The organism is Paenibacillus sp. NPDC057967 (assembly GCF_042887015.1).
Classification (GTDB): domain Bacteria; phylum Bacillota; class Bacilli; order Paenibacillales; family Paenibacillaceae; genus Pristimantibacillus.
In genome coordinates, this window is the sequence record NZ_JBHVQB010000001.1 from 229,970 (window position 1) to 287,640 (window position 57,671).

The following is a 57,671-nucleotide window of genomic DNA, read 5'->3' on the forward strand; positions in this document are numbered from 1 at the left end:
CTGTAAACAATTGCATCATGCTAGATGAAATCAGCTGCTGCAGCACGCTGACATCATTCGTTACTCTCGACATGAGATCGCCGGTCCGATTGCGGTCATAGTAGGCCACATCCAGCTTCTGCAAATGCCGATACAGATCGTTGCGCAGACGGTACAGCACTTTTTGACCAATTGCAGCCATAACCGATGTGCTCAAGTAACGCAGAATGCCGAGCGAGATCGCCGCTACGATAATACCGGCACCGATATAAAACAATTGGCTGAACAGCTTCTGATCAATGACTGTATCAATCGTATATTTGGTCAGCTGCGGCACGACGAACTCAAGCAGCGATATGAGTATGATGCATGTCAGTGCGGTAACTAGCGCCTTCCATTCCGTGCGGGCATGCTCGAAAACCCGCATAAACATCGCAAAAATGCTCGCCGGTTTTACCTTTTCCCCAGTGCCGAACTTACGAGCCACCATGCCTCCTCTGGCAGGACTTTGGTAACCTTTTTCTCCCATCATGCTCACTTGCCCTCCGTCAGTCCGCGTAAAGCGTCCCTTAATTCGCTCAATATCTCGCGAAGCCGTTCCGCTTTAGCCTGATCGCCCATCGCCGCCCGCTCTGCCGCCTTCAGCTGATGAAACAGCTCTTTCCCGGCGGGAGTCAGCCTGCGATTGCGGCCTTTGCCTTGCTCCACATCATGCTCACCCCGCGAAAATTCCGAAGCCACGTAACCGCGATCTCCCCGCTCGAATCCGCGCCTGTCGTGCCTGCCGTGTCCGGCATAATCATGGTGCCTTCCCCGCGGATAATGCACGTCTCCGCCACGGTTATAGCGACCACCCCCTCGGCCACGCCTGGACCATTCATCTTCTGTGGATGCAGGGCTGGTTGTTGTTTCTGAACATTGCTCATCATCCGATGAGGGATGAGGGAACGTTCTTAGACGATGATCATTGTCCGCAGATGCGTCCATACGCTCTTCACGTTCCTGTTGCAGGAACGATCTTCCGTCTTCCGTTATTTCAAATATCTTTTTCCCCGCCTCCTTCTTGGAGGAGACAAGTCCTTGATCGCTTAACTGCTGGAGCGTTGGATATATGGTGCCTGCTGACGGTTTATACGTGCCCGCTGATTGCTCCTCCAAATGTTTGATCATTTGATAACCATGCATAGGCTCAATCATCAACAGTTCCAGCAGCGCGTATTTCACACCGCCTCTCGAAAAAAACCTTCTGCCGGATGAGCTCCACTCTCTGCCGTCTTCACGGTGTAAAAACAGTTGCTCGTTTTCATTCCATCTCTTTTCCGTCACGTACATCATCCTTTTACGATATATCGTATTGTCTTATCGATATTCTATACGATATATCGTTAACTTGCAATATTACAGTTGAACGACACATTTGATGGTACGACTGTCCTTACAAGAAGGCGAAAAAAACAGCACCTATCCGGTAAGATACGTACTGTTTGGATGTGTCTATGAGAGAAGCTCTTAAGCCGAGTTTCTCGGCTTAGAGCTTCGTTTCGGACGCCGCAGGCTCTTCCAAGCCGATTTTCTCGGCTTAGCAGCTATCCCTCAATCCGCAGGAAGAAGATGACCGCTGTAACCGTGAAGATGCTGATGAGGGTGGACACAAATACCGTTTGGGATGCAAATTCCTTCTCATTGTCGAACTCCACCGCGAGCAGTACGCTGCTAAGTGAGGTCGGCACTGCAGAGGAGACGATTAGAGCGGCAGCCGTCAGCTTGTCCAATCCCATGAGCCATACGATCAGCCACGCAAGAGCCGGTCCCGCGAAAAGCCTGAGAAAACCGGACAAGCCGACATCGATCATATGCGGGCGGCTAATCCGCCACTTCATGCTGCCAAGCTGAACGCCAAGCGTAATGAGCGCCGTTCCGATAAAGGCATCGGCCAAGTAACCGATTGGCGTCGCAATCGGCTGAGGAATAGGTACGTCAAAGCCTCGCAGCAGAAAGGCGAGCGGTATGACATAAATGACTGGCATCGACAGAATGGTCTTCCATACCTGCCGCATATCCGTCTTATGAGCATTGACGCTGTAGACCCCATATGTATTAGGCACCAGCGATTGCGTCATCATGATCAGCACCTGGATCGCCAGCGTCTCCTTGCTGCCCGCGAAAGCCAATTGGTTCAGCGGCACACCATAGTTGGCGCTATTATAGAACAATACGCTGTTGCGCATTGCACTTTTCATACTGGGCTCATATGCCCTTGCCCGAACAACGGTCTCTACCAATAGGTACTGCCCAGCCATAAAGATGACGAAAAACAGCATCACCTGGCCAATTACACTAACCGAAATAGCCGTCCGATAGATAAGATCGAACATAATAGCAGGTGAAAACAAATAGAAATTAAGCTTCGAAAGCGTCTTGATATCCAATGAAAAAGCCCGCTGCAACACCATACCAAGCGCGACCATGATCCCCATTGGCAACACGTTTGTCACTAAGATGTGTAAAAAAATGCTCATGGCTGAATCCTGCTACTTTCCGATTGAAGTTACGCAAATAATATGCTGGTTCTTATTCTAAACCCGACCAGCTCTCTCGTAAAGGAGCAGTTGTCACACATGCAGACAAGATCCTGCCTAATAAACCTTGATTCGCCTATGTCCCCAGCACGATTAACCTATATTCCTTAACACTCGTTCCCCTCCTGTCTACCTCTTCCTCTGAGCGCCCTCTTTCAATTTCAGAACATCGAATCGACTCCGCTCTGTCCGGTCAATTTGTACGATCTGTCCGTCATGAACCGTAATCTGCATCGTGCCATAAGCCAGCCCTTGCACCTGTCCGATAATTCGTTTCAACCATACGTCATTCACTTCCACCGTACGTCCCATCCCCATCATCCTCTCACAATATGTATGTATACTGAAACTAAATGACTGTACCGTGAGCCCAAACTCCTGCTAGCTCGATAAATGCAACATCCGATGGCGCTCTTACTCTGCATGAACCAGTCGCTGCGACAACAAAAAAGATGCATATCCTCCTTGCCAGATGGTGCGCGCTGCACATTCATCTAAGCAAAAATAACATACATCTCCATTGGAATGGTCCATGCTTTTATATAACCCATAAAACCGATTGTTTTAGTTTAATTTATAGGCTTTATCTTGCATCGCCACTATTCATTATCAACAAATTGGTCAGGAACTGGTCCTTCGTTTAACGCGATGGATTACCTTCAGACAGATGCTTCAGGCCGGACACCAGCTCGTCCAACCGGATATATTCCTGCACCATCTTGGCAATCTTGATATGCTGTGTCTCCATACTCGCCATCACTTCCTCGACCGAAGCCATGTTCTGCTGCGTCGTCGCCGCGATGCTGTTGATTTCCTGCGCCATCGTTCCGTACCGCTCGTTCAGCTTTTCGGCAAATTCACCGACATGCATCGCCTGCTCACCCGTACGTTTTGCATTATCGTTCATACCTTCGAACAGCTCGCGCGCCTGGCGCGTCACTTCACTGCTCTTGATAACCGTCGTCTGTTCCTGCTCCACATGCATATACACATCATTGATCTGCTTGCGGATGGAGGAGAGAATGCCGCTGATCTCATTGGTCGATCTTCGAGAGTGATCCGCCAGCTTGCGCACCTCACCGGAAACAACCGCAAAACCTCTGCCGTGCTCTCCCGCTCTGGCCGCCTCAATTGCAGCATTCAGCGCCAGCAAATTCGTCTGCTCCGCAATATCGCTGATCGTGTCTACGATGCTTGTGACCTGCTCGTTCTGGTGCTGGAGCGATTGCATCATGGCGACGGTTCCCGCAATCATGCTGCGAAGCTCTTCCATCTCTGTTGCCAGAACATCCATCTGCTCCTTGTTTTCTTCGGCAAGATGAACATTTTCCTTCGAATAAGTGCGAAGTAGCGTCGCGCCTTCCAGCATACGCCGGATGCCCTGTTCGATCTGCTGCGCGGAGTCATTAATAGTAAGCACGCTTCCCGTCTGCTTTTCGATAGCCGTTGTCATTTCACCGAAGGTGCCTGTTACTTCGCGGGAAATCACACCGGTAGAATGCGCATGCTCCTGCTGCTCGCGGCTGAATTCCGTAAGCACACCGATAGAATTGCGCAGCTGTACAAGAAGTTCCTCGGCAAGCTCCTTCGACGTCAGCGCTTCACGCTGGCGCTCCGTCACTTCCCGTTGCAGACGCTGGCTGAAGTGTGCAGAGAAAGCAAGACCGATCGTTGCGAAAGCCAAATACAAATAGAGATAAGCCAGCGACTCTCCCGGGAATAGACGCTCCTGATATTCAGGAACGATGAACAAATATGTACTTAACCCCGCCCCTAGAATTCCGGTGAAAATAATCGGTTTATAATCCGAATAAAGTGTCATAATCGCCAAGTTGACGTATACAAGAAAATACGTGCTCACGATCGGTGCAGGATCGGATACGATAAGCAGCGTTACGATGATTGTCAAATTACAAGGCACTAAATATTTTACATACTGGCTGCCAATCCTCTTATAAGTCATAAGCGTAGCCGCGCCGCACAGCACTGCGCCTACACCTGCAAGCAACAAAATTAGCTCCAAGCTCAAACCTATGACGATGTCGGTCAATATGCCAAGTCCGAGCAATCCCCATACGACTTTGACCAGGAGCCTGTTCCTCTTGTCCAACTCCGTTAACCCCTCAATCATCTAACATTCACCCGTTCCTCAAAAGTTAATAGCGTAGGATAACTTAGCCAATCATAATTTTCCTTATGGCGGTATATTTCCTCCATATGAAACAATACAGGAATGACATGGTCGCCTTTATAAAATACTTTCTCTCCTACTTTCTCTAGCGGCACCTTAAATGTAATTCTAAGCGCACGAAGAAAAACCGGCTCCAGCAAGGAGACGAAATATTTCATCCCTCTCTTCTCTGCACAGTATACGGCTGCCGACAGGATGTCCGACAGCATCGTTCCTTTGCTTCTGCACATCTTCAGCAATGCGATCTTGTCAATCTCCGCCACTGCTCCAGCTGCTGATTGCACCTTTGGATGGTCATGGAAAGGCGCGACTTCATTAATGGGACTTAGAGCGATGTCGTACGGTTTAATTTCAGCCGTACCTCCTCCGTATCCTTCTGTTGTCAGAATCAGATACCTGTCCAGAACGTGATCCGCAAATTCCAAATCATAGCCTTTTTCTCTCCATACGGTTGTCCATATGCCGTTAAACATAGCCAGTTCCAGCTCATTCTCCACTTCCTTAAACATGAATCCCTTAACATGCTCCTTTCCTTATTAATTCATAAATTATTAATTTAAAACAGGAATGATCTGTATATTTATCGGATTTATAGCTCCTGTTTTGAATAATTTAAAAATTAATGTTAGTAAATTCTCCAATTTCGACTTATTTACTCCCCATTGTTTTTACTGGTTCTTAATATCAGATATGACCATCCATATTGTGCGTTCGCCAGATTACGAATAACAGGAGGCTCGGGTTGTACATAACGATAACAATCTCGTGATTTTGTGGTCAATTGTTATTTTCCGAAAGTCCGCTTGCGGGCCGCAAATATAAACGAACCAACCGAATCAGCTTCTCCTTTTAAAACCGACCTGCTAATTAGAAGTATGGGTGATGCAAGGGCATTATCGCCGCTCTGGAACAATTAGTGTAACGTCAATCATGACGGATGGAGTACGACTCATCATGTGCAATATCTGCTCTGGCTTACAGTGCAATAGCAAAAGCTGCGCCGCTACGACTAGACGCAAAGAGGCCATCTTAAGCAAGCGGCATCATGCCGCCAGCCAAGATGGCCTCCCGTTTCTATTCGATTAACCTGCGGTTAACTTGATTGTCGCTGTGAACTGACTGTTGTACAGGTCGGCATAAAAGCCGCCTTGCGACAGCAGCGATTCATGCGTGCCCTGTTCGATGACAGAACCTTTGTTCATCACCAGAATGAGATCGGCGTCGCGAATCGTCGACAGCCTGTGGGCGATGACGAAGCTGGTCCGTCCCGCCATTAGATGCTGCATCGCTTGCTGGATTTGCAGCTCTGTACGCGTATCAACGCTGCTGGTCGCCTCATCCAGAATGAGAATCGGAGGATCTGCCAGGATCGCCCGCGCAATCGTCAGAAGCTGCTTCTGTCCTTGTGATATATTGGAGGCTTCCTCATTCAGCACGGTATCGTAACCGTCCGGCAGCGTGCGGATGAAGTGGTCGGCATGGGCGGCCATTGCCGCATCGACAACCTCGGATTCTGTAGCCGAAGCGCGTCCGTACGCAATGTTGTCCCTGATCGTGCCGTTGAACAACCACGTATCCTGAAGCACCATCCCGAACAAGCTGCGGAGACTGCCCCGCTCCATCTCGCGTATATTCCGCCCATCAATCGTGATTTCGCCGCCATTCAATTCATAGAAGCGCATCAGCAGGTTGACAAGCGTCGTCTTGCCGGCGCCAGTCGGACCCACAATAGCGACCGTCTGGCCGCTCCTAACGGCAATATCCATGTTCTCGATTAGCAAAGCGTCTTCCTTGTAGCCGAACTGAACGCCTCGGAATGCTACATCGCCTTTTGGAGAAGACAATACGACAGGTTTGGCCGGCTCCGGCAACTCCTCCTCTTCGTCGAGGAGCTCGAAGACGCGCTCGGCGGAAGCGATCGTCGATTGAATGATGTTCGCGATATTCGCCGTCTGCGTAATCGGCATCGTGAACTGGCGGGCATACTGGATGAACGCCTGAATATCGCCGACCGTAATCGTCTGGCGCGTCACCAGAATACCGCCGACTACACAGATGAACACATAACCGATATTGCCGATCAGATTCATAAGCGGCATAATGATGCCGGATATGAACTGCGCGCGCCAGCTTGATTGATAGAGACGATCATTAATGCTTTCAAATTGCTCGATCGATTGGCGCTCGCGGCCGAACGCTTTCACGATCGTATGGCCCGTATACATTTCTTCTACGTGACCGTTGAGCTCGCCGAGCTCAGCCTGCTGGCTCTTGAAATAGACCTGCGAGCGCTTGGCTACCATCGCAATCACGATAAAGCTGAGCGGCAGGGTCAGCACCAGAATAAGCGTCAGCAGGGGACTGATCGTCAGCATCATAATGATAACGCCGACCAGCGTCACGACAGAAGTAATAATTTGCGTCAAGCTCTGCTGAAGAGTGTTGCTAATGTTGTCTACGTCATTGACGACGCGGCTTAATATATCTCCGTTCGACCGGGCATCAAAAAACTTGAGCGGAAGCCTTCCCAGCTTCCCGTTCACTTCATTCCGCAGCCGGTATACCACCTTTTGAGCCACGCCAGCCATCAGATATTGCTGGAAAAAAGCAAAGATCGCGCTGACGACGTAAAGTCCCGCCAATAGAGCCAGGATGAAGGCGATGGTCTCAAAATTAATCTCCGCTCCCGGAACCCCTTTCATCTTGTCCATTAGCCCGTTGAACAGCTCATCGGTCGCTTGACCCAATATTTTCGGACTGAATATCGAGAAGACCGTACTGAGGATAGCGGCGGACAAAACGAGAATCAGCTGCAGCCGGAAAGGCTTCAGATATCCCGCCAGCCGCTTGAATGACGTCTTGAACTGCTTGGGCTTCTGGCCGGGCATCATACCGGGGCCGCCGGGACCGAATCCCATCGGCTTCGGTCCGCCACCGGAGCCGCCTTTATTCTGCTTATGCTCGCTCATGCGCTCTCCTCCTCTGACAGCTGCGATGCCACGATCTCGCGGTATACCTCGCTGCTCTCCATCAGCTCCCGGTGAGTGCCGCTGCCTGTAATCCGGCCTTCGTCAAGGACGATAATCCGGTCGGCATCCATGACCGTGCTGACCCGCTGGGCGACGATCAGGACAGCCGCATCTGTCGTGACTTCCTTAAGCGCCGCCCGCAGCTTGGCATCGGTCTTGTAATCGAGCGCAGAGAAGCTGTCATCGAACAGATAGATGCTTGGCTTGCGCACCAGAGCACGAGCGATGGACAAGCGCTGCTTTTGCCCGCCGGACAGATTCGTCCCGCCCTGCGCGAGGATGGAGTCGAAGCCCTCCGGCATCGACTCCACAAATTCAAGCGCCTGCGCCGTCTCCGCAGCTTGGCGGATTTCCTCATCCGTTGCATCCTCTTTGCCGTAGCGAATATTGTCCTGCACTGAACCGGAGAACAAGACTGCCTTCTGCGGTACGAGAGCGATATGCTTCCTTAACTGGTCCTGAGACAAGCTCTTAACGTCCGTCCCCCCAATTCGAACCGAACCCGCTGCCGCATCAAAAAATCTCGGAATGAGATGAATCAGCGTACTCTTGCCCGAGCCCGTCCCGCCAATAATGGCCGTTACTTCGCCTGGCAATGCGCGAAAGCTGATATCCGACAGCGCCGAACGCTCCGCTCCCGGGTAGCTGAACGAGACGTTGTCGAATTCCACTACGCCCGAGGAATGACGAGGGGCTGTTACAGCTCTGCTTGCGTCAGTCACGGACGGCTGTAAGTCTAGCACTTCACCGATCCGGACAGCGGATGCGGATGCTCTCGGCACCATAACGAACATCATGGAGAACATCAGAAGGGAGAACATGATTTGCATCGCATATTGAATGAATGCCATAAGATCGCCCACACCCATGGCGCCGCTATCGATACGCCAGCCGCCGAACCAGACGATCGCAATCGTCGACAGATTCATAATAAGCATCATGACCGGCATCATGACCGCCATAATCTGATTCACCTTTACTGCGGTATTCATCAGATCGCGGTTCGCGTCCTCGAATCGGCCCCTCTCATGCTCCGTACGGTTGAAGGAACGGATAACGCGAATGCCCGTCAAGCCTTCGCGCAGCACCAGATTAAGCCGATCGAGCTTCTTCTGGATCGCCTTGAAATACGGCAGGCCCTTAGCCACAATGAGCCAGATTGCGCCTGCCAGCACCGGCAGGGCGACGAGCAGCACCAGCGTCAGCTGTGCATCCTTGTACAGTGCCATAATAATGCCGCCAATACACATCATTGGAGCCGTGACCATCAAGCGGAGCATCATCATCAACACTTGCTGCACCTGATTAATGTCATTGGTCGTGCGCGTAATAAGCGACGCCGTCCCGATCTTGTCGAACTCATGCATAGAGAACTTCTCGACATGGGAGAACACTTTCCCCCTGACAATACGGCCAAATCCCGATGAAATGCGCGATGCATAAAGGCTCGCCAACACCGAGACGACCGTACCGATGATCGTCACTCCCATCATATAGCCGCCCATACGCCAGATGTAGGCGGTATCCCCTTCTACCACGCCGAGATTGACGATATCCGCCATCAAAGTCGGCAGGTACAGCTCCGCAAGCGACTGCAGCAGGATGAGCGCCATGACCAGTACAATGACCATGCGATAGGGCTTTAGAAAACGAAACAGCTTCAACATGCTTCCGGCTCATCTCCCTACAAAACTTTAGTTGTAAACTATTCAATAGTTTAATTATACAGATTAAGAGGCCGGTTTCAATTTTTCAGCTTTGGCTTAAATCAAGCGCCGAATAATCGCATCAGAAGAATGCCGAGGAATGACAACACAATGCCAGCAACTTCGGTGCGTGTAAACTTATCTTTGACGATAAATCGGGTATATAAAAGCACAATGAGCACATTTAGAGCCACAACAGCCGATACCAGGCCCGCCTTGCCTAATCCGAATGCCGTAATAATGAGCATCATGCCAAGCGTATTCGTCGTGCCAACCGCCATGCCGATCAGGAACGTCCGTCTATCGCTCCAACGATTGACTTTGGTCGGAGCAGCCATGCCTGCATTCGCATGAACAACGGGCATGGCGGACGCTGCAGCAATCTGTGCTTTCGCCGCCGTCGCTTCCGTCCGGCGGTCCTTCAGCCACCACAGGCCGAAGCAGATCGCTCCCGTGGTGAACAGCATGAACATGCTGGGATATAGCTCCGCTCCCATCATCGTCGACCATTTGCCGGACAGGTCGTTGCATGCGAATAGAAGCGTCGCCAATATGCCCCACTGCGCCCCCTTCAAATCTTTAAACGACAAATCATTGGAATACCGGACAAGCAGCACGCCGCCTACAATAATGAGAAAGGCGATCAGTTGCATGAGGTGAAGCCTTTCATTCCATAGGAAAAAAGCCACAATGACGACAACAACTGAAGGAAGCGAAGTGAGCACCGCCACCAATGAGGCTTTCCCTACTGCAAAACCTTTGAACATACTGGCATTGCCGCCAAAAGAGAACAGTCCCATTTGGATACCGATCAGACAGGCCAGCGACCATGTTGATGAGATAGCAAGCGAGATAACGAGATTAACCAGCGCCCCCATTGCGAACGTACCGCATAGCAGGGCATTGCGATTAAGCGGCTTCTGGCTGGTCCAGTGATAGAGAATGCCTCGAAGACCAAAGCTGATTGCCGCGAAGACGGAAAAGGTGATCCACATAGATGATTGCTGCTCCTTCCACTAAGAAGACCATGAAATTGTTATATGTATGACAGAACACTCCTAATCATAGCATTGATACGAGCAGGATTCCTACTGTCTCGCATGCCGTATCCGTCTAGAGACCGAGAGAAAAGCAGGCTCTGGACGCTAGGCGCAAGCTTTATGACAGCCCTACAATAAAGAGAAGTACACAATATGCTGAACAAAGGAGCGATTGAAGACATGCCCGTATTGGAAGTCCAGAACCTGCGCAAGTCATTTGGTGACGTCAGGGCCGTGGAGAGCATCAGCTTCTCCGTCCAGCCCGGAGAGATTTTCACCATTATCGGACCGAACGGCGCTGGCAAAACGACCACTTTGGAAATGATTGAAGGCTTGCTGCCTCCAGATGCCGGCGTAATCAAATTCGGAGACAAGAGTTGGGATAGAGATGCCGAGCAAATTAAATACAACATCGGTGTTCAGCCTCAATCCAGCGCCATATTCGACTTGCTTACCGTTGAGGAAAACCTGGAGCTGTTCGCGACCTTCTACCCGAAATCCCGTTCTGCCGCTGAAGTGATGGAAATGATTAACCTGACCGACCAACGGAACCGGCACGTCAAGAAGCTGTCCGGCGGCCAACAGCAGCGGCTGGCAATCGGGCTCGCTATGGTGAACGACCCGCAGATTATATTTCTTGATGAACCGACAACCGGGCTTGATCCTCAGGCGCGCCGCAACATTTGGGATATTATCCTCAAGCTGAAGAAGCTCGGCAAAACGACGATTCTTACCACCCATTATATGGAGGAAGCCGAAAAGCTAAGCGATCGAGTCTGTATCGTCGATCAGGGCAAAATTGTGGCGCTCGACACGCCTTCCGCCTTAATCGACAGTCTGACCAAGGAACGCGAAGTGCGGCTGTCCTTTCTGGACGGCGCTGCAGCGGCTGCCGCTGCAGATGAAGTAGCGCGCGCGCATGATGCAGTCGTTCGCACTCAGTTGGAGGGCGACTCCCTGCAAATATGGACTACCAAGCCGGAAGAAACACTATATGAATTGTTCGGGTTTACAAAAGACCGCGGTTACCGCGTCGAGCAAATCTCAATCCGGGAAATGAGCCTGGAGGATGTATTCATCGCCTTCACCGGCAAGGAATGGAGGGATTAAGGCCATGGCCGCCAAGCAATTCGCCAGTATGTTCACCGCACAGCTGAAAATGATGTTCAGGGAGAAGCAGGTATGGTTTTGGAATATCTTTTTCCCCATTATCCTAATGGTCTTATTCATGATTATATTCGGAGGCAGCGGCTCCAGCAGCAGCTTCAAGGCTTCGATTGCCGTCGCCGATCCCGTACCTAATGCCTCTTCGGGCATGCTGCTCTCTCAATTGCAGCAAATCCCGGTATTTGAGATGAAAGAAGAAACTCCCATTAGCCGAGAATGGGTCGAAAACAAAGATATTGACGCCTTAATCGTTCTCCCGGAGACAGAGGGAGTATCCGAGGTCGGACTCATCGTCAACCGCGAGCGTGAAGGCAGCGCGACAACACAAGCGATATCCGGTATTCTGGATCGGTTCATCCAGCAGGCGAATCTTGCCGCTGTCGGCGCTACAGCTACATACACGATCAGCATGGACTCCATCACCTCGGCATCCGACGATACGAATTATCAGGACTTTCTAATGACGGGCATGATCGGCTTGTCCCTTGCTCAAGGCGGCCTATTCGGCATGGTCGAGTTGGTCGATATGCGCAAGCGCGGTCTGCTGAAGCGTCTGCGGATGACGCCTGCCAAGATGGGACTGTTCGGGCTTGCGGGAATGATTGTCCGATTAATGCTGGGCATTATACAGGTAGTCATTCTAGGTCTGATCGGCGTGTTCGCCTTTGGCGCGAATCTGCATATTAATTTCGCCAGCCTGGCAATCGCCTTTTTCGTCGGTGCGCTCGTCTTCAATGCGATGGGCTATCTGTTCTCCTCCTTCAGCAAAACGATGGAGGCTTACATGGGCGTCGCCAATATTTCCAGTATGCTGATGATGTTCTTAAGCGGCGTCTTTTTCCCTCTGGAGTCGTTGCCGGAATGGCTGCAGCCCGTTCCAAAGATGCTCCCGCTCACCTACTTTGTAGACGGTCTGCGCGACGGACTCATCTATGCGAACGGTGTATTATCCAGCAGCTTCTGGCTGGGCATGGGCATCATGGCCATCTGGGGAGTCGTCTGCTTCCTCCTCGGCTCGCAAATCTACCGCTCCAAATCGATTGCGGCTACAAGGTAGCCGCATAATGACTGATGATTGTCTGACGAGTGCAGCCGGTTGGCTGGTGAAATGAACAAAGGGCAGTTCCAAGTCGCTATCGACCTGGACTGCCCCTTTCTCTTTGTCCATTACTCCGCATGTGCTCTCTGATGCGCGCCCCTGTTGTTGCGTTTAGTGGTGTGTGGCAACACTCGTTCTCCTTTTCGTGTACTTTCGTACTTTTAACGTTTCTCGGCAACACTATTTCCGGGCTTCCATCCGCTTGGCGCGATTAGTGGTGTATGGCAACGCTATACCGGGTCATCAGAAATGCCATACCATCAGGTTGCTTTTATGCAATTTTCTTTTCTATTTTCTGTCCCCTCGATCAGTTCACTAGCAGCTATACTTTTAACTCGGCATGCTGGAGATGTGATTTTTCTACCTGGATGGTTGTGTGTTGAATTTGGAATTCCTGCTCGATACGCCGGACAGCTTCTTGCAATACCAATTGGCTGCTTGCGCTATCCTCAATCAGCACATGGCAGGAGAGTGAATCCAGTCCGGATGTAATGGTCCAGATATGGAGATCATGAACATCCTTAACCCCGCTGATGCCAAGGAGCACTTCCTTCACTCTCTCCGCATCAATCGTAATCGGCGTTCCCTCCATAAGAATATGGACGGTGGATTTGATGATACCCCAAGCACTCTTCAGAATGAGCAAAGCGACAATGACGCTGATGATTGGATCAGCGATATACCAATTGAACAGCATCATCAGCAACCCTGCTATAATCGCGCCTACCGAACCAAGCGCGTCACCCAATACATGCAAATATGCGCTCCGTACATTCAAATTGCCGTGTATGTCGCCTTTGCGCATCAAGGTCCATGCGCTGGCCAGGTTGGCGAGCAATCCAATACTCGCAATAATCATCATGGAGCCGCTGGCGACAGTCGGCGGGTCCTGGAACCGCTCGATCGCTTCCGCTACGATAAATCCGGCTATAACGAACAAGGTTACGCCATTCAACAAAGCAGCGAGTATCTCAAACCGGTAAAAGCCGTATGTTTTGTTGGGCGAAGCAGGCTTGGCCGCAAACCACATGGCGATCAGACTAAGCGCAAGCGCTCCTGCATCGCTCAGCATATGGCCCGAATCCGAAAGCAGCGCCAAGGAATTGGTAACAAGGCCGCCGACAAATTCCAGAACCATTATGGTACTTGTAATGATAAGCGCAATCAGCAATCCCGCTTTATTGTTCGGGCCATGATGATGGTGGCCGTGCCCATGGGAATGGCTGTGCGAATGCGAATGATTGTGAGAATGAGCATGCTTCTGCGAATGTGAATCCTTAGGTGCATGTGATTGATCGTGCGTATGGTTATGCGAATGACCCTCGTGATGGTTGTGCTTCGAATGGGCAGCTCCCCCTTTGCCCTTTCTGGAGCCGCCCCTTGAGTTTGTCGTGCTCATACCGAATTCCTCCCCTGTGACCGTACATTAAGTTATTATATGAACATATGCTCATATGTATTATATGTTACACATTTCCTCTTGGCAACTGTTGTTTTAAAGCTCCTGGTTCGAGTCTAATGCTCAGCATGTATACAGATTTTTTCACTATTCACCTAAGAGCACCCTACTATCAGCTTTGCCATCAGGCATACAAAAAACCACGCGCCGCCGTTTCCTTGGAAGGAACGGGCGAAACGCGTGGTATTCATACTTCAACCAGAACGCTTTTCATTGCATATCAATCTCACTTACCCATGCTTCAAGTGCTGAAGCGTTAGTACAATCAATTGCTCCACATGATCGTCATCGAGTGAATAGAAGACCGTCTTGCCGACCTTGCGGCGCTTCACGATGCGCATATTGCGAAGGAGCCGCAGCTGATGGGAGATAGCGGATTGCCCCATCCCGAGCACCTCTGTCAAATCATGCACGCATAGCTCGGACTGAAGCAGCGCATGAATAATCCGTATCCGCGTCGGATCGCCGAGCGCCTTGAATAGATCGGCCAATTCTATCGCCGTCGAATCGTCAACCAGCTTCTCCTTGACGGTACCAATATCCGCTTCCGTGCCAGCGCATGTATCATCGCATGCTGCTGACGCAATTCCATTTTCCATCCGGCATCCCACCACATCTGATCTAAATGATGCCCCCATTATAGCATTAGGTTTTCAAGACTGCCACTATAAGCGCAACCAGAACGCTGCTTGAACAGCTCGAACATTTCATCGGAGGCCGGAATCAACTATAATAAAGCAAGGTTAACCTGTGAGCGAACATACGGATACGACGAGAGGAGGCTGGCCTTATTATGTTCACGCTTAAGGAAAAACAGTATTTGCTAAAACTGCTGCAAGCAGAGAAACGAAAATCATTTTGGGGCCTTCGCAAAAGAGATCCCCTCCACGACAAGCTCGTCGAGAAGCTTGAGCAGATGGTCCGCAACGAGCAGGTGAATAAGGAGCATCTCTAACGGGCTGTAAAACCCCGGAACTCTATTGTTACAGCATACCGGCAGGAATCATTCCATCTATCCCTGTCCACTGGATGCATATCCAACCCACTAAAGACGTCATTATTGCCTATCATCAAGAAAGCAACTACTGGAGGTTTCATGAGAGGAAAAACCCATCTGGCAATCGGAGCGGTTGTCGGCGCAGGAGCTGCAGCCTTCTATTCGTCCGATCTGTCGGAAAGTCATATGTATATCGGCATTGCGGCATTCTCCGCGCTTTGCCCCGACCTTGACGGACCGAGCATCCTAAGCAGCAAAATTACGAAAGCTAGCAAAAAGATCAGAGAACTCGCGCTTTGGGGCGGTGTTCTGTATCTGGGCATCATTCTTTACCTATGGTTGACCGGCAAGCCTATCTCGCCTTTGGCAGCAGGCGGCAGCCTCGCCGCCGTGCTTATCGGACTGACGATGAAGCAAGGCGCGATCCGTAACGCGCTCGTCAGCGCAGTCGGGCTGTATCTCGTATCGCTTGGCACCACAATGGAAGAACTATGGCTGATCGGACTTGGCGTATTTGTCATTATCGCGCCATGGCTGAAGCACCGCGGCATGACTCATACGATCTGGATGCTGCCCATATGGTGGTGGCTTGGCCTCGGTCTCGAGCAATACTTGCGCTTGGACGGGATAGCTGTCACTGCCATGCTGGGCTACTTGTCCCATCTTGCAGCGGACACCCTCACGCCAAGCGGCGTGAAGTGGCTGTATCCGCTAATGAAGAAATCCATCAAGCTGAAGCTTTAGAATCGTTCTGCTATGACCTTGGCTTGCGTCAGCAGCAGCAAGTAATCCCTTCCGCCTGCTTTGGAATCGGTACCCGACATATTGAAGCCGCCGAAGGGATGAACACCAACAAGAGCGCCTGTACATTTGCGGTTGAAGTACAGGTTGCCGACATGGAATTGCTCGCGGGCCTGCTCCAGCTTGGCTCGGTCCCGTGCGATGACCGCACCTGTCAGACCATATTCCGTATTGTTCGCAATATCAAGCGCCGCATCGAAATTCGCGGCCTTGATGAAGGCGAGCACCGGTCCGAATATTTCCTCCTGCGCAATCTGCGCATAAGGCATAACATCCCTAATGATGGTCGGTTCAATATAATAACCGGAGCTGCTCCCCTTCTGCCCGCCAATTACGAGCGTCCCTTCCGATTTTCCGATACTGATGTATTTCAATATATTCATATAGGCCCTCTCGTCGATGACAGGCCCGATCATCGTAGACAACTCTGCCGGATTCCCCATGACAAGCGCTTGCGTGCGCTCCACCACTTTTTCCAAAACCGCCTCATAGACCGATTCCTCCACGACAGCTCGCGAGCATGCGGAGCACTTCTGCCCGGAGTAGCCGAAGGCAGATGCCGTGATCGCTTCCGCAGCCAGATCCAGATCCGCATCTTCGGAGACGATAATCGTGTCCTTGCCGCCCATCTCCGCTATGACACGCTTGATCCATCGCTGGTCTCCTTTGGCAGCGGCCGCTCGCTCATTGATGCGGACTCCGACCTCCCTGGAGCCGGTGAAACAGATAAATCTCGTTAACGAATGCTCCACCAGAAAGTCACCGATCTCTCCTCCCGCACCGGGCAAATAGTTCACCACGCCATCGGGCAAGCCTGCCTCCTCCAGCAGCCCCACGAACTTCGCCGCAATAACAGCGGTAGGGCTTGCCGGCTTCAGCACCACTGTATTGCCAGCTGCCACAGCAGCCATCGTCATGCCAGCCATAATCGCCAGCGGGAAATTCCATGGCGGAATCACGATGCCCACGCCAAGCGGAATATAGAGGAGCTCGTTATCCTCACCCGAAAGCGGAATAAGCGGTTGCCGCTCGGACAATCGCTCCATCTCTCTCCCGTAATATTCCATGAAATCGATCGCTTCCGCCGTGTCTCCGTCCGCCTCCACCCAGGTCTTGCCTGCCTCAAAGACGAGCCAAGCAGAAAACTCGTGTTTTCTGCGTCTTAGAATGGCTGCAGCCTTGTACAGCACGCGCGCCCTTGCCGACGGATCCACCCGTTTCCATTGTTCGAATGCGGCAGCGGCAGCCAGCATAGCTCGATGCGCATGCTCCGCGTCGGCTTGCGAGACCGTCCCGATCGTCTGTTTAATTTCAGCAGGGTTGATCGACTTCCGTTTCGTCGTAGTTTCCACGAAATCAGAGCCAATCTTCAGATGATACTCGCGGCCAAGCTGGGATTCAACAGTCCGCAGCGCAGCCTGAAACTCGGCAATAGCATCGCTTTGGGTGAAATCGGTAAACGGCTCGTTCCGAAACGGTTCCCGCACAGTCATCTCCCCCTATGCATCAGGTTCACTTCACACCCGGTGTAAAGTTGCTCTTCTTGAACTTTATGCAGGAGAGACGCGGCTCATAACAAACTCCGGCGCAAGCCTAGTCCTCGATCGGTAGAGCAACCTGCTCCTTGCAGAATGCATCGACAAATTGTTCTTCTTCCTCCGTCATTTCCATATCGATATACGAGCCTTTGGCTCCATTCAGAAATTCATATTTGACGATACGCGAAGCCTCGTTATCTTTCACATAGACAACCCGCAGCCTTACGCCTTCTTCCGAATACAGCTCGTCCTCTTCATCAACGTCAAGCTCCAGCAGCAGCTCAAAGCGCTCCCCGGACAAGATGCCGAACGGGTCTTTCATCCGTTCAATTGTATATTCTCTAATTTCAAACATATCATATCCTCCTGATCTTGCCTCTGCATCAACTGGCACATACCAGTATAACGCAAAAGGCAGTCCAAAGCTTCATAAAAGAAGCTCTGGACTGCCTCGTATAATCGAAGATTACGTGTAAAATTTACAGCGCGCTCAGCGTTTCCGTCAGAACCGGAACGATCTGCGATTTGCGCGATACAACGCCTTTCAGCAGTGCTTTGTTGTTTTCGAGCGATACGTTATAGGCTTTCTCTACCGCATCCGCTTTGCTTCCAAGCGCCAGCGCGATGGAGTCATTGTTCAGGATGTCCGTCACGACCAGCACGAACAGGTCAAGGCCTTTCGCCGCGATGATGCCGTTCAGCGCGCTCTCAAGCTCCGTTTGGCGATTCAGCACATCGTTCGTGTCCACCGCATTTACTTGAGCAATTTCAACTTTGTAGCTGCCCATGGAGAATTCCTTCGCATCCAGGGAGATCAATTGCTCGATTGTTTTGTCGCTAAGATCAGCGCCTGCCTTAAGCATGTCCAATCCGTAAGCATCCGCATCCACGCCAGCGATCTCTGCCAGCTCACGAGCTGCCGCAACATCTTGCTCCGTGCAAGTCGGGGATTTGAACAAAAGGGAATCCGAGATAATAGCAGAAAGCATCAGGCCTGCGATTTCCTTGCGGATCGCTACGCCGTTTTCTTTGTACAGCTTGTTCAGGATGGTAGCTGTGCAGCCCACAGGCTCAGCGCGGAAGTAAAGCGGGCCTGCCGTCTCAAAGTTCGCGATGCGGTGATGGTCGATGACTTCAACCACACGTACTTTATCGATGTCGTTCGCGCTTTGCTGGCGCTCGTTATGATCGACAAGAATAACGTCCTTCACTTCGTCCGCTACGTTCTCTACCAGGCGCGGTGCCGCAATGCCGAAATAGTTCAGCGCATATTGCGTCTCGCCGTTCACTTCGCCGAGGCGAACCGCTTCAACGTCCGCGCCAAGCTTGCTCTTCAGCTCCGCGTAAGCGATTGCCGAAGTAATTGTGTCGGTGTCCGGGTTTTTGTGCCCGAAAATAAGCGTTTTTGCCATGATCCATACTCCTTAACGAATAGATTTGGCCCCTCGCGACCATTCGCTCGCGTCAGCCCATTTGATTTGATTATACACTATTACCGATTATAACCTTAAGTCCACCTTATTCCTATACCTTTACACCGAATTAAATGCAAAAAAATTGCAGCGGCCTCCAAGAGGCCACCGCATGGCATTATTTTTCAGCCTACACAATAAATTGCTTATTCAAAGAAGTCAGCTCATTAGACATCAGCTTGAGCGATTCCGCCGAAGCGGCCACTTCGTCCATCGATACAATCTGCGTAGTGGAATTGCTCGCAATGCCCTGGAAGTGCTGCGCCGCTTGCCGCGAGATTTGCTCCATCTCCTCCACGGATGCCGCAACCTCCTCCGATTCCGCCGACACTTCCTGCGACGCCGATGATACCTCCAGCAGCTGTGCATGAACCTGCTCCAATCCATATACGATGGAGCCGAACGTTTTGCCCGCCTCCTGCACGCTGATCATTCCCGTATGCACCTTATCCGCATTGCTCTCCATACCGGAGGAGAGACGTGCTGTCTGCTCCTGCGTCTTCGAGATCAGCTCCGCGATTTGAACCGCGAACGCTTGGGACTGCGACGCAAGCTTGCGCACCTGCTCTGCCACCACCGCAAAGCCTCGCCCATTCTCTCCGGCATGTGCAGCCTCAATCGCCGCATTCAGCGCAAGCAGATTCGTCTGCTCCGCAATATCGGACATCATCGTCGTAATCTCGCCGATCTCATCCGACCGGCTCTCCAGCTCCTTCGTCGCGACCAGCATCGCTTCCGCCGCTTCACCGATCGCCTCCATCTCCGACATCGCTTGACCAATAAGCGCATGACCTCTGTCAGAGTGGTCCTTCGTCTCCTGAGCCACATCCGACACGATGGATGCCGACTCGGTAATGCGAAGCATGCTTCGGGTCATTCCTTCGACCGCCTTGGTCATATCAGCCGCACGGTTCACCTGAATATGAGCACCACCGGACGCCTCCTGAATGCTCACAGCAATATGACGGCTCGCCTCCGTCGTGGACCGGGCGTGCTGCGAGACATCCTCCGACGCGGAGAGCAGTCGCTCCGAATTGTCTCTCATGCTTCGGATAACAGACCTCGTATTGGAGACAAGCTGCTGGAACGTATGCGCCAGATTCCCGATCTCATCCTTGCGATGAATCGCAATGTCTACCGTCATATCGCCTTCCCGCACTTTGGCCACCTGATTCGTCAATTGATTCAGCGGTATGGTCAAGTAACTGGCCAATGCAACCACTAGCGCGATTCCGGCTAGTACGATGCCAAGCGCTACCCATAGCGTTGTTTTCGTATTCTGGGACATTAGCGCATAGACATTAGTTGCGTCAAAGTCCGCTCCCATGATGCCCATCAGCTTGCCTGCGCTATCCATAAGCGGCACATATGCTGTAATTGTAGCCCCGTATTCGGGATCATTCGTCAACTCGCCTACGACTGACTTGCCCTCTGCAAAAGCCTGGATCATTCCGGCATAGCCATTCTCCTCCCGCGTACCCAAGGGAGAGAAGTCATCCGCTGCTACATCCTGGGGAGCCCCGTCTACCATATAGTAATAATAGGTCTCGCCGTTCTCCTCGCCCTGTGCAAGCGTATACAAATATTTCAAACCATTCGTTTCTCTGAGCCCATTCATCTCTGCCCGAAGCTCCTGATAATAGGGCGTCTCTCCTGCCTCGACGGTTAATTCCGCATATCTCTCTCTATCAATAAGCGACGCAGCGCTCTCCGCCACGATTTGTGCCTGTGCGCCAAGCGAATTCTCCACAAGGCTCATCGACGAGCGGTAAATGGTAATGCCCAGCACCGCGACCGCCGCGATAATCAAGCACGAGAAAAACAACACCATTCTGGTCAACAATCGATTCAAGCGAAATACCCCTTCCCGAAAATGGAAAAAATCACATGACACTATCTTACAGGATTCGAGCTGTTTCGCGCTATAGCAAATAATAAAGGAGCGCCTGTAAGACGCTCCTCCTCTATTACCCTCTGAACTTCTTCAAGAAATCAACGGCCAGTTGGATATCAACCTCCGGATTGGTGCCTACCTCGCGCTCGATTGTAAGATAGCCTTTGTAGCCGATATCGTTCAGCGCCTGCAAATATCCGTTCCAATCAACGCCGCCTTCGCCTAGCGGCACTTCGCGGAAGGCCGACCCCGTCTCCGCCATCTGGGCAATCTTCTCATGGTCGAGCTCTACCTCGTAGCCATAATCGCCATAGACATCGCGCGGGTCGATATGGCCGAGCTTAATGCCGTCTTTCGCATGCGTATGCACAATATAATCCTTCAGATTGTGGACGCCTTGCACAGGATCGTCACCCGTCACCATGACCATGTTCGCCGGGTCGAAGTTGACAGATACACCCTTCGTGCCAAGGCCGTCCAGGAACGACTTCAGGTGAGCGGATGTCTCCGGCCCTGTCTCAATCGCGAAGAAGGCGTTGTTCTCACTGGCAAAGCGGCTGAGCTCCTCGCATGCCACATGCATCGTCTCGTACACGCGGCTGTTGCGGTCAGCCGGCACAATGCCGATATGCGTCGTCACGATGTTAGTGCCAAGCTCCAGACCAAGCTCCATAATGCGCTTGGACTTCTCGATCTTCTCCCGGTTTTGCGCTGGGTCCTGGAAGCCATGTCCGCCCAGATCGCCTACAAGGGCCGATATTTCCAACCCTAGCGATTCGATATAAGACTTCCATTCCTTCCTCGCCGCCGGAGAGAGGTTCGCCGGGTCCATCTCGCCTTTCACCGCGTAGATCTGCACGCCGTCCGCACCGACCTTGCTCGCCTTCACCAGACCTTCCTTCACGCCTACATGAAAGCTGTCCACGATAACACCGATTTTATTCGTTATGATTGGCGCTGCCATATCTATCAACTCCTCACGATTTAATGGATCCTAGTTCACTTCATGGATGCCAAATCCAACATGCTGCTCCAAAATGCTATTCCCTTCAGCTATGCGCCTTAGAGAACCCGCTTAGCTATGCTAAATTTCAGCCCAAAGCTTCTTTACATAGTTAAAGCCCATCTTCGTGCCTTCGAAGCAGTCTTCCATGCCTTCAAATTCGATCGAAATGTAGCCGTCGTAACCACTTTCCTTCACGATTCGCAGCACATGCGGCATGTCGATATCCCCTTGGCCGACGATCGCGCCGCGCAGCCAATTGCCCGAGGAGGACTTGAACCAGCCTTCGCCCGGATAACGGTAAGAAGGGCGCTTATAGAAGTCCTTCACATGCACCATGGAAGCCAGCTTCACATTATTGGCGACCGCCGTCGCCGAATCCTCATCCGCGCACAGGAAGTTGCCGACGTCCAGCGTCGTCCGGTAGTTGTCGCGTCCGACCGCTTGTACAAGAGCTTGTACACGATCGCTGTGCTGGATGAAGAAGCCGTGATTTTCTACGCTTGTCGTAATGCCATGCGGCTTCGCATAATCCGCAATCTCACGGCATGCATCCGCCAGGCGCGGCAGTTGAGACAGGAAATTGCCGATGGACAGATCCTGGGAGGAGGCCACATCGTGACGCATCAGCGTGATGCCAAGCGCTGCGCAGACGTCCACCTCGCGCTTCACGCGTTCAATCTCCTTCTCATAGGCTTCGCCTTCAAGGCCGGCGAAGTTCGCCCCGATTGCATAATTGGACAATTCGACGCCATGCTGCTTCGCGGCATTGCGAATATCGTCAATTAACTCCGGATTCTCAATCATGGAGAAGCCCAGCGGCACAATCTCCGCATGCTCCGCCCCGATGCTAGCAATATGCTCGATCATGCCGGTCAGGCTAATCTTTCCTGCTGCGAATGCCTTATACAAGCTGTATGTGCTGACGCCGAGTTTCATAGCTTCACCTCTTGGCCGCTAGCCGCTGACTCGTAGATGCCGCACAGAATCTTCATGATCTCGACGCCGTCCTCTACCGGACTGAGCGGCTTCGTGCCGTTTTGCACATTTTCGATGAAGTGGTTGATCTCGTTTTGGAACGCGCTTTGGAAGTGGAAGCCCGCATGATCCGTCTGCGGCAGTATGTTCACAATGGTGTTGTTCTTCTCCGTGACGATCACCGTCTCCGGATCAATCTCCATACCGCCCTTGTCGCCGTACAGGCGAACGAACATCTCATCCTTCTTGGCATGCAGCGTGAAGCTCGCATCGACCAGCAGGGATGCTCCGTTCTCGAATCGGATCATTGCATTCGCCATATCTTCAATCGTATTTTTGGCAGCGTCGTAATCAGCCGCTTGGTAGAAGGACAGATGCTCCACGTTGGAGCGGTTGCCGAGCTTGCGGTACGTATTGGCGCTGACGGAAACCGGCTTCGGACGGCCCATCATGTACCAGCAGAGGTCGATCACATGGACGCCGATATCAATCAGCGGACCGCCGCCGGAGCGCTCGATATCCGCGAACCATCCGCCCGGGTTGCCGAGGCGGCGAATCGCCGTTGCTTTCGCATAATAGATTTCGCCGAACTCGCCTTCATTCGCAAGCGATTTCAAGAGTTGTGCATTTGTGTCATAGCGGCGAACAAAGCCGACTTGCAGAATCTTGCCCGACGCTTCCACCGCGCGTTGTACGTTAAGCGCTTCCTCAACGGTCCGGCAAAGCGGCTTCTCGACCAGCACATGCTTGCCCGCTTCCACAGCTGCGATGCTGATCTCCGCATGCGTATTGTTCCACGTACAGATGCTTACCGCCTGAACGACAGGATCAGCCAGCAGCTCCCTGTAATCCGTATATACTTTCTCTGCGCCGTACTTCTCCGCGGCTACCCGCGCGCGTTCCTCGTTCAGATCGCATACAGCGTAAATATTGGCTTCCTTGTTGTTTTTGTAAGCATCAAGATGCAGTGACGAGATTGAACCGGTACCGATGACTCCGATTTGGACAGTAGACATGACCCATCTCTCCTTTAGTAGAATAATAGCGAACACGATGCTGCAACCTTTGTAAGGTATATACTTTCGTATTATAATGAATAAAGGTTCGAAGGCCATGCAAAGGCGTGCGGTTTGTTTGTACAAATGTGCTATTTGGAGGGAATCATCACCTATGAAGCTCAATAAAAATGAATCGCTGCGAGAGCAGATGAGCATGCCCAATCCGCATTTTCCAATTAAAATGCATCGCTCCCGCTATAGCCAGGGAGGAATGGTACTGTTCCACCATCATTGGCACAAGCATCTGGAATTCCTTTACTTCGAATCGGGCGAGGCCTTAATTGAATGCGGCTCGACGACGATTCACGCGAAGCCTGGCGACTTGATTGTCGTGAACAGCAACGAGCTACACTACGGCTTCAGTCTAGCGCCGAATCTGGTCTATTACGTACTCATTGCTGATATATCGCTGCTCCAGAGCGGCTCAGTAGACGCGGCGGAAACCAAATTCATCGCCCCTATCTCCCAGAACCAGCTGCTGCTGCGCAATCATATTCGAGGGGATCAAGTGACCATTGCCTGCATGCATAATCTCATCCGGGAGCTGGAGAACCGTGAGTTCGGCTACGAGCTGGCCATCAAGTCCGAGCTGTACCGCCTGTTGGCGCTGCTGCTGCGGGGGCATGTCACCACCGTGCTGACGAAGGATGAATATGCCGAGCGGATGAAAAATGTAGAGCGCTTCGAGCCCGTCTTCCGCTTTATCGCCGAGCATTACCGGGAAGAGCTGACGGTGGAGGAATTGTCCGGCATCGCAGGATTAAGCCGCTACCACTTCAGCCGGCTGTTCAAGGAGCTTACCGGCCGCACCGTTACGGAATACGTCACTGCAGCGCGTCTCGACAAGGCGGATTATCTGCTGCGCAATACGCCCCTTACTGTATCAGAGGTTGCCGCGGCTTCCGGCTTTAACGATATCTATTATTTCAGCCGAACGTTCAAAAAACATAAGAAAGTGTCTCCATCCAAAATACGGGAGGATTGATGGGAGCTGTCTTGCGAATCGCAGGGCAGCTTCTTCGTTTACATACAAGCCTCTGCCCGCAAACCCCTCCGTATTTCATCCAGTTTCTTCCACAATTCATGAAACTGACCGTCTGCCTGTATGCCATGCTCCGAGCTCGTATCCCATACGCTGGGCATCAGCACGATCCGGACAGCAACCTTCCCCGTTGGCATTGCAGCAGTCATACTCTCCATCTCCGTATATGAAAGCGCGGCGGAATTTGTAGAGTTTACACTAAAGACATGGTCCGTCATCTTCACCATCATCCCAGTAGCCATCTCGCTTATCTGTCTGATGCGGCCGTCCAAATCGGCGATCAGGACATCAGCATAAAGAGCCGCCGACCAGTACAGGTCGACGGCTCTTCATTGAGTTTGTTGCGATTATGCGTTATAGAACTTCTCCAATTGCTCCACGATTTCTTCCAGCTTGCCGTCCACCTGAATTTGCTTCTGCGGCTTATCGAACAACGAAGAAATCTCTTGCGGAAAGGATTGCTCGATGCCGCACAGTTGGATCGCTTCATCGAACTTCGCCGGGTGGGCTGTCGCAAGCGAAATGCTGATCTCGCCTTCCTCCGCACATTTCTGAACGGCTGCGACGCCGCAAGCGGAATGCGGATCAAGCAGATAGTCGTATTTGGTCTTGTAATCGGTAATCGTGTCCAGACACTCCTGGCCCAGTACGCCATGCGCGGCGAACTCGGACTGCACCTTGCGCAGCGCTTCTTCGGAGATGGAGATTTCTCCTTCCGCCTTGAATTGCGCCATCAGTCGCTCAATTTGCTCCGGATCTTCGCCAAGCACATAATACAAGTAACGCTCAAAGTTGCTTGCTACTTGAATATCCATAGACGGGCTATATGTCACACGGAAATCGCCTGGCATATAGACGCCTTCCTGAATGAAGCGCTCCAGAATGTTGTTTTCGTTGGTCGCCAGAATCAGCTTGCCTACCGGCAGGCCCATACGCTTCGCCAGATAACCAGCGAAGATGTCGCCGAAGTTGCCTGTCGGTACGCTGAAGTTTACCTTGCCAATTTCTCCGCCTTGCGCCTTTGCCACTTGGAAGTACGCATAGAAGTAATAAACAGTCTGCGCCATAATGCGCACAAAGTTAATGGAGTTGATGGCTGCAAGATGGTTAGCCGACTTGTAGTCCAGATCGGCGAACAGCTCTTTGATCATCCGCTGACAGTCGTCGAAGTTGCCTTCAACCGACAGGTTAAGCACATTGTCGTCCTGTACCGTCGTCATCTGAAGCTCCTGCACCTTGCTCACTTTGCCGTTCGGATGCAGGATGCAGATCTTAATCCCTTCCTTGCCGCGTACCCCTTGGATCGCTGAAGCCCCGGTATCTCCGGAGGTTGCGCCCAGAATATGAATTTTCTTGCCTTGCTTCGCTGCGACATAGGAATAGAACTGGCCCATAAATTGCAGCGCGATATCTTTGAACGCGAAGGTCGGACCATGGAACAGCTCCAGCAGGTACAAGCCGTCATGAAGGCGGCGCACCGGCGTTACTTCAGGATCGCGAAACGTAGAGTAGCTTGCCTCTACCATCGCCTTCAGGTCCGCTTCCGGAATTTCGTTGTTTGTGAAATACGAGAAAATCTCCAGGACAAGCTCCTGATAGCTCAGCTCCTGCCATGCCTTCAGCGTCTCCGCAGAAATCTGCGGGATTTCGCTTGGCACCAGCAAGCCTCCGTCATCAGCAAGTCCCATCATAAAAGCATCAATGAATCCGATTTTGCCTACCTTGCCTCTTGTACTGATGTACTCCATTTGTCGTTCCTCCTACATGCCGTCGCTTTAACGCGTGGAATAGCTCTTTTATGCATTTTATCATCGTTTGCTCTGAAAATCGAATACCTATTTTCATTTGAGCGAATTTTTTTGCCGCGGGCTCCCGGATGCGCCATTACTATGAAGCGGCATTCAGCAGTTATTCCCAAGCAGCATACGGAGTGCAACATTATTATGACGCCTACCGTTTGTACCAATGTGAGTTCACAAACAAACGAGATACACACCAAGGAGATGGATAACATGAAAAAAAGAGTACTTCAACTATTGATGGTCGTAGCTATGGGCGTTGCCCTGACAGCATGCAGCGGAAACAATACCGATAAAAACGTCAATGCCGGCAACGGATCAAATACGTCGCAAGACGGCAGCAACGCAGGTTCCAATTCGGGCGGAGAGACCGCTCCGGGAGAAGATGCGGATAAAGGCAAGGAAGAAGGAGCCGGCACTGGCGCGGGCAGCGCAGAAACGGATTCCGCCAAAGGAATCGTAGATGCGATCTTGAACAAAGTGGAACAGCCTGCTCTGGCCCCAATCGAAGGCGACATGGTGAAGGATCTGTATCACCTGGACCCGTCGATCCTTGCGGACTATGCCATTATGTCGCCGCTTATGAACGTGAAGACGAATGAGGTAGCCGTGCTGAAAGTGAAGGATGCCAAAGATGTCGCGACAGTGGAAGAAGCGGTTAAGAAGCGTGCTGCCGACGTGCAGAAGCAATTCGAGACGTACCTGCAGGACCAATACGAGAACGCCAAAAACTTTCAAGTTGTGAAAAAAGGCGACTACGTGCTGTTCGTCATTTCGGAATCGGCTGATGATATCGTATCCGAATTCAATTCACTTGTGAAGTAATAACCGGACAAGAAGATGGTATTCAGCAGCCTCTTATTTCTATTTATCTTCTTGCCCGCTGTATTGCTCGTCTATCATCTCTCCCCTAAGCGGATCCGCAATGTCATTCTGCTCGTCGCAAGCCTGATCTTCTACGCTTGGGGCGAGCCGATCTACATTGCGCTCATGCTATTCTCGACATGTACGGATTATATCTTCGGCTTGTTGCTAGACGGAGAGAAGAAGAGCGAAGCGACAAGAAAGTGGATTCTGACGGCATCCATTATTGTGAACCTGGGCGTGCTCGGATTTTTCAAATATGCCGATTTCCTGATTGGGAACGTGAACGCGCTGCTCGGCACAAGCATCCCGCCGACCGATCTTCCGCTTCCGATCGGCATCTCGTTCTATACGTTCCAGTCTATGTCCTACATTATTGACGTTTATCGACGCACCTCGAAGGCACAGCGCAACTGGCTGGACTTTGCCACCTTCGTCGCCCTGTTCCCGCAGCTGGTAGCCGGACCGATCGTCCGCTACAACACCATTGTGGAGCAGCTGCGCGAGCGATTCGTGAACAACGAGATGTTCGCGGAGGGCGTGCGCCGGTTCACGATCGGCCTGGCGAAGAAGGTGCTGCTGGCGAACAACATCGGCATGCTGTGGAATGAGATTTCGGCCGGACATCTGAATACGATGCCCGTGCTCACGGCATGGCTTGGCATTATCGCCTTTGCATTCCAGATCTACTTCGACTTTAGCGGTTATTCCGATATGGCGATCGGCCTTGGACTGATGTTCGGCTTTCGGATCAACGAAAACTTCAACAAACCGTACACGGCGCAAAGCATTACGGATTTCTGGCGGAGATGGCATATCTCGCTCGGCACCTGGTTCCGGGAATATGTCTATATTCCGCTCGGCGGCAACAGGCGCGGCCTGTCGATCCAGCTTCGCAACATCCTGATCGTATGGGCGCTGACAGGCATCTGGCATGGCGCCAGCTGGAACTTCCTGTTCTGGGGATTGTATTTCGGCTTGGTGCTGATGATCGAGAAATGGTTTGCGCTGGAGCTGCTGTCGAAGCTGCCTCGTTGGATACGTCACAGTTACGCGCTGTTTTTGATTTTGATCGGCTGGGTATTTTTCGCCTTTGACAAGCTTCCGGACATGACCGCTTACTTCGGCGCGATGTTTGGTGCGAATGGCAGTCCGCTCTGGGACCAGCAAACGATCTATTTGTTCTACACAAACGCTATTCTGCTGCTATTGCTAATCGTGGCATCGATGCAGAGACCGCGAGGCATCCGGGCAGACGGTACGCTGCTTCATCCTGCAGTTGCACTGGTCTGGCATGGCATATTGTTCCTGATATCAGTCGCTTATTTGGTAGACGCAACCTTTAACCCGTTTCTGTATTTCCGGTTCTAACCGAGAGGGAGTTCGCTGTTTATGAAGAAAGTTATGGACCGGGTTTATACCTGGGGATTTGTATCGCTGCTGGGCATCATGTCCGCGTTATTTTTCCTTCTGCCGAAGTCGGTGTTCTCCGAGACGGAGAACCGGAATTTGCAGGAAGCGCCGAAGCTGAATTGGGAGCGGCTCTGGTCGAAGCAATTCGCGGATGACGCCGAGCTGTTCGTGACCGACCACTTCCCGTTCCGCTCCGACTGGGTAAAGACCAAGTCAACGATGGAGCAGTTGAGGCTTCAGAAAGAAAACAACGGTATTTACTTGGGAAAAGACGGTTATTTGTTCGAAAAATTTGGCGAGCCGGACTTCGAGATGCTTGGCGACTATGCCGACGCAATCAAGCAGTTCGCAACCAATCATCCCGATGCCGCCGTGAAGCTGTTGCTGTCGCCGAACTCAGTAGGCGTATACCCGGAACGCTTGCCATGGCAGGCTGCCGCATACCCGCAAGGCATTGTGCATGACTTTATTGCGGACAGGATTGGGAATGGGGTGACGTTCCTGAATGGATTTGACTTCTTTAAGGGGGAGAATCGTTCGGAGGATAGCCGCGAGCTCTTTTATAAAACGGATCATCACTGGACTTCGTACGGCGCCTATCTGGCTTACAAAGCGTATGCCTCAGACATGGGCTGGACGCCTATGACGGAAGACGAGTTCCATATTCGCACGGTGACGGATTCGTTCCTCGGCAGCTATCACACGCGCGGGCAATTCGGATCGGCCAAGCCGGACTCTATTGAGGTGTACGAACCGAAAAACAAGGTGCATTCGGAGATGTATATTGCCGATACGGACACGACGAAGGACAGCTTGTACGATGAGAGCTACCTGGCGAAGAAAGACAAATACGGCTACTTCCAAGGCGGCGTTCATGCCCTCGTAACCGTAACTTCTGACCTCGCACCTGAGCAGGTCGATCTGGATAAGCTGCTGATCGTGAAAGACTCTTATGCGCACAGCATGCTGCCGTTCCTGACGAACCATGTGAAGGAAATCCATATGATCGATATTCGGTTCTACAACGGCAATATTGGCGACTATATGGAGCAGAACGGAATCGACGATGCGCTGATGTTGTTTAATACCTCTACCTTTGTAGGAGAGAGAGGATTGCTGAAGCTGAAGTATTGATTGCTAAACTGCTAAATTGATAGATTGCTGATCGCTATGGCCGCTGCGCGCGGGATTGTTCTTCCAATCGCTGTTGTAGACGGATTCTTTTGATTTCCTTAACCCTCATAGGATAAGAATCCGTCTACAAAGGCGAACACTCCGTTTCTCCAGAACATTCCCGCGCTCCGCTTATCTGCGACAGTGCAGATTAGTAACAGATACGCTAGGTCAAGCTCTGATGCAACATTACAAAAACCAATTTATTCAAACAACTATTGCGTCAAAACAGTTCCAGAACCGGGCGAAGGGGAGTCATATGGCTCACTTCCGCCCGGTTTTTTTGGTCTAACAACGTCAACATCGTCTTGGAGTGGACTGCAACCTGGCTGCCCAATGTATGAATGGATGGCTAGTCGCCACAGCCGCTGCGCGCGGGATTGTTCTTCCGATCGCTGTTGTAGACGAATTCTTTTGATTTTCTTAACCCTCACAGGGTAAGAATCCGTCTACAAAGGCGAACACTCCGTTTCTCCAGAACCTTCCCGCGCTCCGCTTATCTGCGACAGCACAGTTCAGTAACTAGATACGCTACAACAGATACAATAGTTTAAGCTCTGATGCAATATTTCAAAAACCAATTCATTCAAACAGATATTGCGCGTCAAAACAGTTCCAACTGCTCCGGACCGGGTGGAGGCCAGTAAAAAGGCTCCTTTCCGTCCGGTCTACTTTGTCCCAGCATCGTCATCATGGTCTTAGCGTTGCCAGCAGCATGTCCGCCGGAGTTGTTGTTGAAGATGACCGCGATGTCACGGCTCTGCGCAAGCAAGCTCTCCAGCTTGTCCCGCCACTCCGACAGCTCCGTGTCAGAATAGTTGTACAGATAGCGCACTTCCCGCCAGTTGGGGCCGCCGCCATTGTTCCAGTTCGCCGCGTTGCGGCCATGGAATCGGACGATAGACGTGTCCTTATCCGTCGCCTCCAGTATGGTCGGGATGCTGCCAATGCCTGCCTGAGGCTCGTCGCAGATGCTGTGAATCCAGCCTTCCTCCCGCATGAATTCAAGCGTCCGCTCCTTCATCCCCGCCTCGAACCAGCTCTGATGCCGGAACTCCAGCGCACATGGAATACCCTCCATTCTGCGCTTCATCTCCCGTAATTGCTTCACGTTAGCGCTAATGCAATCGAACCAAGGCGGGTATTGGAACAGCGCCGCCGTCAGCCTGCCACTATCCAGCGCAGGCACAAGCATCCGGCGGAAGGCTTCAGCCATCTCGTCGGGATCATCCTTCGCAGCCGCCGGCCCGCGCTGATGGCCTGTCATGCCTTGATACGCCTTGACGACGAATCGCAAAGTGTCTGGCGTGCCCTCGACCCATGCAGTGAAGCGCTCCTGCGGCTGTATGGCATAGAAGGTGCTGTCTACCTCTACAACCGGAAAGTGGCTGCCGTATACATTCAGCTTCTCACCCGGCTTCGTGCCTTCCGGGTACAGGGAGTCATGATCTCCCCAGCCTGCAAGTCCAATCTGTATGCTCATCGCCGCCTCCTACAACCGCCGGTAATCGGAGAATGCGGCAGCTTGTCCTCTATAGGTACCGTCTCCGTCTATCAAGTTCCATACGGTAGCACTCACGATATAGAACCGCTTGCCGGTGCTGGATATCCGAACGCCCGTGTATTCGTCTACATAACCATCAGCCGTCACCCGGCTCATGAACCGCGCCCGCTCTTCCCGCTCCAACGGCTCAGCGGTCAGGCGGGACGGCGTGCTGGTGAACGTCTCCCAATCCATCTCCCATAGCTGCAAGGCCATGCAGTTGCCATAGTTCAGCACAGGGTCCGCCTCCGTACCATGGGACAGAATAACGATCGACGATTCCTCGATGGCTTTCGCCTCATCTTCTCCCGGACTAAGCTGAAGCAGCTCTTTCCCCGTCATGCGCCAATAACTGTCCAGAATTAACCGCGCATGCTCTTCCCGCGTGCCCAATCCTCTAATTTCATCCATTGCGCCTTCCTCCATTTCCCGATATCTTTCTTTCATCATGAAGGAAGGTCGGACGTATTTCAAGCCGTCTCGTCTTGCCTGCTCAGCGGAACCGTAATACGGACCGACGTGCCTCCGCCGTATACACTTCCAATCGTAACGCCGTATTGCTGTCCGTAATGCAGCTTGATCCGGTCGTCGACGTTGCGGATACCGTATCCAATCCGGGTATCGTCATCGGACCAAATGCTGCTTACCTTCTGCGGCTTCATTCCGATGCCGTCATCGACGACCAGGAATACCAGACGGCCCTGCTCCACATAGGCGCATACCTTGATATGGATACGAGGCTGGTACAGAGCGTGCTCCAGCACATTTTCGATAAAGGGCTGCAAGATCAGCTTCACGGTTCGATAGCCGTACACTTCGGCGCTAATGTCGAACAACACGTCCAGACGGCTGCCATATTTGATCTGCTGGATCGCAATATAAGCTTGTGCCTGCTCAATCTCCAACTGAGCCGGAATAATAAATTTGCCGTTATTCAGTGTCAGTCGATAGAACTTCGCAAGACCCATCACCATCTGGTCAAGCTTGCCGATCTCGCCTAACTTGCCTAGCCTGCTGATGGAGGACAGCGTGTTGTACAAGAAGTGCGGATTGATCTGAGCCTGAAGCGCCTTCAGCTCCGCACCTTTCTTTTCCATTTGCACCACATACACTTCCTTAATCAGCGTATTGATATAACCGCCCATCTCGTTGAATGCCTCGGCGATATAATAGAATTCGTCGTTGCCGCTATATTGGATCCGCTTATTGAAGCGGCCTTCCCGGAACGCGTTAAGCGATTGAATGATTTTGGATATGCGCACGGTGAGAAACTTCGACACTACCAGACTGATCACCGCTAACATGATGAAACTGCCAATGCAGATCAGAATCGTCATCAGCTTTACTTTGCCGATCTGCTTCTCCAATTGCTCGTCTGGGACGAGAGCGACCAGCGTCCATTCAATATCCGGGAGCTGCTGGCGGATGGACAGGTTGCCTCTCTCCCAATCCGAGTTCCACTTATTCAGCAGCGGATAGTCTTGCTTGGTAGGCGCCGAGGCATAGATCACTTCGTTCCACTCGTCGAGCACAATGACGGCGCTATTCTCGCCAAGCTTCTCGTAATGGACGCCGCTCAGCAGCTGATTGATTTTGGTCACTACCCGGATGAAGCCAATCTGATTGCGATTTTGATAGTCATATACGCGTCTCATCAACGATAGATTGCCTACGATGCGATCCTCTTCTACCTGCATCCAATATTGGGACTGATCAATCTCTCCATCATCTACGCTTGGCAGCGTCTTGTACCAATATTTGTCCTTAATCCGGTTCAAATGGAGCAGCTCGAACGTTTCCATACGTTGCAGCGGATCGGCGCCCGGCATATGCAGCGCATACATTTCCGGGAACTCCTCATTGCTGATATAGAACCGCAGCAGCGCTTGATGCGGCGTCAGATTGACCGCATTTTGCAGCTTTGGCTCGATGGATTTAATCGTCGTGTTGTAGATGGCCCAGCCATTGTTTCTTAATCTCAAATCCTCTTGCAGCGCGTAGTCCCAATAGATTTGATCCGATGTGCGGCTGAGCAGCTGGAACCGATACAGCACATTTTCCTTTGTCTGCTGCAGCGTGCCCTCGATGGAGGAAGCCGCCTGCTCCCTGATCGACTTCACTGAAGTCGTATAGGCATAATACCCGATGATCATGACGGGGATCAGCGCCATCATCAAGTAGGAGACCATTAGTTTATATCCGAACGGCAGCATCGGCTTCTTCTTCACGGCATATGCCTCCTCGCGCATAGATGTTAGAGATGCTTCCGGTATTCGCCTGGCGTCATGCCGGTATAGTCCTTGAATTGCTTGCCGAAGTGGGCCAACGTGCCCGAGCCTACCTGGTCGGCCACTTCATACACCTTCATCCCGGTATCAGCCAGCAGCCGCTTGGCAAGCTCCATACGTCCCCGCATCAAATAATCGCTGAACAGCTCTCCAGTCTCCTCCTTGAATAAGTGGCCCAAATAATTCGGAGAAAACGAAAAGGCCTGCGCGACCTCCTTTAGCGAGATGCTCTCTCCTAGCCGCTGGTCGATATAGCTCTGGATTTGACCGATCAGCTTGACGTTTTTTCGCTGCCTTTTATTGTGAAGCTGCTCCGACAGCTCGAAGATTTTGCGCCGCAGCCAGGAGTGGATATCATCGATTGTCTCGAAGTCGAACAGCTTGTCGAGCGCAAAGCCGTTTTGTCCGGTCATGGATAATAAGCTTTCATTCAAGCTGTTCAAATAAGCATCCAGACGGCTGATGACAAAAAAGGAATAGTTGCGGACTGCCGACGGGTTTTTAATATTTTTGACCTGCTGGAACAGCTCTTCCATACAATCGACGATCCGGACCAGCTCATATTGCGTCATCGCGGCGAACAAGTCGTCCACCGTCGCCTCAATATTGAGCGCGCTATCCTGCGCTTCTTCCTTGGTCGAAGAATACGCAATGACCTTCCCTTTCCCCTGGAACATCTTCATGGCAAGCGCCTTGCTTGCTTCTTCATAAGACAGATGAAGCCGCTCCAGCTCGTCTACTGCCTGGCCTAATCCAATCGTCAAGGTCGCATGGTGACTGGCGGACAGCTCCTCCATCATCCGTTCCAAGGTAGCGAAGGTATGCAACTCCTCCATTACGACAGCAAGCCGCCGCGAAGACAGGCGGCAGAACATCTCCATCCCGTTACTTGAGCATAGCGAGGTGAGCGCGCCCAGCAGCTCCCCATGAGCCGCTTCCGAAGATTGGCTCTCCGTACGCCAATCCATATCCTCAATCTCAATAATCGCCGCTCTCAGAGGCCCAACCTGCACGCCGAGACGGAACTGGGCCATCAGCTCAATGACTGCGTCCCGGTCCGGCGTCCCTTCCAGGCATCGCTCCAGCAGCTCGTTCTTCAAATACACCATTGACTGCTGAATGGACTGCTCCCGCTGCTGCTGCCGATTCGCCCCGTCCAGATCGGAGCGGACCGATTGGAGCGCACCCATCAGCTCGTCGTCATTAATCGGCTTGAGGACATAACCGCTCGCCTTCATCGATAACGCTTGCTTGGCGTACTGAAAGTCTTCGTATCCGCTGATGAACAGAATCCTCAGATTGGGATGCAGCCGCTGAGCCTTGCTCGCCAGCTCCAGGCCCGACATGATCGGCATACGAATATCCGACACCAGAATATCGGCTTCGTTCTCCTCCAAGTAATGCAAAGCGGAGAAGCCGTCCGGACAGGCCGCTTTCACTTCCATATGGAGCTCCTTCCACGGCACCAGCTTCTGAATGCCGGTCAGCTCCAGCTCCTCATCATCTACCAGCACAACTCTGTACATGCACGCCCCCACTTTCAGTCTGAAATGGGACAGAAGCCCAAGAAGAGGATATACGTCGCCGTATATCCTCTTGCTATGGGCCGAACTGTCTTTATTTGCCGCTCATCTTGGCAAGGTTCTCTTGCCATACGTTCGTTCTGAAGTCGAGCACCTTGTCGTAGCCAAGGCTGTTCGTTTCCTTCTTCGCGGATTCAATCAGGCTCAGCACCTCGCTGTCGTTTTTCGCGAACAGCATCTTGCCGAAGTATTCCTTCGCAATATCGTTGACCTGCTGCAGGATAACGCCTTCATCCGTATCCGGAGCCGGATCAATATTGTTGAATTGCGTATTGTTATGCGATGTCTTCCAAGCGACGTTGAGCTGGGCAACCGCACCCCAGTTGCGCTGCTCTTCCGGCAGGTTCGCTTCGATCTTGGACTTGGTCGTATCCACATATGTCGCATTGCCAGCCCATACGTAAGCTTCCAGCTTCTCCTTGTCCTTCTCTTCCTGCGGCGTGGAGAACCACTTATCATTCGGAACCGGAGCGCCTTCTCCATCCACTTCATCCCAGTACGATCCCGGAGGTCCAAAGAACATGATTCGCTGTCCTTCTTCGCCCGTCATCCAATCCAGATAAGCGAAGATCGCCTCCGGATTTTCTGCGTTTGTCGTGATAACGTTGACGTTCCAGCCGAGCGCGTTATAGCCGTTCGGATAGATTTTGTTTTTGTCTACGCCCGGCTTCGCAAGCGGCCAGATAAACTCGTAGCCTGCTGTCGGATCGGAGCTTCTAAGCGCATTATGGCCTTCACGCCCGAGATTCGTTGCGTTGCCGCCGACAAATACGGCCACTCTGCCTGTTGCCAGCTTTTCCTTGACTTGATCTTCCTTCTGCGTAAGCGCATCTTGCGTAATTAATCCCTCGCGGAACAGCTGGCTTGCGAAGGTCATTGTTTCCTTGTAAGCATCATTGTCGTAGATTGTGACCAGCTTATCGCCTTGTGTAAAAGCTTTCATATAACTGAATTGGCTTGGGTGGTCATTCGCGAACCCGGCGAACATGACCTCAACGCCTTGGCCTTCTCGTCCGACTTCCAGCGGAATCAAATCAGGATGCGTCTCCTGGACTTTTTTCAGATAGGCATGGAGATCGTCGAACGTCTCCAGCTTCGGTCTGCCAAGCTCCTCGTAAATCTTCTTATTGACGAACCAGCCGTCATTGCCTGTCGGCGCAGCTGTAAACCAATTCGGGAACTGATAGATTTTGCCGTCTGGCGATCTCAGCATGTTCAATGTCTCTTCGCCAGCCCATTTCTTCAAATTCGGGTACTTGTCGATAAAGTCATCAAGCGGCACAAGCGCGCCTGCCTGGCGAAGCCGCTCCACATCGGGACCGCGGTCCATCATCATAGCGTCAGGCAATTCTTTGGATGCGATCATGGTGCTAAGCTTCTGGGCAGCAGCTCCGCCCGACTGAATTGGCTCGACCGTCACATGCAGATTATCCTGCACCCACTTGCTGTTCGGGCTGGCGCCCCAAGGCTCAGTTGTCCACCAATCGTAATTGACATAATACGTAAAGTTGAATGGTGTGTCGCCGAATTGGAATCCGTCGCTCTTCTGATCTGTTTGATTCCCTTTATCCCCGCCCGTGTTGGTTCCGGGTGTCGCAGCCGGCGCATTCTTACCCGCGCAGCCGCTCAGGGCTAACGCTCCTGCCAGCGCCAGCGTGAATACGCCGGACAGCAGTTTCTTTGACTTCTTCATCCAGATAAGCCTCCCCTAATGATTTTCAATCTATATTCATCTCCGCCTCGCGGCTGAGTCGAATAACGCTCTCAGGCTATTCTTTCAACGAACCGATCAGCACACCTTTGACGAAGAAGCGCTGGACGAAAGGATACACCAGGATGATCGGCAGCGTCGCTACCATCATCGTCGCCATCGTAAGCGACTTGGTCGTTACGCTCTGCATACGGCTCATGGCATCCGCCGCTGCAGCATTGCCTTTGGTTGCCATCGACAACTGCTCCGTCATAATGTTGGAGTTCAATATCTGCTGAAGCATCGTCTGGATCGGGAACAGCTCCGTCTTGTTAATAAAGATCGTAGCCGTAAACCAATCGTTCCAATGATAGACCGCCGTGAACAAGGATAGCGTTGCGATAACAGGCCCCGAGAGTGGCAATACGATTCGGAAGTAAACCCCGAAGGTGCTGCAGCCGTCTATGCGAGCCGACTCTTCGAGTCCGTTCGGCAATCCCATAAAGAACGTTCTGAAGATGATCATGTTATACACGCTGATGACCGTCGGAATGACCATGACCCAGAAGGTATTCATCAGCCCCAGCTCGCGATTGACGAGGTAGAAGGGGATGAGTCCTCCGCTGAAGTACATCGTAATGACGGCGAACACCATATAGAACTTTTTGAACACGATGCCCTTGATCGACATGCCGTACGCGAACACCGATGTGAACAGGATGGACAGGAAGGTGCCTGCCAGCGTCCTTAGGACCGATACGTAGAAGGCTTGCACGATCCGCGTGTCCTGGAAGACGATCAAGTAGTTATCGAACGTAAATTGTCTCGGCCAGAACGTAATGCCGCCCTTGGCTGTATCCAGCCCCAGATTGAAGGAGATAACTGCCGAGTTCCAGAACGGATACAGCGTCAGAAAACCCAGAATGACCAGAAAGATATAGATCCCGACATGCAGCGTTTTGTCCCCTGCGCTAAGCTTCATGCTGTCTTCACCGCTTTCCCTCTAAGTGTCGCCCGCATTACCATAAGCTTGTGCCCGCCCTTCTGGCCAGGAAGTTGGCTAAGGTCAGAAGCCCTACGCTAATGACGGCCTTGAACAATCCGACCGCTGCCGCATAAGAGAAGCGGTTATTGATGATGCCGACCCGGTACGCGTAGGTGTCGATAACATCCGCGACATCCCTAAGCATCGCACTGTTGCCGAGCAGGAGCAGGTCATCGAATCCTGCATTCAGCAGGCTGCCGATATTCAAGATCAAGAAGATGATAATAACCGGCATGATCGATGGAAGAGTGATCAGAAAGATTTGCTTCAGCTTGCTTGCGCCGTCGATTGAAGCGGCCTCGTACATGCTTTGATCAACGCCGGCGATCGCCGCCAGATAGACGATGGTCGCAAAGCCAACTTCCTTCCACACATTCGTCGTAACGATGATCGCCCAGAAGTATTCCGGCAAGGAGAGAAAATTGATCGGCTTGTCTATCAATCCAAGCTTGCCAAGCAGCATATTCAGGCTGCCGTTATCAACCGACAGCAACGAAATAACGAAACCGGAGACAATGACCCATGACAGAAAGTGGGGCAAATAACTGATCGTCTGGATCACCCGCTTGAACACCATATTCCTGACCTCATTGAGCATAAGGGCGAGGAGGATAGGAGCAGGAAATCCGATACATAGCTTGAGCAAGCTGATCACAATCGTATTGCGCATAACCCGGAAGAAATCCGGTGAGTTGAAGAAGGCTTCAAAATGCTTCATCCCCGCCCACTTGCTGCCGAAAAACCCTCCGAACAGGTTGTAATCCTGGAAAGCCATAAGCACGCCGTACATCGGAAAATAGTTGAAAATCAATATAAGGATTAACGCCGGAAAAATCATGACATGCACTTGCCACTGCATAATGAAGCGCTTCCATAAAGGCTTCTCCTTGTGGGAGACGGCAGCGCTTGTCGCCGCCGAAGCTATCGTCTCTCTTTGCATCTTGCACTTCCTCCCGCCAGCTAAGTTACCTTTATTGTAAAAGGATGAAATAGGCGAAACTACTCCCGGTTTCAACGAAAAGTATCGTAAATCAACGCTCTTGTTCACCCTGATTTTTTAGATAAAAAATGGCATTAAATTGTCGGTTAACAATTTAATGCCATAGATTTATGAGTTCGATATACAAGCACTTTTTATTGCTTGCAAAGCAGCCGTTAGCCCTTCACCGCGCCTGCCGTAATGCCGCGCGACATTTGTTCTGTGAACATTAGGTAGATAATGACAGTAGGCAAAGCAATCATCGTCATAACGGCGAACTGCGCGCCGTAGTTGGATGAATATTGCCCGGCAAACTTCATGATGGAGAACGGCAGCGTCTTGAACTTCTCTGAAGTCAGGAACGTGTTCGCCATAATGAATTCATTCCACCAGCTGATGAAGTTCATAATGCAGGCAGTTGCCAGCGCAGGCTTCGTCATCGGCATAATAATGCGGAAGATGACGCCGTAGACGGAACAGCCGTCCATCACCGCCGATTCCTCGATGCTCTTCGGAATCGTCTCCAGGAAGCCCGAAATAATCAGCATGCTGATCGGCAAGGAGAATGCGATATATGGCAGGATGAGCGACAGCGGATTGTCGAGCAGATCGATCCAGTTGAACAGGATAAAGTTAGGCAGCAGCGTCGCATGAATCGGTACGATCATGCCCAGCATGATGAACGCCATCGTGACTCCCCGCAGCTTCCACTCCATGCGCGTGAACGCATAGCTGAGCATCAGGGACAATACGGCCGCTACAAGGATAGCCGCTGTCGTAATAAACGCGCTGTTCCACAGAAACTTCGGTACGCTTCCGTATGTGAACGCATTGATATAATTGGACCATTCCAGCTTCTCCGGCCACTTCAGAATGCTGCTGCCGAAGAAGTCTCCGCTTTTGAGGAACGAATAGTTAATAAGCCAGATGAGCGGGAATAGCTGGAGCAGCGCAACGACCCACAACAGCGTATGCAGTGTTATTTTTCTTACCATGGTTACGTTCTCCTCCCTTAAAATTCGCCTACGTCTTTTTTGAATGCGCGGTTCATAACGACAGTAATGATCAGACAGACGATGACGAAGATAACCGAGATCGCATTGCCATAGCCGTACAGGGAAGATGTAAACGCCGTTTTATAGAGATAGTTGCCGACGAATTGCGTCGTATTGATCGGTCCGCCGTTCGTCATAAGGAAGATGGTCTCCATCTGTTTGAGACAGGCCGTCACCGCAATAACGACTGCTACGCGAACCATTGGTCTCAGAAGCGGAATGACTACCTTCGTATACAGCTTGAACCGGCCAGCGCCGTCCAGCTCCGCGGCTTCATAGAGATCCTTCGGAATACCTTGAAGACCGGCATAGTAGAGCAGAAGCGCATAACCGAAGCCTTGCCACATAATGACGAAGATCACGCACCAAATCGCAATGTTGGGATCGCCAAGCCAGTCCTGCTTCCAGCTTTCAAGTCCAACGGCAGTCAATAATTTATTCAGCACGCCATAGTTGGGGTGAAACACACTGACCCACATCTTGGACGTAACGACGATGGAGATAACCGCTGGAATAAAGAAGATCGTGCGGAACAGCTTCTCGTACCTGCCCGCATTCGTGACGAATATCGAGAATAACAGGGCAATCGGATGTTGCAACAGCAGCGTCGCAGCGAGCAGCAGCAGCGCATTCATGAGCGACCGCCAGAATACGGGGTCATCGAACAGAATCTTCATATAATTATCAAGGCCTACGAATTGGTAAGAGCCAATCCCCCGCCAATCCGTCATGCCGTAATAGGCGCTCATTATAATAGGAAAGCACACCATGAATAAAAACAGGAATAATCCCGGCGCAACCAGCGCGAAGATCGTTCTTCGATTACTTAGCAGCTTATGCATGTTCTCTCCGCCTCCCGGCTTCGCTTTTTCTTTACTTGACCCTTGTGTTTGAAAAACGGGAGCAGCGAAAGAATTCCACTGCTCCCGGTTGCTTCATTGAACGTTATGGCAATAGCGCAACCGCTGCATCAAGCTCTTTCAAGAAGTCTTCTGGAGAAATCGACTTGCCGAACAGCTTCTGGTGAGCTTCCATCACCTTTGTTTTGTACTCGTCTGTGCCAAGATCATGGAATGGCGTATTGGATGCGGAAGTCGTGGAGCTGAATACGTCTACCAGACCTTTTTGGAGCGCAGACTCTTCACCAGTCAGGAACTCATCGAATTTCTGAGCAGGCGTGCCGGAGCCAGTCTGCCACAGCTGCTTCGCCCAGTTCTCAGGCTTGAAGAAGTATTGCATGAACTTAACCGCTTCCTCCGGATGCTTCGTGCTCTTCGAGATCGAATAACCGCCGCCGAACCATGCTGCCAGATCGCTGGCTTTGCCTTTGTCGGATGTCGGGTAGGAGATCGCGCCTACATTGTCGCGGAATTCAGCAGGGAAGTTCTCGTCTGTCGCCAAACCTGCTTCCCAGTTGCCCATCACATACATAGCCGCTTGGCCTTGGCCGAACAGGTTGCGGGAAGTGCCGTAGTCAGCTGTCAGGAAGCCGTCTGCGAATGCTTTCGCATCAGCCAGATCAAGGATGGACTGCGTCGCAGCCAGGAAGTCTGCATCGCCAGAGAATGTGCCTTCGCCGTTCAGAACTGCGTCAATTTTGTTGAAGTCGCCGCTAGTACGCTGTTGAGCGTATTCGAACCAGATTGGAAGGGACCAGCCCTCCATCGCATTCGTCGTAATCGGGTTAATGCCTTTCGCGCGGAATTGCTTGGATACTTCTACGAGATCGGTTACCGTAGTCGGTACGGCAATGCCGTTGTCATCGAACATTTTTTTGTTGTAGTAAAGCACCAGGAAGTCGGTATTGCGCGGCAGGCCATACAGCTTGCCGTCTTGCGAGAAGCCGTCCGTCGAGCCGGCGATGAAGCCGCTGGATTCGAAGTCAGCCGGGTTCAGCTCAAGCAGCATTCCGCTGTCGATCAGCGGTTTGATGAAGGAAGGCTGTCCCCATGCCTGAATGATGTCAGGCAGCGACTCTGTGGACGCGTATACTTTCGCCTTTGCTTTGTAAGGCTCGTCTTGGAGCGCTTCTACTTCGATCTTCACATTCGGATTTTCTTGCATATAAGAATCAATGATCGCTTGCTCGATTTTGCCCATGCCGTTGGAACGGTCAGCAAGCGCCGAGAAGAACTTCAGCGTAATAGGCTCCGTAGTCCCGTTATCTGCGGACGGAGTCGTCTCAGGCGCATTCGAAGGCGAATTCGTCGGGTTGTTCCCGTTATTCGTATTTTTGTTGCCGCATGCCGCCATCGTGAAGACTAGAATGATAGCCGCACAAATCGTAAGCCATTTTTTCATGGATACCCCACCTTTTCTATTGTTGAACAAGCTGTTGTCCTGTTCTGCACTCATTATAGCCCGAATGAATTCGACAAAAATATGCTTCATATTTTAGAAGAACTGCGTCATTTTTTTGATCATAAGTGAAAACATGCCTCTGGTCACCCAATTCTTGCTATACTGATTGTACGAATTATCCAATCGATTGCGCGATCTACACAAAGCCACTTTCTATTCCTAATTATGATGACAGCAGGTGATCCCGGTTGAGCAAGCTCGCCCCTTTCTTTCGCCATATGCCCCTGCAGCGGAAGCTGCTGGCGCTCGTCGTTCCGCTGCTGATTGTTACGGTCGGCGTGACGGGTTATTATTCGTATTCCATTGCTTCCCGAGAGGTTGTCGACAAGATTCGCCAAGCCCAGCTGAACATGGCGGTGAAGACAAAGGATCAACTGGACCATTTTGCCCAAAATTCCGTCAGCTTCACGAACTATCTCTTCCTGAACGCATCCGTGCAGGAGATGGTCTTGAATGGAGACACGCCTTACCGGCGCGATCTGGTGTTCAAGAGCCTGCTTCCGCTTATGGTAACGGGCGAGACGATTCAGTCGCTCATCCTGTATGCGGTGAAGAACGACAGCTCGGCAAGCAGCCCCTTCGTCATTACACAGACGGGAATTGCAAGCGCTATCAGTTATGACCGGTTCAAAGAAACGCCTTATTATGAGAGGCTGCGTTCCTCCCCCGGCAACCAGCTCTGGGATATGCTTCGCCCCGAGGATAACGTATTGCCTGGCGATTATCATCATAAGCTTGTCTACATTAAACCGTACAAAAACTATCGCTATCAGCCTAGCGGCTTGCTGGTCGTCGGCATGGACGCCGACAAGCTCAGCCGCAGCCTGTTCCACGAGGCCAAGGATGCGACCCAGTTCATCATGAATGACGACGGCACCGTGCTCGCCGCCACCAATGTAGCGTGGATCGGCTTATCTGTCAACGAACTTCCGATCTATGCGCTGGAGGGTACGATCGAATTGTCCACCCCCGCGGAGACGCTGGATAAGCTTAAGCAAAGGGAGGATCTAATCGTCTCGGATGCCGTCTCCAGCATCACCGGCTGGCATTCCGTGGTTATACAGGACCGCAGCAAGCTGGTCGCAGAATTGAAAAACATCGGTTCCGCAACGATTTCCATCACGATTGCCGTCTGCCTTATCGCCATCTTAATGTCATGGATCATCGCCAAAATCATTACGAATCCGATGAAAAAACTGATGCACTCCATGAAGGCCCTCCAAATTGGCGACTTCTCGCAGCGGGTCGACATTGAGGGCAACGACGAATTCGGAAGGCTCGGCTACTTGTATAACTCCATGGTCGGGCGGATCAAAGTACTCATTGACGATGTCTATGCATCCAGCCTGAAGCAGCGGGAAGCAGAGCTGAAGGCGCTGCAATCCCAAATCAATCCGCATTTCTTGTACAACACCTTGAATATGATCAACTGGAGCGCCTTGCAGAAGGGCGATAAGGAAATATCCGAGATGGTCGTCTCGCTCTCCCAGGTATTCCGCCTCAGCCTGAACAGCGGCAATGAATTTGTCGAGCTGGAGCAAGAGGTAGAGCTCGTGCGTCATTACCTGTATCTCCAGAAAAAACGCTACCCGACCAGACTATACTTCGAGATTGAGATGGAGCCGTCGCTGAGGCACTTCCGCATGCCGAAGCTGCTGCTACAGCCGCTGGTGGAAAATGCGATCATCTATTCCATCGAACAGGCGGAGGGTACGGGCAATATCTTCATCCGGGCCAGCCGGGAGGAAGGCTGGATCGTGCTGGAGGTAACGGACAACGGTCCAGGCATGCCAAGCGAGCTGGTTCAGCGTCTGAACGCCTCCGGCGCTCCTCTGTCTGTCAAGCTGCCAAGCGAAGGATCAAGGTCCGGCATGGCGATCGCCAATATCCGGGAGAGGCTGGCCTTGTTCTATAAGGAAGCCGTCTTCGAGATCGAGAGCAGGGAAGGCATCGGCACTCGCATCCAAGTTCGAATCAAAGAGGGGGATTCAGGCCATGACGCTTAAAATGATCGTTGCCGAGGATGAGCAGTTTTTCCGCGAGGGCATTGTCGGCTCTATCGATTGGAAATTATATGATATTGAAATTGTCGGCGAAGCCGAAAACGGCCGGCAGGCGCTTGACTTGATGCACGAGGCAGGAGCAGACCTGCTGCTGACCGATATCCGCATGCCGTTCATGAACGGGCTTGACCTCATACGCGCTGCCAAGGATGCGGGCATGTCCTTCCACTCCATTCTGCTGACCGGCTACAACGAATTCGACTACGCGAAGGAGGCGATCACTCTAGGCGTATCCGATTATTTGGTAAAGCCCTGCATGCCGCATGACATTCTGCGCGTCGTTCTGGACGTGAAGAAGAAGATCGAGACGGCTGAACATAGAGGCCGCAAGTTCTCTGAGCTTAGCCGTACCTGGAACCGCAGTATCCAGCTGCTGAAGAACGGGATCTTGTCCCAATGGATTCAGCAGCCGCTCATGCCGCTGGAGGAGCGGGGGGTGTCCATGCGCGAGCTTAATCTGTCGCTTCAGCCCGAGCCGATCATCGTCGGGCGAATTGAGATTGACGCGGGCGAGAGAGGTACGGGTATTCGAAGCAACCGGGATCTGGAGCTGATGCGCTACGCCATTCTAAATATTACCGACGAGACGCTTCGTCCCCACTTTGACGGCAAGCTTGAAGTGTTTCGTCACGGCGATGAGCTGCTCTGGATGGCGAACGGCTCCGGCAATCATACGGATGCCTCCCATATGGAGGGATTACGGCTGCTGAAGCAAAATCTGGAGAGCTATCTCAGCCTGACAGTCAGCCTCTCGCTCAGCTCCGTCCAGCCCTCCGTCAACGATGCCAAATCAGCCTACGAGGAAGCAAGCAAAGCGATGGAGGCAAGATTTTATCAGGGCAAGGGCGGCATCTTCCTCTTCAATGATCTGAGGGGCGAGCGCTCCGGCGAGATATCCATTATGGAAGATCCATTCCTGGAGCGAATTCAGAGAGAGCTGCTTTCCCATCTTCAGGTTAGCCAGTACGGAGGCGCTGTTGACGCCATTGACGCGGCAATCGCTTATCTCAAGGAAAGAACAACCTACTCCCGTCCCGAAATTATTTGGCGCGTCAGCGGCATCGTCATGGACTTGCAGCGCATCGCGAAGGAACGTCTTGCCGGAACGATCGAGTGGCATAATCATCCCATCAACTGGATCGAAAGCGTACCGAATATGGAGACACTGGATGACTGCTCCGTTATTTTACAAAAAATCGTACAGAATATCGCTCAGACATCATCGAACCAGAAGCAGCTTCACCGTACCGTCCAGGCCACGCTGGAGCTGATCAAAGCCAAATATGATACGAACCTGACCCTGGAGCTGGCCGCGAAGGAAACGTTCGTCAGCAACTCCTACTTAAGCTCCCTGTTCAAGCAGGAGCTTGGCGTCAACTTCCTCGATTACCTGCATCAGTACAGAGTAGAGCGGGCTAAGGAGCTGCTTCGCGAGCATTACAAGATTTATGCGGTCGCCAAGCTGGTCGGCTACGGGGAGGAGCGGCACTTCAGCTCCACCTTTAAGAAGTGGACCGGCATGACGCCAAGTCAATATCAGAAGGGGAACGCACAAGAGGGCAGCCAATAGGCTGCCCTCTTGTATCGTGATCGTCATAAGCCGGACGTTGCATCCTGGCTGCAATGCTTCATACCCGCTCTTATTGCCCCTTCTTCTCCAGCAGCAGCCACTTCACCCGCAGCGGTCCGCCAATGCATCGCAACGTGATCGTATGCTCGCCGGGCCTTACAGCGCCCAAAGCGATTAGGTCCGAAGCATGCCAGTCACCCGCCGCCACCTTCAGATGGTCAGCCGGCTGACCATCCAGTGCTAGCTCCAGCTCCCCGTCTTCGCCCGCTGCCTGCAGCTTCAACTGCAGGGTCAACTCAGCGCCCGGATCGTTGTCATCGCCGATGAAGTCATAGCTGAACCAATCGCCCTCCGCGAGCTCCAGGCATAACCACTGATCCGGCTCCCATTCCTCGCCGCCTCCATGCGCGAAGGTAGCGGCCTTACGCGCGCTGTCTACAAACCGGATATTCGTACGGTCTCCCGCACGGAACCCTGTAGGAGATGCAGTATCCTGCGCCCTGTTCGTACCGGGATGACCGAATCCATAGCTGACGCCTTCGCCCTTGTAGCCATAGAAAACAGCCGGAATTCGAACCGGAGCGCGGCGCAAGAGCGCCCGGACCACTTCCGGAAGATAATCGCAATGGGCCAGCTTCATCAAATTCAGATAGTCCCATAAGATGCGTTCCGCCGTAATCGCATCCGGCTGCTTGCCACCCTGCAAATAATCGACCAGCAGCTCCCAGCCCTCCGGCTTGGGGATGGAGCAAGGCGAGTTCGTCGTGTCCAGCTTCTTCCATGTCCAGAAATTCCATGAGATATGGTGATCCTCGAACAGTTGGAACGCGCCTGTATACCAATCCTTGTTGTTCTCGCCGCCTTCGCCCATGAAGATCGGCACATTCCACTTGCTGCGAAGCTCCAGGTACTGGGCGATGCTCTCCGTATCGGGATTGTTCCAATACTTGTGGAATTGCAGAAGTACATTGTCGTCAATCGGGTTATCCCCGAACGCATCCTCGAAGATGGACCAATCCGTCGACCAATGCACGCCCTCCAATATAATCATATGCCGCTGGTCCACCTCGCGGATCGCCTGTACAATCTCACGGTAGAGCGGCATTACTTTATCGTTGTAAGTAGAGAACCATTCCGGAAGCGGCTCATTGAGCAGATCGTAGCCGGCAATGATCCAGTCATCCCGATATCTGCTTGCCAGCATGCGCCACATATCTACCGTTTGCCGCCAATGACGCTCATCTGTGAACAGATCCGGACGGTCAAATTCTGAATCATCGATATTGGCCCCGGTCTGTCCGCCCGGAGCGCCGTGCAAATCCAGGATGACATACAAGCCGTACATTCTGCACCAGTCGATCATACGATCCAGCAGAACCAGCCGATCCTCCCGGTAAGCGGTCAAGCCGTCAGGCGTTACCACCGAATCATCTCCCAGCAAGAACCGGCTATTGATCGGAAGCCGCACGGAGTTAAAGCCCTCTTCCGCAATTCTCGCAATATCCTCTTCGGTGATATAGCGATAATAGTAGGAAGACCAGAACTGCTCCGCCTTCTCCTTGCCTACCAGCCGCTCGATCATGCCTTCAATCCGGCGGGGACGATCCCCCTCCTTGGGGAACTTCCACATATACCCCTCCGGCAGAAGCCAGCTGCCGAATCCAACCCCGCGAAAAATAAACTCTTCCCCATCCCCGTTGCGCAGCACCTGTCCGTCAGCTCGTACAAATCCCGTTACTTCCCGAGTTCGATTACGTGTCAATCTTTTCCCTCCTGTCGTCATGAGCCCTCTTGAAGCTTCTCTATCTATCTTTGCGAATTGATTCCTATGACCAACTAAGCTTTAATCGCCCCTTCGGCAATGCCGTGCAAGATATACTTCTGGAGCGCAAGATATAAGACAATGACCGGCAGCATAGCCAGCACCAGCGACGCTAGTATGGCGGACCAGTCGTTGTTGTACTCGCCGAACAGCATGTTCGTAGACAGCAGCAGCGTATAGCTCTTGTAATCTGTCAGCACCAGCAGCGGAAGCAGAAAGTCGTTCCACATCCATAGCGTGTTGAGTATCGCAATCGTCGCCGTAATCGGCATAAGCAGAGGCAGAATGACGGTGAAAAACAGCCGAAACTCCCCGCAGCCGTCTATAACGGCCGCTTCATCCAGCTCTCTAGGCACCGACTTGACGAAGCCGTGGTACAGAAAGATAGCCATCGCAACGCCAAGGCCGATGTACAACAGGCCGAGACCCGCTGTCGAGCCTTGGAGACGAAGCTCCTTGCTGATCGTCACAAGCGTGATCATAATGGAGTGAAACGGAATTAAGGTCGACATAATGAACAGCCCGAACAGAAAGCCGCTCAGCTTCCCCGGCGTCCGCGACAGCTTGTAGCCCGCCATTGAGGAGAACAGCACGATGCCCGTCAGCCCTACTACTACGACCACGAAGGTATTGCCCAAACTGCGCATATAACGGGTTTTCTGAAAAGCGTCTGCGTAGTTGCCGAACTCCGGCAGCGCGGGCCAGGCCAATATATTCGTCAGCATCTCTCCTTGCGTCTTTACCGAATTCAGCAGCGCCATATAAATCGGAAACAACGTAATCACGGAGGCAACTATGAGAAACAACCACACCGTTGCTTTACCCAGCCGTCTGCCAATATACCGAGTATTCTCCGTTCCGGGAGACGTTGACGGCTTGCTGCCATGCAGCGCTCCCGTCGCTTCCCCGCTCCTCTTAACGACTGCCGCATGAGATTGACCACTCTTCATGCTCTCACCTCCCGCCGCTTCATAATTGCAAGCTGAATGATAGTGATAACAAGCACAATGCCGAACAGAATCATCGCCTTGGCGCTGGCATAGCCGTAGCGATTGCTGAAGCTGAAGGCTTCCTCATATATATTGATGGCGATAACCTGTGTAGTACGTCCAGGGCCGCCGCCCGTCAATGCATATACCGAATCGAACACCTTGAACGAGTTGTTCAGCGTCAGGAAGACGCCGATCGTCAGCGCCGGGTAGATCATCGGCAGCGTCACATGGCGAAAGATATGAAAAGCGCCCGCTCCGTCGATCGCAGCCGCTTCCTTGAGCGGCTTCGGCACGCCCTGAAGCGCCGCAATATAGATGACCATCAAGTAGCCGACGCCGCCCCATAGGGATAAGGCCAGTATCGCAAAGAAGGAATACTGAGGATCGCCGATCCACGACTGGTCCAGCAGCAGCCAGCCCGTCTTTTCCGCCAAGTATGGGAACACTCTTGTAAAGATGAACATCCACATAAATCCGCCAATAATAAGACTAAGCATGTTCGGCATAAAAAAGATCGTCCGGAACCACACTTTGCCTCTGCCCAGCGACTCCACCAGCACAGCAAGCAATATAGCCAGCAAGTTCTGAAGCACGAGCATATACACGACGAATTTCACCGTAAACCATAGCGATTTCAAAAAATACCGGTCGCCCATCGCCTCTACATAATTGGACAAGCCGACGAACCCATAGGACGGATTCAACCCGTTCCAATCCGTCAAGCTGTACCACAAGCCCCCGAATGCGGGGGCAAGGGTAAAGGCAGCATAAAAGGCAAGCGCCGGCAGCACGAATACGAGCAGCATCACGTGTTTCTTCCATATTCTTGATGTCATAAGGCTCTCTCCGATCTGGCCGCTCTGCTTAGCGATTCGTTCATCACTTGGTCTTCACGGCCGTCTGCCACACTTTGTCGAGCGCAGCTATGACATCCTCCTGCGTAGCATCCTTCACATAATAGCTTTGCAGCTGCTTCGCCGTCTCGTCCGTCACGCCATTAGGCAGCTTGAGATCGAGGTAGGCTTTGCCTTGGGAGACATATTCGCTTGCTTCGTTCACCCACGGGAACACTTCGTACGTATGCACCGTTGCGATCGGATTGAACTTGAGCTCCTCGAACAGCGCCGAGGAATCCTTGTCGTCCAGCATGTAGTTCAGCAGGTCCTGCGCCACCTCTTTGTTTGCGCTCTTAGGAGATAAGGCAAGAGAAGTCGAAGTCGCCAAGTTGATCATTGTATCGGAAGCTTGGTTGCTGACAGGCAGCGGGGCTACCCCAAATTCCATGTCCGGGTTGACCTTCAGAATCGTCTCCGCATTCCACGGTCCCTGCACCCACATCGCAGCCTTGCCGTTCGCAAAATCAGCGGAGCCCGCTTCATTGCCCGTCTCGAAAGGCTTGTCGGTGCCGTTCGCCATGATAAGATCGATGATATCGAATACCGAGCGGACATCGGCATAGGATGCTTCGCCCCCATTCATCTTTTCAATCCAGTCAGGATGCGACGCGGACACCGTGCCGCCAAGGGAGAGCGCCATCATCAGCTGCGGAATCCAGGATTCCTGGAATGCCAGCAGGAATGGCTTGACGCCTGCCGCTTGCAGCTTCTCGGCAGCAGCCTTCATCTCATCCAGCGTCTGCGGAGGTGTAATTCCGTTGTCTCTGAAGATCGTCTTATTGTACAAATACCCCCACGACAGGCTTTCCATCGGAAGCGCTGCGACCTTGCTGTCATACTTCACCGTCTCGGCAACTGCTTCATACAGCTTGCCCACGAACGGCTGCCCCGTCAAATCTGCAATATAGCCGGCATCATAATACGTCGGAATGTCGTTGGCATGGAGCGTGAACAAATCCGGCGCATCGCCTGAGGACAACCGGGATTGCAGGATTTGCTTCGCCTGATCGGCGTTCGGCATCTCGAGTTGGATCGTGACGTTGATATTTTTCTCCGCCAGCTGCTTCTCCTTGAACTGGTCGAAATATTGTTCGAATTGATCCTTGAACCGCGGGAAGGTCATAAATACTTTCAGCTCCACCTTTTTCGGAGCCGCAGTCACTTCATCATTGCCGGCGGTTTGGGTCGGCGCAGGCTTCTCGCCAATTCCTTTATTCCCCGAGCTGCAAGCGGAGATCAGTGTGATGACCATGGTTAGCGCAAGCAGCAAGAAAAGCGCTCTCTTCATTGTTCATTCCCCCTATTGGTAAGTTGCAGCTTCAGTATAACGAAGGAATAAAGCGCTTTCTTTTGAGGAAATTAACGTTTGCTTTTGTACGATATTGATTCGGTCTCTGCGCTAGTCCCGGCGAAGCTGTCCGGGGGGCATGCCAAAATGCTTCTTGAATACCCGGTAGAAATAGGAGATATCCTCGTAGCCGGCCAGCTGTGCAGCGTGCTTGATCGACATGCCCTCATCGGCAATCAGACCTCTAGCCTTCTCCATTCGCCGCCGGACGATATAGTCTGTCAGATTCTCTCCAACGGATGTCTTAAACATCCGGCTGAGATGCTCCTTGCTGACCAGAAACTGTCCGGCAACGGATTCCAGCGAGATCGGGTTCGGGTAATGGGCATCGACATATTGCTTCACATCGGCCATGTCCAGCCGATTCCGCGATTGTCTGAGCTGAAGCAGCGCAGCGATCGCCTTCCCGTACAACACGCCAACCTCCCTCAGCGCTCCTCCGGGCTCCTGATCTTGGCCTATACGCGCGTCCTCCCCTGGCAGCAGCGCCGCAAGCGACAGCTCCTGCTCCGACAGAAATTGCTCCAGCATCAGCATAAGATCGTTGGCAATGCGAAGCACGCTGCCCGCTCCCAGCTCTGTGCCATTCTCGCCTATGTCCTTAAGCAGCTTGTCGCAAGTCGCCGCAGCCGCTTCTTTATTCAGCTCCATCAGATACGTATAGATACGCTCCCGCATATCCCCGTATCGCTGCATGTCGGCACCGCTTGCGAATAAGGGCGCAAGCTCTCTCCACACAGGCTTCTCTGACCGCACAAGCTCCGCCTTGCTCTGCGCAAGAGCAGCGTCCAGCTCCTCCGGCTTGATCGGCTTCAGCAAATATTCCACCGCTTTGGAGCGGATCGCTTGCTTCAAGTAGATAAAGTCATCATATCCGCTCATGACGATGATTTTCAGCTTCGGATAACGTTCATGCATCGCCTGAAGCAGCTCCGCCCCGTCCGTACCGGGCATGCGCATGTCCGTTATGACAATGTCGGGCTGAAGCTCCGCAATCTTGCGCAGCCCTTCGTTGCCATCCTCCGCCTCGCCGATGATGCGAAGCTCCAGACGGGACCACTGGCCGAGCGCCTTCACCACTTCTCTGGACCATGGCTCGTCATCGATGATTAGCACCTTATGCATGTCTCTTCCCCCTTTCTATGGATTGTTCCGCATCCGGCTGCTTCGGGTGACGGGCATGGTCAGCACAACCATCGTCCCTTGTCCGCTGTGACTGAACAACCGTACGCCGTAGGGCTTGCCATACCGCAGCTGCAGGCGTGCATGAACATTCTGAAGGCCGATTCCTTTCCTCTCTGCCGGATCTCCTGCCGGTGAATATGGCTCACGCTCCCTTCCATCCAGCTCTGCTCTCAGCTCCGCCAGCTTGGTTGGGCTCATGCCGAGTCCCTCATCCTTCACGATGATCATGAGCCGTTCTCCAATTATGCGAATACGCACATCCAGACGCCACTTCCCTTCTTTTCGCTGAAGCCCATGCTCAAATCCATTTTCTACTATCGGCTGCAGCGTGAACTTGGGGATACGCACATCTCCGGCTTCCTCCTGGGCAGCCAGCTCAACCGTACACCGGCCGATAAACCGCTGTTCCTGAATGAACAAGTAGTTGGCGGTATGCGCAAGCTCCTCGCTAAGGTTCACCGTCTGGTCGTCATCTGAGCGGATGGAGTAACGAAGCAGGTCGCCGATTACATGCGTAATGCGATATATCTCCGGCGCTCCCTTGGCAAGCGCCATTCCTCCAATCATATGAAGCGTATTGTTCAGGAAATGAGGATTGATCTGGGCTTGCAGAGCAATCAATTGCGCATTTTTCACTTCGATTTCATGCTGGTATTCATTTTCGATCAGCGCCTTGATGCGTCCCATCATAAAGTTGTACCCCGCCTCAAGCAAGCCGATTTCATCCTTGCTTTGCACGGATTTCATCTCGAAATCGTGAATATGCGACTTGCGCATCGTCTTGGCGAGACTCACGATCGGCCTGCTGATCCGCAGTGATACTATAATAGACAATAGAATCGATACGGCTGTGAACAAAGCTCCTGTCCATAGACCTGCTGTCATCGTTTTTTGAGCGCTTTGGTTCACGGTCGCTACCGGAATCGCTTTGATCACATCCAGTTGGCCGTTACCGACACGTTTGGCAAATAAATAATAGTTCGCCGTCCTTGTGAAGGACACAGAAGCCGGCTCGATCTCCATCGCAAGCAGGCTTTCTTTCAGTTCCTCCGTTAAAGCAGTCATAGAGGACCCGGGCAGCAGCTCCCCTTCGTCATTGATGAGATAGATTAAGCTTTCGGGCTCCGATTGCAAAATGGTAGACGCCTGCTCCCACACCCGGTCGTTGATTCGTACAGCTATCCCCCCTACAAGCGCTTGCCCCAAAAATTCATTCATAGAATGATAGGCGCTGAGTGAATCGCCTGATGACTTGAAATAAATGCCGACCGGCTCCGTCAGCATCCGGCTCCAAGGCCCCTGCCCGATATCGAGCGAATGAACCATTCCGCTGGTAGCGAAGTGAACCGTATAGGCTCTTCCCGTAGCATGGAGGTATAAGGTCAATTCATCGATTTTGCGGGAAAACGAATAAAAGGCGGTATTCAAGGTGCCGAACAGCCCATTCTGCAGCTGATACCGCTCCCCTGCCTCCAGCTCGTCTGCGGCGGACAAGCCCTCGATTAATTCCGTCTGAATATGAAGGGAATAGAACAGCGTATCCACCTGCTGAATGAGCTCGGTCAAGTATTGGCTGGCCCACATCATGCGGGATTCGTTGGCGTCGAGCATCTCCTTCTCTACCGAATCTCTTGTATTGTTCGTCGCTTGCCATGTGACCGTTATGACAGGCAGCGTCGTCAAGCAAATCATCAGCAGCATGAGACGGAAGCGAATGCTGATTCCTTTGAGCGGCATAGTCTCCTCCTGCTCCCGGTTCGCGGGTATAATCGATTGCCTCTTTCTTCGACTGGAAGAAAGCGTTTTCCTGCTGATGCAAGGCGGACCGTGTCATGTACTTTCTGACAATCATTCGTTCAGCAGCGTTTTCGATCTGAGATACTATACCCGATCTGGAAGCGGAGTGCATTGCACTTTATTAACCCCCCTTTTTGCATCCTATTGATGTTGATTGATGAGAGTGTCCCTATCAGAAACCGTACCTAATGAAAAGCCGCCGCGGAGGTTGTCCTCACACGGCGGATGTTCATGATAAAAGAAGCTTATTTGTTATAAATGCGGTACACGATGACAGCGGCTTCGGCGCGGGTCGTATGGCCCAGCGGATTCAGCTTGCCATCGCTGCCCTTTACAATATCATTCGCCAGCAGGATCGATGCGCTTTCCTTCGCATACGAGGCCAACTTGCCCAGGTCGGAGAAGCCCTCCAGCAGGGAAGCATCCCCGCCCTTAAGCGACTTGCCGGATACTGCAAGCGCTCTGGCTGTCATGGCCATCATCTCTTGTCTCGTAATGGACGCGCCCGGATCGAACGTCCCGTCCGCACGGCCGGTTACGATGCCAAGAGCCCTGGCAGCAAGCACAGCATCATAGTAGTAATCTTCTTCGGAAACGTCGGAGAAGCCGATCATTCCCTCCACATTCGCTTTCGCTTCCCATCCAAGCGCTCTGGCAAGCAGCAGCAGGAAGTCTGCGCGCTTCACTTGGCGTTCAGGTGCATAAGCTTGCTCCGAGATGCCGTTTATGACGCCCTTGGCCGCCATCACTTCGATCTCATGCTTCGCCCATGCATAACGCTGCAGATCGCCGAAGCTCTTCTCGACGTAGACAACTCCGAATGAGCTGAAATGCGATGTTGTGAATGTGACTGCCTTCGAGGCTGCTGCGTATTTGCCGCTTGGTACGGCATGCGCTGCGCTCTCGTTGTCGATGTACCAGACCGTCAGCCATTCGCTATTTCCGCTCTCTTGCTCGGTCAGTTGATAAGGTACCGATACATGAACCGGTGCATCCGGGTTGCTCCAAGGAACCGGAACGCCATCGATAGCCAGATGCAGTTCTACGACTGGACGCGAGCCGATTTGCGCTTTCAACTCGTCACTCAGGCCTGTTCTATCAGCTTCCCGAATAATAATAGATAGCTTCTTCGCTTCGGCAACGGCAGCTTGGCCCACCATATGGCTAGGCAATTCAATCGTTCCCGTCGGCGTCACGATAATCAGATAGTAATTCAGTCCGCTGTGCGAGATGCTGTCCTTCGGCAATTCCACTTCATAGCCCTTCGCTCCATCGGCTTCTGGCACACGAATCGTAATGCGCTGTACAGTGCCAGATGTTCCGCCAGACAAAGCGTCTTCCAGCGCCGCTGCTGTAATCGCAGTCGTCGCAATGCCGGTAGCCTCATCCACTACAGGCGCAGGAGCTGTCATTTCTTTGCCGTCCACCACTTCCGGCTTTTCCGTTACGGGCGGCGTGATCACTTCTCCACCGCCAGTACTTGGCGATATTTGATACGTGAACGGTGCGATAAAGCTGTCTTGCATGCCATCCTTCACCGCGATTGCGCGGATAACGGTTAGCCCGCTCATCGCGATCGCTCTGCTGTATTTCTCGCCATTGTCCTTACTTGGCAGGCTGCCATCCAGCGTGTAGTAGATCGCAGCTCCTTCAGTGGCGGAGCTCAGCGTTACGCTGCGCGAACCGTTGTAGGCGCCAACCTTAAGCGATGCTTTCGGCAGGGCAACGGTGCCGCCGATTTCCTGGACCGGCTCAGACGGCTCAAGGGAGAACCAATCCAGGTTCGCTCCTTCGCCGACAAAGTTCAGTCTAAGCGTCTGCACGCCTGAAGGAAGCTGTACCACATGGGAGACTTCCTGATAGCTGTCCCATCCGCCCGTTCCTCCGAACGGTACGGTTCCGTATGATGCACCTCCCGCGTTGCCGATCGTCATTCTGACGCCCGACTGCGGAGTGGCGTAACGGTAGACGACTTTGTAGTAGCCGCCTTCACCAATATTTACAGCATAATCGACATGGCCGCCAGCTACGGTAAAGCCGATATTCCGGAATTCGTTCGCCGCTCCGGCATTATTCGTCTGTACCGCTGCGCTGCTTGCGCTTATATACGTCTCTGCTTCTACCTTCAACGTTCCGTTCTCTGCATCTGTCACCGGCACGGCAAGCTTCTCGAACTTGATGCCTCTCAGCTCATAGTTTCCTGCTCCCGCAGCCAGTCGGATGCGCTGCTCACCTTTCGTCAGCTGCAGCTCCGTACGCATTTGCACAACCTGGTTGTACAGATTCGGCACAGTTACAGCGGTTTTGTCCGCTCCGCCATTCGTCTGCCATACGATTCCGTTATAGGCTTGGGAGTTGGACGTTACGGTCAGTTCCGCAATGTAGCGGCCGCTCTCAGGCACGTCAACCAGATACTCCGCGTAGTCTCCTCCATCAATGCCGGAGAATCGGCTCGTTGCTCCGGAACCAGATACCGTAAGTCCCTTCATGCTATGGAAGTGATCAAGCGCGTTCAGATCAAGCAAGCCTATCGGATCTGTCACGTTGACCGTTCCTGTTAGAACAGTGCGGGCAGTCAGTTCGCTGCCTCCCGAAGAATCGCCATACGCCAATACCGGAACATGAACGTTCAACTGAAGATCATCATAATAAGTCGTGCCGTTCCATGCCAGCTTCAGCTTCACCTGCGTTGCCGATACCCACTCGGCGGAAGCAAGGGATACGCCGCCGCGGTCAACAGCAGGGCCCGATACGGTGATCGCATCTACATGATCGGCCAGCAGCTTGCCGCCGCTAATCGTTAGTACGATTTCTTTGCCGTCCGCATCATAACCCACTTGTGCAGGAGTTACGGAGATGGACTCCGGATCATTCACAGCTGTGAACAATACAGAAGCTGTAAGCGTTGCTCCTGCTGATCCGTCCACTTCATCCGGAGCTGCGGACAGCACGGCTGTACGGTCGGAATCATAATCTTCCACGGCTGCGCCCGCAAGCGTGACAACCGCTGTCGTATCACCCGTTCTCTCTACATCTGCTACCGTAATGCCATCCAGTCCGATGATGGACCAGTTGTCTTTATTCAAATCTGCCGCATAGACACCGTTAAGCAGATGTACGGTGATTTTGCCCCCCGCTTCGCTGCCTTCTGCGATCGGCTGCTGCTCCGGTAC

At 52.4% G+C, this 57,671-nt stretch carries 47 protein-coding genes (2 of these 47 running past the window's edge); 10 read left to right on the forward strand and 37 right to left on the reverse strand.

Annotated elements, in window-relative coordinates; translation table 11 throughout:
• The 9 genes from ACFVSO_RS01115 to ACFVSO_RS01155 form a co-directional block, all read right to left on the reverse strand.
• A protein-coding gene (locus ACFVSO_RS01115) for an ABC transporter ATP-binding protein (protein ID WP_387469200.1) crosses the window boundary here: on the reverse strand, window positions 1-511 show its start. The gene continues 1,322 nt to the left of window position 1, outside the view; 511 of the gene's 1,833 nt are visible here — the first part of the coding sequence; it begins with the start codon at window positions 509-511; its stop codon lies beyond the left edge, outside the window.
• A gap of 2 nt (window positions 512-513) precedes the next feature.
• Window positions 514-1,305: a PadR family transcriptional regulator gene (locus tag ACFVSO_RS01120; protein WP_387469202.1), complete on the reverse strand. Its 792-nt coding sequence runs from the start codon at window positions 1,303-1,305 to the stop codon at window positions 514-516.
• Window positions 1,306-1,565: 260 nt separating this feature from the next.
• Window positions 1,566-2,498: an AEC family transporter gene (locus ACFVSO_RS01125; RefSeq protein WP_387469205.1), complete on the reverse strand. Its 933-nt coding sequence runs from the start codon at window positions 2,496-2,498 to the stop codon at window positions 1,566-1,568.
• A gap of 189 nt (window positions 2,499-2,687) precedes the next feature.
• On the reverse strand, window positions 2,688-2,870 hold the full coding sequence (locus tag ACFVSO_RS01130) for a YezD family protein (protein WP_387469207.1): 183 nt from the start codon (window positions 2,868-2,870) through the stop codon (window positions 2,688-2,690).
• Window positions 2,871-3,198: 328 nt separating this feature from the next.
• A complete protein-coding gene (locus tag ACFVSO_RS01135; protein ID WP_387469209.1) occupies window positions 3,199-4,689 on the reverse strand; it encodes a methyl-accepting chemotaxis protein in 1,491 nt (496 codons plus the stop codon).
• Window positions 4,686-5,258: a hypothetical protein gene (locus ACFVSO_RS01140; protein WP_387469211.1), complete on the reverse strand. Its 573-nt coding sequence runs from the start codon at window positions 5,256-5,258 to the stop codon at window positions 4,686-4,688. Before ACFVSO_RS01140 ends, ACFVSO_RS01135 begins: the two co-directional genes overlap by 4 nt.
• Before the next feature lie 573 nt (window positions 5,259-5,831).
• Window positions 5,832-7,718, reverse strand: a complete 1,887-nt coding sequence (locus tag ACFVSO_RS01145) for an ABC transporter ATP-binding protein (protein ID WP_387469213.1) — start codon at window positions 7,716-7,718, stop codon at window positions 5,832-5,834.
• The gene (locus ACFVSO_RS01150; protein WP_387469215.1) at window positions 7,715-9,445 is read right to left on the reverse strand and encodes an ABC transporter ATP-binding protein; all 1,731 of its coding nucleotides are present in this window, start codon (window positions 9,443-9,445) and stop codon (window positions 7,715-7,717) included. The genes ACFVSO_RS01145 and ACFVSO_RS01150 overlap by 4 nt, the downstream gene beginning before the upstream one ends.
• 101 nt (window positions 9,446-9,546) lie before the next feature.
• Complete coding sequence (locus tag ACFVSO_RS01155) at window positions 9,547-10,479, reverse strand: EamA family transporter (protein ID WP_387469217.1); 933 nt, start codon at window positions 10,477-10,479, stop codon at window positions 9,547-9,549.
• 198 nt (window positions 10,480-10,677) lie between these two features.
• Here ACFVSO_RS01155 and ACFVSO_RS01160 point away from each other — a divergent pair, with 198 nt between their 5' ends.
• Window positions 10,678-11,634, forward strand: a complete 957-nt coding sequence (locus tag ACFVSO_RS01160; protein WP_387469219.1) for an ABC transporter ATP-binding protein — start codon at window positions 10,678-10,680, stop codon at window positions 11,632-11,634.
• A gap of 4 nt (window positions 11,635-11,638) precedes the next feature.
• Window positions 11,639-12,748, forward strand: a complete 1,110-nt coding sequence (locus tag ACFVSO_RS01165) for an ABC transporter permease (protein WP_387469222.1) — start codon at window positions 11,639-11,641, stop codon at window positions 12,746-12,748.
• 364 nt (window positions 12,749-13,112) lie between these two features.
• Here ACFVSO_RS01165 and ACFVSO_RS01170 read toward each other — a convergent pair whose 3' ends face one another.
• Window positions 13,113-14,189 (reverse strand): cation diffusion facilitator family transporter, encoded by a 1,077-nt coding sequence (locus ACFVSO_RS01170; protein ID WP_387469224.1) that lies wholly within the window; start codon window positions 14,187-14,189, stop codon window positions 13,113-13,115.
• Between the two features lie 290 nt (window positions 14,190-14,479).
• The gene (locus ACFVSO_RS01175; RefSeq protein ID WP_387469226.1) at window positions 14,480-14,848 is read right to left on the reverse strand and encodes an ArsR/SmtB family transcription factor; all 369 of its coding nucleotides are present in this window, start codon (window positions 14,846-14,848) and stop codon (window positions 14,480-14,482) included.
• Window positions 14,849-15,042: 194 nt separating this feature from the next.
• On the opposite strand from ACFVSO_RS01175, the gene ACFVSO_RS01180 reads away from it, so the two are divergent.
• Both ACFVSO_RS01180 and ACFVSO_RS01185 read left to right on the forward strand, forming a co-directional pair.
• Window positions 15,043-15,204 carry a hypothetical protein gene (locus ACFVSO_RS01180; RefSeq protein WP_387469228.1) on the forward strand — a complete coding sequence of 54 codons (162 nt, stop codon included), beginning with the start codon at window positions 15,043-15,045 and terminating at the stop codon, window positions 15,202-15,204.
• 141 nt (window positions 15,205-15,345) lie between these two features.
• Entirely contained in the window at window positions 15,346-15,990 is a 645-nt protein-coding gene (locus ACFVSO_RS01185; protein ID WP_387469230.1) for a metal-dependent hydrolase, read from the forward strand.
• Here ACFVSO_RS01185 and pruA read toward each other — a convergent pair.
• The 7 genes from pruA to ACFVSO_RS01220 form a co-directional block, all read right to left on the reverse strand.
• Entirely contained in the window at window positions 15,987-17,534 is a 1,548-nt protein-coding gene (pruA, locus tag ACFVSO_RS01190) for an L-glutamate gamma-semialdehyde dehydrogenase (protein WP_387469232.1), read from the reverse strand. The genes ACFVSO_RS01185 and pruA overlap by 4 nt on opposite strands.
• A gap of 106 nt (window positions 17,535-17,640) precedes the next feature.
• On the reverse strand, window positions 17,641-17,940 hold the full coding sequence (locus ACFVSO_RS01195; protein ID WP_387469234.1) for a DUF6509 family protein: 300 nt from the start codon (window positions 17,938-17,940) through the stop codon (window positions 17,641-17,643).
• 124 nt (window positions 17,941-18,064) lie between these two features.
• Entirely contained in the window at window positions 18,065-18,997 is a 933-nt protein-coding gene (locus tag ACFVSO_RS01200; protein WP_387469237.1) for a manganese-dependent inorganic pyrophosphatase, read from the reverse strand.
• Between the two features lie 190 nt (window positions 18,998-19,187).
• Window positions 19,188-20,909, reverse strand: a complete 1,722-nt coding sequence (locus ACFVSO_RS01205; RefSeq protein ID WP_387469239.1) for a methyl-accepting chemotaxis protein — start codon at window positions 20,907-20,909, stop codon at window positions 19,188-19,190.
• A gap of 115 nt (window positions 20,910-21,024) precedes the next feature.
• Window positions 21,025-21,915 carry a sugar phosphate isomerase/epimerase family protein gene (locus ACFVSO_RS01210; protein WP_387469241.1) on the reverse strand — a complete coding sequence of 297 codons (891 nt, stop codon included), beginning with the start codon at window positions 21,913-21,915 and terminating at the stop codon, window positions 21,025-21,027.
• A 120-nt stretch (window positions 21,916-22,035) separates the two neighbouring features.
• Window positions 22,036-22,893: a sugar phosphate isomerase/epimerase family protein gene (locus tag ACFVSO_RS01215; RefSeq protein ID WP_387469244.1), complete on the reverse strand. Its 858-nt coding sequence runs from the start codon at window positions 22,891-22,893 to the stop codon at window positions 22,036-22,038.
• Window positions 22,890-23,948: a Gfo/Idh/MocA family protein gene (locus ACFVSO_RS01220; protein ID WP_387469247.1), complete on the reverse strand. Its 1,059-nt coding sequence runs from the start codon at window positions 23,946-23,948 to the stop codon at window positions 22,890-22,892. Before ACFVSO_RS01220 ends, ACFVSO_RS01215 begins: the two co-directional genes overlap by 4 nt.
• Window positions 23,949-24,102: 154 nt before the next feature.
• Here ACFVSO_RS01220 and ACFVSO_RS01225 point away from each other — a divergent pair, with 154 nt between their 5' ends.
• The gene (locus ACFVSO_RS01225) at window positions 24,103-24,975 is read left to right on the forward strand and encodes an AraC family transcriptional regulator (protein ID WP_387469249.1); all 873 of its coding nucleotides are present in this window, start codon (window positions 24,103-24,105) and stop codon (window positions 24,973-24,975) included.
• A gap of 38 nt (window positions 24,976-25,013) precedes the next feature.
• Here ACFVSO_RS01225 and ACFVSO_RS01230 read toward each other — a convergent pair whose 3' ends face one another.
• Window positions 25,014-25,181, reverse strand: a complete 168-nt coding sequence (locus ACFVSO_RS01230) for a hypothetical protein (protein ID WP_387469251.1) — start codon at window positions 25,179-25,181, stop codon at window positions 25,014-25,016.
• A 198-nt stretch (window positions 25,182-25,379) separates the two neighbouring features.
• Complete coding sequence (gene thrC / locus ACFVSO_RS01235; RefSeq protein ID WP_387469253.1) at window positions 25,380-26,780, reverse strand: threonine synthase; 1,401 nt, start codon at window positions 26,778-26,780, stop codon at window positions 25,380-25,382.
• A 264-nt stretch (window positions 26,781-27,044) separates the two neighbouring features.
• Between thrC and ACFVSO_RS01240 the strand changes: the two genes are divergently transcribed.
• The 3 genes from ACFVSO_RS01240 to ACFVSO_RS01250 are packed head-to-tail and all read left to right on the forward strand — an operon-like array spanning window position 27,045 to window position 30,242.
• Entirely contained in the window at window positions 27,045-27,656 is a 612-nt protein-coding gene (locus ACFVSO_RS01240) for a DUF4358 domain-containing protein (protein ID WP_387469255.1), read from the forward strand.
• A 15-nt stretch (window positions 27,657-27,671) separates the two neighbouring features.
• The gene (locus ACFVSO_RS01245) at window positions 27,672-29,066 is read left to right on the forward strand and encodes an MBOAT family O-acyltransferase (RefSeq protein WP_387469257.1); all 1,395 of its coding nucleotides are present in this window, start codon (window positions 27,672-27,674) and stop codon (window positions 29,064-29,066) included.
• Between the two features lie 21 nt (window positions 29,067-29,087).
• The gene (locus tag ACFVSO_RS01250) at window positions 29,088-30,242 is read left to right on the forward strand and encodes a DHHW family protein (RefSeq protein WP_387469260.1); all 1,155 of its coding nucleotides are present in this window, start codon (window positions 29,088-29,090) and stop codon (window positions 30,240-30,242) included.
• A 643-nt stretch (window positions 30,243-30,885) separates the two neighbouring features.
• Here ACFVSO_RS01250 and ACFVSO_RS01255 read toward each other — a convergent pair.
• The 10 genes from ACFVSO_RS01255 to ACFVSO_RS01300 all read right to left on the reverse strand — a co-directional run bounded on the left by ACFVSO_RS01255 (window position 30,886) and on the right by ACFVSO_RS01300 (window position 42,765).
• On the reverse strand, window positions 30,886-31,764 hold the full coding sequence (locus tag ACFVSO_RS01255; protein ID WP_387469263.1) for a DUF72 domain-containing protein: 879 nt from the start codon (window positions 31,762-31,764) through the stop codon (window positions 30,886-30,888).
• A 9-nt stretch (window positions 31,765-31,773) separates the two neighbouring features.
• Window positions 31,774-32,235, reverse strand: a complete 462-nt coding sequence (locus tag ACFVSO_RS01260) for an MEKHLA domain-containing protein (RefSeq protein ID WP_387469266.1) — start codon at window positions 32,233-32,235, stop codon at window positions 31,774-31,776.
• A 59-nt stretch (window positions 32,236-32,294) separates the two neighbouring features.
• Window positions 32,295-34,052 (reverse strand): sensor histidine kinase, encoded by a 1,758-nt coding sequence (locus ACFVSO_RS01265; protein WP_387469268.1) that lies wholly within the window; start codon window positions 34,050-34,052, stop codon window positions 32,295-32,297.
• 26 nt (window positions 34,053-34,078) lie between these two features.
• Window positions 34,079-35,638 (reverse strand): response regulator, encoded by a 1,560-nt coding sequence (locus ACFVSO_RS01270; protein ID WP_387469270.1) that lies wholly within the window; start codon window positions 35,636-35,638, stop codon window positions 34,079-34,081.
• A 91-nt stretch (window positions 35,639-35,729) separates the two neighbouring features.
• Window positions 35,730-37,388, reverse strand: a complete 1,659-nt coding sequence (locus ACFVSO_RS01275) for an extracellular solute-binding protein (protein WP_387469273.1) — start codon at window positions 37,386-37,388, stop codon at window positions 35,730-35,732.
• A gap of 76 nt (window positions 37,389-37,464) precedes the next feature.
• Entirely contained in the window at window positions 37,465-38,367 is a 903-nt protein-coding gene (locus ACFVSO_RS01280) for a carbohydrate ABC transporter permease (RefSeq protein ID WP_387469275.1), read from the reverse strand.
• 37 nt (window positions 38,368-38,404) lie between these two features.
• Window positions 38,405-39,370, reverse strand: a complete 966-nt coding sequence (locus ACFVSO_RS01285) for an ABC transporter permease (protein WP_387469277.1) — start codon at window positions 39,368-39,370, stop codon at window positions 38,405-38,407.
• A gap of 215 nt (window positions 39,371-39,585) precedes the next feature.
• Window positions 39,586-40,404 (reverse strand): carbohydrate ABC transporter permease, encoded by an 819-nt coding sequence (locus ACFVSO_RS01290; protein WP_387469279.1) that lies wholly within the window; start codon window positions 40,402-40,404, stop codon window positions 39,586-39,588.
• Between the two features lie 17 nt (window positions 40,405-40,421).
• Complete coding sequence (locus tag ACFVSO_RS01295; protein WP_387469281.1) at window positions 40,422-41,306, reverse strand: carbohydrate ABC transporter permease; 885 nt, start codon at window positions 41,304-41,306, stop codon at window positions 40,422-40,424.
• Window positions 41,307-41,409: 103 nt separating this feature from the next.
• The gene (locus ACFVSO_RS01300) at window positions 41,410-42,765 is read right to left on the reverse strand and encodes an extracellular solute-binding protein (protein WP_387469283.1); all 1,356 of its coding nucleotides are present in this window, start codon (window positions 42,763-42,765) and stop codon (window positions 41,410-41,412) included.
• Between the two features lie 248 nt (window positions 42,766-43,013).
• Here ACFVSO_RS01300 and ACFVSO_RS01305 point away from each other — a divergent pair, with 248 nt between their 5' ends.
• Entirely contained in the window at window positions 43,014-44,831 is a 1,818-nt protein-coding gene (locus ACFVSO_RS01305) for a sensor histidine kinase (protein WP_387469285.1), read from the forward strand.
• A complete protein-coding gene (locus tag ACFVSO_RS01310) occupies window positions 44,821-46,458 on the forward strand; it encodes a helix-turn-helix domain-containing protein (RefSeq protein ID WP_387469287.1) in 1,638 nt (545 codons plus the stop codon). Before ACFVSO_RS01305 ends, ACFVSO_RS01310 begins: the two co-directional genes overlap by 11 nt.
• 70 nt (window positions 46,459-46,528) lie before the next feature.
• Here ACFVSO_RS01310 and ACFVSO_RS01315 read toward each other — a convergent pair whose 3' ends face one another.
• The 7 genes from ACFVSO_RS01315 to ACFVSO_RS01345 form a co-directional block, all read right to left on the reverse strand.
• Complete coding sequence (locus ACFVSO_RS01315; protein WP_387469289.1) at window positions 46,529-48,220, reverse strand: glycoside hydrolase family 5 protein; 1,692 nt, start codon at window positions 48,218-48,220, stop codon at window positions 46,529-46,531.
• Window positions 48,221-48,294: 74 nt separating this feature from the next.
• Complete coding sequence (locus ACFVSO_RS01320; protein WP_387469291.1) at window positions 48,295-49,230, reverse strand: carbohydrate ABC transporter permease; 936 nt, start codon at window positions 49,228-49,230, stop codon at window positions 48,295-48,297.
• The gene (locus ACFVSO_RS01325) at window positions 49,227-50,108 is read right to left on the reverse strand and encodes a carbohydrate ABC transporter permease (RefSeq protein ID WP_387469293.1); all 882 of its coding nucleotides are present in this window, start codon (window positions 50,106-50,108) and stop codon (window positions 49,227-49,229) included. Before ACFVSO_RS01325 ends, ACFVSO_RS01320 begins: the two co-directional genes overlap by 4 nt.
• A 43-nt stretch (window positions 50,109-50,151) precedes the next feature.
• Window positions 50,152-51,456 (reverse strand): ABC transporter substrate-binding protein, encoded by a 1,305-nt coding sequence (locus ACFVSO_RS01330; protein WP_387469295.1) that lies wholly within the window; start codon window positions 51,454-51,456, stop codon window positions 50,152-50,154.
• A 111-nt stretch (window positions 51,457-51,567) separates the two neighbouring features.
• Window positions 51,568-52,641 (reverse strand): response regulator, encoded by a 1,074-nt coding sequence (locus ACFVSO_RS01335; protein ID WP_387469297.1) that lies wholly within the window; start codon window positions 52,639-52,641, stop codon window positions 51,568-51,570.
• Between the two features lie 15 nt (window positions 52,642-52,656).
• Window positions 52,657-54,438: a sensor histidine kinase gene (locus ACFVSO_RS01340; protein ID WP_387469299.1), complete on the reverse strand. Its 1,782-nt coding sequence runs from the start codon at window positions 54,436-54,438 to the stop codon at window positions 52,657-52,659.
• A gap of 305 nt (window positions 54,439-54,743) precedes the next feature.
• Window positions 54,744-57,671: the 3' end of a glycoside hydrolase family 3 N-terminal domain-containing protein gene (locus tag ACFVSO_RS01345; protein WP_387469301.1), read on the reverse strand. The gene runs 4,527 nt beyond the window's last position; the window shows 2,928 of its 7,455 coding nt (coding positions 4,528-7,455); its start codon lies off the right edge, out of view — the gene reads right to left on this strand; its stop codon occupies window positions 54,744-54,746.

Excerpts from the sequence above, each read along its gene's own strand:
- ACFVSO_RS01320 (WP_387469291.1), bottom strand. The coding sequence starts at position 49,230 with ATGAAGAGTGGTCAATCTCATGCGGCAGTCGTTAAGAGGAGCGGGGAA.
- ACFVSO_RS01330 (WP_387469295.1), bottom strand. The coding sequence starts at position 51,456 with ATGAAGAGAGCGCTTTTCTTGCTGCTTGCGCTAACCATGGTCATCACA.
- ACFVSO_RS01165 (WP_387469222.1), top strand. The coding sequence starts at position 11,639 with ATGGCCGCCAAGCAATTCGCCAGTATGTTCACCGCACAGCTGAAAATG.
- ACFVSO_RS01255 (WP_387469263.1), bottom strand. The coding sequence starts at position 31,764 with ATGAGCATACAGATTGGACTTGCAGGCTGGGGAGATCATGACTCCCTG.
- ACFVSO_RS01180 (WP_387469228.1), top strand. The coding sequence starts at position 15,043 with ATGTTCACGCTTAAGGAAAAACAGTATTTGCTAAAACTGCTGCAAGCA.
- ACFVSO_RS01300 (WP_387469283.1), bottom strand. The coding sequence starts at position 42,765 with ATGAAAAAATGGCTTACGATTTGTGCGGCTATCATTCTAGTCTTCACG.
- ACFVSO_RS01170 (WP_387469224.1), bottom strand. The coding sequence starts at position 14,189 with ATGAGCACGACAAACTCAAGGGGCGGCTCCAGAAAGGGCAAAGGGGGA.
- ACFVSO_RS01280 (WP_387469275.1), bottom strand. The coding sequence starts at position 38,367 with ATGAAGCTTAGCGCAGGGGACAAAACGCTGCATGTCGGGATCTATATC.
- ACFVSO_RS01210 (WP_387469241.1), bottom strand. The coding sequence starts at position 21,915 with ATGGCAGCGCCAATCATAACGAATAAAATCGGTGTTATCGTGGACAGC.
- ACFVSO_RS01270 (WP_387469270.1), bottom strand. The coding sequence starts at position 35,638 with ATGTACAGAGTTGTGCTGGTAGATGATGAGGAGCTGGAGCTGACCGGC.
- ACFVSO_RS01185 (WP_387469230.1), top strand. The coding sequence starts at position 15,346 with ATGAGAGGAAAAACCCATCTGGCAATCGGAGCGGTTGTCGGCGCAGGA.
- ACFVSO_RS01175 (WP_387469226.1), bottom strand. The coding sequence starts at position 14,848 with ATGGAAAATGGAATTGCGTCAGCAGCATGCGATGATACATGCGCTGGC.
- ACFVSO_RS01335 (WP_387469297.1), bottom strand. The coding sequence starts at position 52,641 with ATGCATAAGGTGCTAATCATCGATGACGAGCCATGGTCCAGAGAAGTG.
- ACFVSO_RS01140 (WP_387469211.1), bottom strand. The coding sequence starts at position 5,258 with ATGTTTAAGGAAGTGGAGAATGAGCTGGAACTGGCTATGTTTAACGGC.
- ACFVSO_RS01325 (WP_387469293.1), bottom strand. The coding sequence starts at position 50,108 with ATGACATCAAGAATATGGAAGAAACACGTGATGCTGCTCGTATTCGTG.
- ACFVSO_RS01290 (WP_387469279.1), bottom strand. The coding sequence starts at position 40,404 with ATGGTAAGAAAAATAACACTGCATACGCTGTTGTGGGTCGTTGCGCTG.
- ACFVSO_RS01160 (WP_387469219.1), top strand. The coding sequence starts at position 10,678 with ATGCTGAACAAAGGAGCGATTGAAGACATGCCCGTATTGGAAGTCCAG.
- ACFVSO_RS01215 (WP_387469244.1), bottom strand. The coding sequence starts at position 22,893 with ATGAAACTCGGCGTCAGCACATACAGCTTGTATAAGGCATTCGCAGCA.
- ACFVSO_RS01150 (WP_387469215.1), bottom strand. The coding sequence starts at position 9,445 with ATGTTGAAGCTGTTTCGTTTTCTAAAGCCCTATCGCATGGTCATTGTA.
- ACFVSO_RS01310 (WP_387469287.1), top strand. The coding sequence starts at position 44,821 with ATGACGCTTAAAATGATCGTTGCCGAGGATGAGCAGTTTTTCCGCGAG.
- ACFVSO_RS01155 (WP_387469217.1), bottom strand. The coding sequence starts at position 10,479 with ATGTGGATCACCTTTTCCGTCTTCGCGGCAATCAGCTTTGGTCTTCGA.
- ACFVSO_RS01130 (WP_387469207.1), bottom strand. The coding sequence starts at position 2,870 with ATGGGACGTACGGTGGAAGTGAATGACGTATGGTTGAAACGAATTATC.
- ACFVSO_RS01145 (WP_387469213.1), bottom strand. The coding sequence starts at position 7,718 with ATGAGCGAGCATAAGCAGAATAAAGGCGGCTCCGGTGGCGGACCGAAG.
- thrC (WP_387469253.1), bottom strand. The coding sequence starts at position 26,780 with ATGGAGTACATCAGTACAAGAGGCAAGGTAGGCAAAATCGGATTCATT.
- ACFVSO_RS01220 (WP_387469247.1), bottom strand. The coding sequence starts at position 23,948 with ATGTCTACTGTCCAAATCGGAGTCATCGGTACCGGTTCAATCTCGTCA.
- ACFVSO_RS01200 (WP_387469237.1), bottom strand. The coding sequence starts at position 18,997 with ATGGCAAAAACGCTTATTTTCGGGCACAAAAACCCGGACACCGACACA.
- ACFVSO_RS01260 (WP_387469266.1), bottom strand. The coding sequence starts at position 32,235 with ATGGATGAAATTAGAGGATTGGGCACGCGGGAAGAGCATGCGCGGTTA.
- ACFVSO_RS01125 (WP_387469205.1), bottom strand. The coding sequence starts at position 2,498 with ATGAGCATTTTTTTACACATCTTAGTGACAAACGTGTTGCCAATGGGG.
- ACFVSO_RS01195 (WP_387469234.1), bottom strand. The coding sequence starts at position 17,940 with ATGTTTGAAATTAGAGAATATACAATTGAACGGATGAAAGACCCGTTC.
- ACFVSO_RS01230 (WP_387469251.1), bottom strand. The coding sequence starts at position 25,181 with ATGACTGCTGCAATGCCAACGGGGAAGGTTGCTGTCCGGATCGTGCTG.
- ACFVSO_RS01225 (WP_387469249.1), top strand. The coding sequence starts at position 24,103 with ATGAAGCTCAATAAAAATGAATCGCTGCGAGAGCAGATGAGCATGCCC.
- ACFVSO_RS01285 (WP_387469277.1), bottom strand. The coding sequence starts at position 39,370 with ATGCAAAGAGAGACGATAGCTTCGGCGGCGACAAGCGCTGCCGTCTCC.
- ACFVSO_RS01135 (WP_387469209.1), bottom strand. The coding sequence starts at position 4,689 with ATGATTGAGGGGTTAACGGAGTTGGACAAGAGGAACAGGCTCCTGGTC.
- ACFVSO_RS01275 (WP_387469273.1), bottom strand. The coding sequence starts at position 37,388 with ATGAAGAAGTCAAAGAAACTGCTGTCCGGCGTATTCACGCTGGCGCTG.
- ACFVSO_RS01245 (WP_387469257.1), top strand. The coding sequence starts at position 27,672 with ATGGTATTCAGCAGCCTCTTATTTCTATTTATCTTCTTGCCCGCTGTA.
- ACFVSO_RS01340 (WP_387469299.1), bottom strand. The coding sequence starts at position 54,438 with ATGCCGCTCAAAGGAATCAGCATTCGCTTCCGTCTCATGCTGCTGATG.
- ACFVSO_RS01250 (WP_387469260.1), top strand. The coding sequence starts at position 29,088 with ATGAAGAAAGTTATGGACCGGGTTTATACCTGGGGATTTGTATCGCTG.
- ACFVSO_RS01295 (WP_387469281.1), bottom strand. The coding sequence starts at position 41,306 with ATGCATAAGCTGCTAAGTAATCGAAGAACGATCTTCGCGCTGGTTGCG.
- ACFVSO_RS01240 (WP_387469255.1), top strand. The coding sequence starts at position 27,045 with ATGAAAAAAAGAGTACTTCAACTATTGATGGTCGTAGCTATGGGCGTT.